We start from the raw sequence: 41,849 nt of genomic DNA, 5'->3' as shown, positions 1-41,849 counted from the left end.
CCGCCCCGTCTTCCATCGGAGCCCATCGCGCCGTCGCCGCCGAGGGCGGCCGGGGCTCGCGGCCGGCGGTCCCGGCCCGGCCCACGGGCCGCCCCGATCGCACGCCCCGGTCCCGGTCGGCCGCGCAGCGCCCCTCGGCGGCCGACGGCGGCCGACACGGCCGGGGGAAGAAGAGGGCGTCCGACTACGACGCGCCCCGCGTCCAGCCCTCCACTATTCGCGGCCGTCGCCGGCGCGGGCTGCCCGCGGCTCTGGCCACGCTGCTGCTCATCGGGCTCCTTCTGGGGGGCGCCTACGGTGCCGACCGCGTCATCAACGAGAACCGCATCTACGCCGGTGTGTCCATCGGCTCGGTGGACGTGTCCGGCATGACCCTTGAGGAGGCCCGCGCCGCCGTGAGCGGCGCCTACGGCGATCGCGCCAGCCGCGGGCGGGCCATCGTGTTCGCGAGCGAGGAGGCCGCGGCCTCTGTGGACGTGGGCACCGAGCTGGCCGAGCAAGAGGCCCAGGCCGAGCAGCTCTCGGTGGAGGAGGCCCGGGCCGATAAGCTGCTGTGGGTGGCCGAGGCCGGCACCCTGGGGGCGCATCTGCCCGTGAGCGAGCTTGTAGACGAGGCCTTCGCCGTGGGGCGCGACGGCGGCATCGCCGAGCGTTGGTCGGCCCTCGTCGACGGCGCTGCTGTGCCCGTGCGCCTGGCCTTCGACGACGATGCCGTGGAGACTCTCGCCGCCGACATCGACGCCACCATCGGCGAGCCGCGCCAGGATTGGGACGTGGCCGTGGAGGAGGGCCAGGTGCGCCTCGTGGAGGGCCACGAGGGCACCATCGTCGACCGCGATCACTTCACGGCGCTGCTCACCGAGGGCTTCCTCGGCGACGCTCCGGAGGCCGTCTCCTTCGTGGCCGAGGTCGCCTGGGCGCCCCTGCGCATCGACGAGGCCGCCGCCGAGCGTGCCCGCGCCGCCGTGCAGGCGGCTCTCGACGGGGGTGCCACCTTTACCTTCGAGGGTACGTCCTGGACCCTGTCCGGCGCCGAGCTCGGCGCCTGGATGGATACCGAGGTGCGGCCGTCCGGCGACGGCTTCGTGTTGGCTCCCGTGCTCGACGAGCAGGTCGCCCGGGCCGATCTGGTGGCCCGCATCCGCGACGCCGGCTTCGCCTCGGCGGTCACCGTCTCCTTCGAGAAGGCCGACGGGGAGGTGTGGGTGTCCACGGGGGCCGGCTCCCGCTACCCGCTCGTGGCCGAGGCGCTCACGGCGGCCCGCGAGGCGCTGTTCGGGGAATTCGACCGGACCGGCGCACCTGTCGCCGGTCCGGTGGCCGTGGAGATCGGCTGGGGGGAAGCCCCTGAGCGAGCCACTTTCGACGAGGCCGTGGAGCTGGGGCTCATCGGCGAGATCGCCACCTTCACCACCGAGTACAACGACGGCCCCGGCACCGCTAACCGCCGCCACAACATCCACCACGCGGCCGACCGCCTGACCGACTCCATCGCGGCCGCCGACGGCGGAGAGTGGTCCTTCAACGACGTCATGGGCGAGGCCAACGAGGCCAACGGCTTCCAGGCCGCCAACGCCATCGTGAACGGCGAGTACGAGGACGCCATCGGCGGGGGTATCTGCCAGGTGGCCACCACGGTGTTCAACGCCGTCTTCGAGTCCGGCTTCCCCGTGACCGAGCGCCGAAACCACTCCCTGTACATTTCCAGCTATCCCACCGGCCGCGATGCCGCCATCGCGTATCCTGATCTGGATCTGGCGTGGGTGAACGACAGCTCCTCCGACGTGCTCGTGCGCACCCGCTACACCGACTCGACCCTCACGGTCTCCCTCTTCGGCATCGATCCGGGCTACGTGGTCACGGCCGAGACCGGCGACTGGGAGGCGGGCGATCCCTTCAAGAAGCGCACGAAGGTCGACGAGAACGAGCCGGCGGGCACCCACTACGTGAAGACCAAGGGGGCCGACGGGCGCCGCGTCACGGTGCACCGCACGGTGCGCGACCGCTCGGGCAACCTGCTCCACCAGGAGGACTTCGCTTCGAACTACGCGCCCGTCGACGAGGTGGTCGTGGAGGGCCCGAATCTTCCGGGCACCGAGCGCGAGCCCGACGAGCCCGAGAGCACCGAGCCGCCGCCCGAGGAGGGCCGCCCCTGGGATGAGGTGGTGGCCGGCGCCGCGCGCGAGCCCGAGGAAGAGGATGCAGGGGAAGAGGACGGAGGGGCCGGGGAGCAACCCGGGCCATCGGATGATGAGGAATAGGAGGACAGCTGTGTACTTTCAGCCGGAAATCGAGACCATGCCCCGCGCAGAGCTGCAGGCGCTGCAACTGGAGCGTTTGCGGGAGTCGCTGCGCAACGCCTACGAGAACGTGCCGCTCTACCGAGAGCGCTTCGACGCGGCCGGCGTGACCCCCGACGATCTGGAAAGTCTCGAGGATCTTACGCGCTTTCCCTTCGTGGTGAAGCAGGACATGCGCGACAACTACCCCTTCGGCATGTTCGCCCGCGAGAACGGCGACGTGGCCCGTATCCACGCCTCCTCCGGCACCACGGGCCAGGCCACGGTGGTGGGCCACACCGCCGCCGACCTAGAGAACTGGGGCGACTGCTTCGCCCGCGGCATCGCCATGGTAGGGGGCTCGCGCGAATCCACCATCCAGGTGTCCTACGGCTACGGTCTGTTCACCGGCGGCTTGGGCGCGCACGCCGGCGGCGAGGCCATGGGCTGCACCGTCATCCCCACCTCTTCGGGCAACACCAAGCGCCAGGTGCAGATGCTCAAGGACTGCAAGACCGATATTCTGTGCTGCACCCCCTCCTATGCCCTGCTCATCGCTGACACGGCCATCGAGATGGGCTACGACCCGGCCACCGAGTTCCAGATCTCCGGCGGCATCTTCGGCGCCGAGCCCTGCTCGGAGAACATGCGCCAGGAGATCGCCGACAAGCTGGGGCTGCAGTACTGCGACGTCTACGGCCTCTCGGAGATCATGGGCCCGGGCGTGGCTATGGAATGCGCCGAGCGCGGCGGCCTGCACATCGCCGAGGACCAGTTCTACTGCGAGATCATCGACCCGGACACCCTGGAGGTGCTGCCCGACGGGGAAGTGGGCGAGCTCGTCATCACGACGCTCACCCGCGAGTGCTCGCCGATGATCCGCTACCGCACCCGCGACGTCACTTCCATCAGCGCCGAGCCCTGTGCCTGCGGTCGCACCCACCGCAAGATCGGCCGCATCCTGGGCCGTACCGACGACATGCTCATCATCCGCGGCGTGAACGTGTTCCCGTCCCAGATCGAGCAGGTCATCACCGAGTTCCCCGAGGTGGCCACCCAGTACCAGATCGTGCTCACTTCCCGCGGGCCCCTCGACCACGTGGAGCTCCAGGTGGAGACCGAGCCCGATTTCCCCATCGACGAGGTGCGCGCCCTGGAGGATCTGCGCGGACACTTGGGCGCGGCGCTCAAGGGCAATCTGCAGGTGGCCGTGGACATCAAGTTCGTGGAGCCCAAGACCATCGCCCGCTCCGAGGGCAAGGCAAAGCGCGTCATCGACCTGAGAGGAGAGACCCACTAATGATCTCGCAGCTGACGGTATTTCTCGCCAACGAGAAGGGGCGCCTGGCCGCGGCTTGCCGCACCCTGGCCGACGCCGACATCAACCTGGCGGCGCTCTTCATCGCCGACACGGCCGACTTCGGCATCGTGCGCATCTTCTGCGACCGGCCCAACCGCGCCGCCGCCGTGCTCGCCGAGGCGGGATTTCGCGCCTCCATCACGCCGGTCATCGCCGTGTCCGTGGCCGATGAGCCCGGTGCCCTGGCCCGGCTTCTGGGCTTCTGCCATGAGGCGTCCATGAACGTCGAGTACGGCTACTGCTTCTCGGTGGCCGGCGGCACTGCCGTGGACGTGCTGAAGATCGAGGGGGAGGGGGCCGAGGAGGCCCTGGCCGCCGCGGGCTTCAAGATTCTCGCTCCGGAAGAGGTCTATGTTGTCGACGAGGACTAAGCGCCGCTCCTGGCTCGGGGCCCTGCTGCTGGCCGGTGCCCTGGCCCTGCCCCTGGCCGCCCCCGTGCCGGCCGCCGCCGATGTGCGCGGCACCGATGTGATTCTCGGCCAGACCGTGGAGGCGCGGGGACTGCCGGCCGTGGCCTGCCCCAACATCACGGCCTCCTATGCCGTGCTCACCGATGAGAACGGCGCGGTGCTCTTCGCCCGCGATGCCGACACCCAGTCCCACATCGCCTCCATCACCAAGGTGATGACGGCCATCGTGGCCCTGGATTCCGGATTGCCCCTGGACACGAAGGTGACCGTATCGCCGGAGGCCGCCGCCGTGGGCGAGTCCTCGGCGAACCTCCAGGCCGGCGACACGCTCACCCTCCAGGCGGCCCTCACCGGGCTCATGGTGCCCTCGGGCAACGATGCCGCCATCGCCATCGCGGAGGCCGTGGGGGCGGGGCTTGCCCGGGACGGCCAGTCGGCCAACGAGGCCTTCGTGGACGCCATGAACGCCAAGGCCGCCGAGCTGGGCATGGAGCACTCTCTGTTCGCGAACCCCCACGGGCTCGACATCGACGAGTTCGACAACGAGATGTACTCCACGGCCGGCGATGTGGCCCTCATGTGCGCCTACGCCATGGAGAACGAGACCTTCCGCTCCATTGTGGCCCAGCAGACGGCCCAGATCACCGTGGCCAAGCCCGACGGCCAGGCGGTCACCCTCGATCTGGTGTCCTCCGACCTGCTGCTCGGTGTCTACGAGGGCGCCTGCGGCATCAAGACCGGCTACACCGAGGCTGCGGGCAACTCCTTCGCCGGGGCCTGCAGCCGGGGTAGCGGCGACCTTATCGCCGTGGTGCTCGGCTGCCCCTCGGAGACCGCCCGCTTCGAGGACACGAAGATCCTCTTCGACTGGGTCTACGACAACCGCGTGAGCTACCGCCTCGCCCACAGCGACCGCACGGTGACCATGACCGCGGACGGCCGCGCCGAGGAGGTGCCCCTCATCGCCGAGGTGCCCTTCACTGCCTGGACCGACAAGCGTGTGAACGCCACCTTCGCCGATCCGAAGGCCGCCGTGGAGGTGTTCGCCCCCGAGGGCAACGTGAGCCAGGAGCTCGTCTTCGACGATTTGAACGGCTCGGTGCGGGCCGGCGATAAAGTGGGCACCGCCACCTTCTACCAGGCCGGACAGCCCATCGCCACCCAGGATCTCGTGGCCGCCGAGGACGCGGCCGCCCCCGACTTCTTCCAGGCCATCGCCATCTGGTGGGAGCGCCTGTGGGCCGGCTTCGGGGGCACCGAGCTTGTGGCCGAGCCCGTGGTGGTGAACGAGACCCCGCTCATTTACGACAAGGCGCCAACCCGTTCCGACCAGTCCGTGGCCGCCATCGCCTCCGGCGAGGAGGATAGGGCCCCGGCCGACGGCGACGGGGCGACCGACGACCAGCAAGGGGCCCCGGTGTCCGGGGCCAGCGAATAGAAGGAGAACGGCTATGACCGAACTGTGCCCCGTCTGCTCCCATGCGGTATCGCCCGATGATGCCGTGTGCCCCACCTGCGGCTTCAAGCTCCTCGGTGCGACCCAGGCCTTCAAGCCGCTGTCGGTGGAGGGCGATGCCGTGCTCGCCTGCGATGTGGCCCCCACCCGGGCGTCCCTCACCGTGGTGCGCGGGCCGAAGGTGGGCATGGTCTACGGTCTGGGCAGCGAGCCCATTACCGTGGGCCGCGCGCCGCAGTGCACCATCTTCCTGAACGACATGACCGTCTCGCGCATGCACGCCACCATCGAGCCCGAGGGTCCCTGCTACGTCATCCGCGACGCGAACTCGTTCAACGGCGTGTGGGTGAACAACGACTCTGTGGAGGCGCGCACCCTGCGTCCCGGCGACTTCATCCAGATCGGCACTTTCTGCCTGCAATACGAGGAGAACTAGGCCGCTTGCGGCCCTTGGTTGGGAGAGAGACGGGGAACTATGGAACTGATGTCGGGAAACGAGGCCATCGCCCAAGGTGCCTGGGAAGCCGGCTGCGCCATCGGCGTGGCCTATCCGGGCACGCCCTCCACGGAGACGCTGGAGGCCTTCGGCCGGAAAGAGGGCGTCTACGCCGAGTGGTGCGTCAACGAGAAGGTGGCCCTGGAGGTGGGCGTTGGCGCCTCGGCGGCCGGGGCCCGGGTGCTCGCTACCATGAAGCACGTGGGGGTGAACGTGGCGGCCGACCCGCTGTTCACCGCCGCCTACACCGGCGTGGGGGGCGGCCTGGTGATCCTGGCTGCCGACGACCCCGGCATGTACTCCTCCCAAAACGAGCAGGACTCCCACTACTATGCCCAGGCGGCCGCCGTGCCCTGCCTGGATCCTGCCGATTCCGCCGAGGCGCTCCGCTTTACCCGGGAGGCCTTCGACCTGTCCGAGCGCTTCGATGTGCCGGTGATGCTGCGCTCCAGTGTGCGCATCTCCCATACCAAGACGCCCGTGGAGCCCGGCGCGCGCACGGAGCGCCCCCTCGTTCCCTACGAGAAGAACCCCGCGAAGTGGGTCATGATGCCCGCTTTCGCCAAGCCGCGCCGTGCTGTGCAGCTCGAGCGCATCGACGCCCTGCGCGCCTGGGCCGAGGAGTGCCCCTACAACGAGGTGGTGCGCCGCGGAAGCGACATCGGCGTCGTCTGCGCCGGAGCGGCCTACCAGCATGTGGTGGAAGGGCTGTCAGAGGCCTCCGTCTTCAAGCTGGGCCTCACCTGGCCCCTTCCGGCCGCGGCCCTGGCCGACTTCGCCGATTCCGTCGAGCGCCTCTACGTGGTGGAGGAGGGCTCGGCCTATCTGGCCGATGCCGTGCGGGCCTGCGGCATCGCGGTGAGCGAGCCGCCCTGCCCGCTGCCCCGGGCCGGGGAGCTGTCCCCGGGTCTGGTGCGGGCGGCCTTCGGCGGCGCGGCATTGCCCCACGCCCCGGCCGTGGAGGGACTGCCGGCCCGGCCGCCGGCGCTGTGCCCGGGCTGCCCCCACCGCCTCGTGTTCAAGGAGCTCGCCCGCATGCGGGCCATCGTTACCGGGGACATCGGCTGCTACACCCTGGGGGCCCTGCCCCCGCTGGCCGCCATGGATACCACGGTGGACATGGGCGCCTCCGTCTCCATGGCCCACGGCTTCGAGCTGGCCCTGGCCGGCACCGAGCACCGGCCCGTGGTGGCGGTCATCGGCGATTCCACCTTCGCCCATTCGGGCCTGAGCTCGCTCATCTCCACGGTGTACAACTGCGGCGCGGGCACCGTCTGCGTGCTCGACAACCGCACCACGGCCATGACCGGGCGCCAGGGCAACCCCTTCAACGGCGTGACCCTGCAGGGGCGCCCCAGCCGCGAGCTGCACATCGAGGCCGTGGTGGCCGCCATCGGCGTGGAGGACGTGCGGACGGTGGACCCCAACGACGCCGCCGCGGTGCGCGCGGCCCTCAAGGAGGCCACGGCCGCAGACGACATCTCGGTCATCGTATTCCGTTCTCCCTGCGTGCTGCTGGAGCGCAAGGCGGCTCGGCCCTTTTGGGTGAACGGCTCCTGCACGGCTTGCGGCTCCTGTGCCACGCTCGGCTGCCCGGCCATCGCCCGGGACGAGAGCGGCGTGGCCTCCATCGATACGGGGCTCTGCATCGGCTGCGGCCAGTGCGAGCAGTACTGCCGCTTCAACGCGATCGTTTTGGAATAGGGGAGCGATAATGGAGATGACGACCAAGACCGTGCTCTTGTGCGGCGTCGGCGGCCAGGGCACCATCCTGGCGGCCGACCTGCTGGCCGCCGCCTGCCTGGCGGCGGGGCTTGACGTGAAGGTGTCGGAGATCCACGGCATGGCCCAGCGCGGCGGTTCCGTGACCACGGTGGTGCGCATGGGCGGCGCTGTGCGGTCCATGGTGTCCGATCCGGGCGCCGCCGACGTGGTGGTGGCCTTCGAGACCACCGAGGCCCTGCGCAACCTGCCCCAGCTCGCCGAGGGGGGCACGCTCATCGTGAACGATACGGCCATCAAGCCGCTGCCCGTGCTCACCGGTGCCGCCTCCATGCCGCCCCGGGCCCGGGAAGACCTGGCCGCGGCCGGGGCGCTGCTCGTTCCCGCCGAGGCCCTGGCCCGGGCTGCCGGCAACCCCAAGTGTGCCAACGTGGTGCTCGTGGGGGCGCTCTCGGCCACGCTCGATATCCCGGCCGAGATATGGGAGCGCGCCGTGGCCGAGCGCGTGCCCGCCCGTACCGTGGAGGCGAATTTGGCGGCCCTGGCCGCCGGCCGGGCCTTTATGGATACCACAGAGGAGGCGTGAGTGATATGACGGTGTCCCAGATCAGCGTCTTTGCCAACAGCCGACCCGGCCATTTGGGCCGGGTGCTCGACCGCTTCGAGGAGGTCGGCGTGTCGGTGCGCGGGTTCTCGGCTTCCGATACCGGCGAGTACGGCATCCTGCGCTTCGTGGTGGACAGGCCCGAGGAGGCCCTGGCGGCGCTGCGGCAGGACGGCTGCGCCTGCACCGTCGCGCCCGTGCTCTGCCTGAAGCTCGTAGACGAGCCCGGCGAGCTGGCCCGGGTCATGGGGGTGCTCGCCCGCTGCGGCATCAACGTGGTGTACAGCTACTCCATGATCTCCACCTACATCGTGCTCTCCACCACCGATCCCGACCGGGCCCGGGAGCTTCTGGCGAGCGAGCCGGTGGAGATGATTACCCAGGAGGACATCGCCCGCTTCTCGGCGGCCCGCCAGGGGAAGGAGATCGAGCGATGAGCGTTCCCGCGATCATGGACGTGAGGGAGAAGGGGGGCGCCCTGGCCGCCGCGGCCGCGGGTCGCTTCGATCTTCTTCCGGTGTACAAGGCCGAGATCGAGTGCGCTTCGCGCGAGGAGATCGAGGCGGTGCAGCTGGCCAAGCTTAAGGAGACCGTGGCCTACGCCTACGAGCGCGTACCCTACTACCGGGAGAAGATGGACGAGATGGGGGTGGCGCCCGCCGACATCCAGACCCTGGCCGACGTGCGCCAGCTGCCCTTCACCGATAAGGCCGTCCTACGCGACACCTTCCCCTTTGGCTTGTTCGCCGTGCCCCTGGACGAGATTCGCGAGCTGCATTCCTCGTCGGGCACTACGGGCAAACCCGTGGTGGTGGGCTACACCGACGACGACATGGATATGTGGAGCGAGTGCATCGCCCGACTCGTGCAGATGGCCGGCGTGGTGCCCGGGGACGTGGCCCAGATGGCCTTCGGCTACGGCATGTTCACCGGTGGCTTTGGCCTGCACTACGGCCTGCAGCGGCTCGGCTGCGCCATGATTCCCGCCGGTGCCGGCAACACGGAGCGCCATATCCAGATGATCGAGGACTACGGCACCACGGTGCTCGTGGCCACGCCCTCCTATGCCATGCACATCTGCGAGGTGGGGGAGAAGATGGGCTACGACTGGGAGGCCTCGTCCCTGCGCGTGGGCCTGTTCGGCGGCGAGCCCTGCCCGCCGGGCCTGAAGGCCGAGATCGAGCGGCGCATGCACATCGTGTGCACCGACAACTACGGGCTTACCGAGGTCATGGGGCCGGGGGTGTCCGGCGAGTGCTTGGCCGAGCGCTTCCAGCAGCACATCGCCGAGGACCACTTCCTGTGGGAGGTCATCGATCCCGAGACCGGCGAGCCGGTGGGAGAGGGCGAGGTGGGCGAGCTTGTGCTCACGCCCTTGGGCAAACAGGGTATTCCCGTGCTGCGCTACCGCACCCACGACCTGACGGCCGTGCACACCGGGCCCTGCGCCTGCGGTCGCACCCTGGCCCGCATGGACAAGGTGCGCTCCCGTTCCGACGACATGCTCATCATCCGCGGCACCAACGTGTTTCCCTCCCAGGTGGAGGACGTGCTCACGGGCATCGAGGAGGTCACGCCCCACTATCACATCATCGTGGAGACGAAAGACGGCATGGACTCCCTCATCGTGGAGACCGAGCTGCGCCCCGAGGCCTTCTCCGATTCCTTCGAGACCATGGACGCCTTGCGCCGCAAGATCGCCGAGAAGCTGAAGGCAACCCTGCTGGTGGCACCTTCGGTGCGCCTTGTGGAGCCCGGCGGCATCGAGCGGGCCATCGGCAAGGCCAAGCACGTGGACGACCGACGGGCGAAGTAGCCCAAGGGCCTTTCCATGGATGCTCCTGAAGTTCCCGCTATCCCCGTCATCGGCCGTTTCGCGCCGTCGCCCACGGGGCGCATGCACGCGGGGAACATCTTCGCGGCGCTCGTGGCCTGGCTCGTGGCGCGGTCCCAGGGCGGTCAGATGGTACTGCGGGTGGAGGATCTCGATCGGGAGCGCTCCAAGCCCGCGTTCATCGACGACGTGCAGCGGGACTTCGAGCGCCTCGGGCTCTTCTGGGATCGCGGTCCCTATTTCCAGCATGATCGGGACGAGGCCTACCGTGCGGCCCTGGAGACCCTGGCCGCACGGGATCTGCTGTACCCCTGCTATTGCACCCGGGCCGACCTGCATGCCGCCTCGGCGCCCCATCGCGGCGAGAAGCCGGTGTACCCGGGGACGTGCCGCGCCCTGCCGGCTGCAAAGCGGGCCGAGCGCGAGGCCGCCGGGCGCGCGCCGGCTCTGCGGCTCACGGTGCCCGACCGCGTCCTGGGCCTGCGCGACCTCGTGCAGGGGGATTACCGTCAGAACCTGGCCTGCGACTGCGGCGACTTCCTCGTGCGCCGCGCCGACGGGGCCTTCGCCTATCAGTTGGCCGTGGTGGTGGACGACGGAGCCCAGGGGGTGACCTCGGTGGTACGGGGCGTCGATCTGCTGTGCTCCACGCCCCAGCAGATGTACCTGCAGGAGCTGCTCGAATTGCCCCATCCCGTCTACGGCCATGTGCCGTTGGTGACGGGGGACCGGGGCCGGCGCCTCTCGAAGCGGGATCGCGATGCGGCCTTGGACGAGCTGCTCGCCCGCTTCGGCACGCCTGCGGCGGTGATCGGGCACATCGCCGGCATCACGGGGCTGGCACCCACGACCGATCCCGTCATGCCCGAGGAGCTGCTGGGAGAATTCTCCGTCGGGGCGCTGCCGACTCTGTTTCCCGATCCGGTGCAGATACCCTGGCGCTGAGCCTAGAACAGGAGGGCGGCGGCGTAGAGGGCGCCCAGTGCCACGTTCGCGCTGCCGATCTGTCCCATGGCGCCGATGCGCGAGGCGGGAACGAGGGGGTTGAGCCAGAGGGCCCGCAGAAGCGGGTAGGCGGCCAGCAGCAGGAACGGCAGGACGGCGATGCCCGTCGGGAACCAGATGGGCACGATGGCGAGAATGGCCGCGATCCAGAGCACCATGAGACCGCGATAGGCTGTCCGGGCGCGCGGGCGGCCCAGCAGGACGGGGAGGGTGCGGCGGTTCGCCTCGATGTCCTTCTCGATGTCGCAGGTGTTGTTGGTCATCATGATGAGCCCCACCCCGATGACGGTGGGCGCGGCCCACAGCAGCATGAGGAAGTCGAGGGAGCCGGTGAGCACCTGGTAGCAGGCCAGGGGTATGAGACCTCCCATGACGATGCCGCTCACGGCCTCGCCGACGGGCAGATAGGACAGGGGCGTTTTGCCCCCCGAGTAGGCAACGACGATGACGGCCCCTACCAGGGCGATGGCCAACGGGGTGAGACCCGCCTCCAGGATGACGATGATGCCGAGGAGGAAGGCCGCGGTGAGCAGGGCGATGGCTGCGGCGAGCACTGAGCGCGGGTTCACGTGGTTGTAGACGAGGACGGCATCGGTGACCTCCACGTTGTCGTCGGCCGAGTCGGCGCCCTTCACGTAGTCGAAGTAGTCGTTGAACGTATTCACCGATGATTGCATGAGAATGCAGATGACCAAAAGCAGCCAGGCCATGGCAGGGGAGACGGCGCCCGTGGTCGCGAGGGCGCAGGCGCAGGCGATGAGCACGGGCATGATAGCCGCGGGCCAGGTGTGGGGGGCGGAAAGCTGCCAGATCAGGGCAGGGGAGAGAGGAGCGAACGCTCCCCTATCGTCGGAATGCTGTTTCGTACTCATGTTCGCTTTCTTGTTCGGGCCGTCTGCCGATCGCACAGCGGGGCGGACCTGTTCGCTGATTATGCGCGGTGGGGCTATTATAGAAGAAGGCACCGGGTACGCGGTGCCTTCCGTGAAGATATAAGGTTGATGGCCCTAGTTGGTCATGAGCGCTGCCGCGATGTCCCCGGATGTCGACGATGCCGGCTCCCACTGGCCGTCCACCTTGGTGTAGGTGATGGTGACCGGCTCGGTGGCCGCCAGTTCCACGCCGTCGAGAGAGCCGATGACGATCTCGCCGATGCGCTGGTTGATCTCATCGCTCGATAAGGCAGCGATCTCATCGGGATTCGCAGTGATGTCGGTCACGGCGTTTTGGAGGGCGCCCTGATAGCCCGTGTAACTCTTGCAGGTGATGGTGATCTGCGCGGTGGCCCGGTCGCCGTCCACGGTGATGGAATCGATGGCGTAGTCGAAGCCGTCGAGGTAGGACTTCATGAAGGCCACGCCGTCGATGCCGTAGACCGACAGCTGGCTCATGTTGATGCTCTCGGAGAATTCGTCGACAAAGGAGTCGTCGAGGTTCTTGATGCTGTCGAGTTCCGAAGTGAGCTTCGCGCGGATGGCGTCCTCGTCGCTCGGGCTGCCCAGGCAACCTGAGAGCGAGCAGGCAGCCGCGATCATCGTGATGGCCACCAATAGAACGAGAATTCCATGGGCAAGGGTAAAGGATTTCGACTTTACATAATCCATATTATCAGCCTTTCAGAGAGAATGAGGGATTGACGGGTGGAAGATCGTTGCGGCTTTTAGCCCCAGGCGTTGCCGCCGCCCTCAGAGGGGCTCGTCGGCGACAGGCTGCTCGCGGCGTCGCCGAGGATGGCGCTGTAGTCGCCGGTCTGCATGGCCTCCATGAGTACGGGCAGCATCATGGCGACGCTGACGCCGTTGAGTATGAGGGCCACCGCGCCGATGCCGATGCCCATGAGGGCGGTTTGCCTGAGCGCTCGGGCATAGGGCCGCTTGGCTGGTGCCACGTCATCGAGGACGCTGCGAATTTTGACGAAGGCGATGATGGCGCAAACGAGAGCCACGGCGCTCAGGGCGACGCCCCCGATAATGAAGGATATGGGACCGGCTACCGTGGCCACGGTAGCGAGGGTTCGCGCCGACTTGAGCTCGTAGTCGGCTACGGCGGCCTGGGCGCTTCCCCCAGATTCTATGGTCTGGGGGTCAACGGAGGGCAGAATGGGCCGCTGCCCCTGGGTCGACGGGTCGTCTGAGCGTGAGGGCTCCGGCCTCTGCGGCGATTCGCTGGGTGCCGAGGTATCCTCGGGCTTCTGGGGGAATTGATCCATGGGGCCTCGATTCTAGCTGACGCCGCTGCTGCCGAAGCCCTGGGCTCCGCGGACACTGGCGGGAAGCTGATCAGTGTTATGTAAAGTAACCGAAGGGGTGGCTACGATCATCATCTGCGCGATGCGATCGCCCCTCTCGAAGGAAAACGGCTCCTGGGGATCGAGATTGACGAGTACAACCATGATCTCGCCTCGGTAGCCGCTATCTACCAGTCCCGGTCCGTTCACGACGGAGACGCCATGGCGGGATGCAAGACCGCTGCGCGGAATAACGAGCCCGGCGTACCCGTCGGGAATGGCCATGGCGAAGCCGCACGGCACCGTCATGCGCTCGAAAGGATTCAATGTGCCGGCTACGGCGGCCCGGAGGTCAAGTCCCGCATCTCCAGGATGGGCGTACTGGGGCGCAGGCAGCTCCTCATCGAGAACAGTGATGCTCACATCCATAGCGCACCCCCCTATCCGAGCTCTCCCAGGGCCGAGGAGAACTCCTCCACGCTCTGGAAATCCTTGTATACGCTGGCAAAGCGAATGTAGGCCACATCATCGAGCTTCGCCAGTCGCGCGAGGGCCATATCGCCGAGATCCTTCGACTTGATTTCCGTGCGCTGGGTGGAGCGCAGCTCCGACTCGATGCTCGCGATGAGGTGGTCGATCTTCTCCGGAGTGATGGGTCGCTTGGCGCAGGCGATGAGCAGGCCGCGCATGAGCTTCTCTCGATTGAACACCTCGGATGAGCCGTCGGCCTTGATGACGAGGATGGGGTTTTCGGCCAACCGCTCGTAGGTGGTGAAGCGAGTGCCGCATTCCAGGCATTCGCGGCGTCGGCGAATAGATGCCCCCTCGTCGGCAGAGCGGGAATCGACGACTTTCGATTCGGGATATCCGCAGGAAGGACAGCGCATGGGTTCTCCTAACAATGAGTTGGTTACCCATGATACCCCAAGCACCGCCTGCTTCCAGCATCTTCAAGACTTTGCTACCATCGTGATACGTCGGCGGCTTTCCGAGTTCTGCGCTCAACAGCGGCACCTCTCTGAACATCCGCTCGGCGGCGCGAGCGTGGTTCGCAAGGCCGCTTTCCTCAGGCAAAGAGCATAACGAAGGAGACGACGGTACTGAGGGCGAAGGCGATGGGAAATTCAAATCGGCTCATTTTTTCTCTCCTGACCTCTTGCGTAGAACCTTTGTTCGCAGTTATAATAGAACGAACAAAAGTTCATGTCAACAGATTTTTCAAACAAATGTACGCCTTATAGAAAGGATGCAGCATGACCCAGAAAGTAACCAGGCGGCAACAGGCGGTTCTTGACTGCATCGAGGCGTGCATACGGGAGAAGGGCTATGGCCCTACGGTGAGGGAAGTATGCCAGACCCTCGGCCTGTCCTCCCCTTCCACCGTTCACGTGCACCTGAAAGCCCTGGAAGATAAGGGCTATATCAAGCGGGATCCGCTCAAGTCCCGCTCCATCGCCCTCACTTATCCGATCGACGACATGCCCTCTCCTGCCGTCAGCGTGGCGGGTAGCTACAGCAATCTCGTCAACGTACCCCTGGTGGGCGATGTAGCAGCCGGCTGCCCCATTTTGGCCCAGGAGAACATCACCGACACCATCACACTGCCCACGGACATCGTGGGTGACGCCGCATCCTTCATGCTGTCCGTGCGGGGCGAGTCCATGGTAGAGATCGGCATTAACGACGGCGATTACGTCGTGGTCAAGGAGCAGTCCGTGGCGAACAACGGCGATATCGTCGTGGCCATTGTGGACGACGGGGCTACGGTGAAGCGCTTCTACAAGGAGGCCGACCACATCCGTCTTCAGCCTGAGAACTCCTCTATGGAGCCCATTATCGTGAGCGATTGCTCTATCGCGGGCAAGGTAGTGGCCGTGTTCCGCCGTCTCTAGAGGCAGTGCCGAGCGGTTTCGCGCTCAACAGAATCGATAGCATGCAGCGAGGGCCATGGACGTGATTCCATGGCCCTCTCGCAAAAGGGGTGCTTCGCAGGCGGTGACGCTCCAAGCCCGGTTTCAGCCAGTCGCTATGCGGAAAACTCCCGAAAAGCGGCAGCGAAGGCCGGGGCGGCGAGCATTTGGATATGGGTGCCGTCGGCCTCGTGAGACTCCGATATGATGTGGCACCGCTCGTGGGCAAGCGATACCAAGTCGCCGCGCTGGTAGGGAATCACCACATCGAGCTTGGCATCGGCGGCCGAGGCGGCCGTGGCCAGGGCGGTCACGAGGCCGTCGATGCCCTCGCCGGTGCGAGCCGAGACGAACTGAGCGTGGGGGAAGCGACGGCGCAGCCCGGCCAAGGTCTCCGCATCGAGCAGGTCGCATTTGTTGAACACCTCGATGGCGGCAATGGACTCGGCACCGATCTGATCGAGCACCTCGCAGACGGCATCGATCTGCCCCTCGAACTCCGGAGAGGAGGCATCAATCACATGGAGGATCAGATCGGCGCCGGTGATCTCGTCGAGCGTCGATCTGAAGGCCTCCACCAGGGTGGTGGGCAGCTTCTGGATGAAGCCGACGGTGTCGGTAACGGTAACCTCGCGACCCTCGGGCAGGGCGAACTTGCGGGTCGTGGAATCCAAGGTGGCGAAGAGCTTATCGTAGCTGAGCACGGCGGCACCGGTGAGCCGGTTGATGAGAGAGCTCTTCCCCGCGTTGGTGTAGCCGGCTAGGGACACCTTGAACATACCGCTGCCGTAGCGGTTCTCCCGCTGCAGCGAGCGCACCTCGGAAAGATGGGCCAGTTCGCGGCGGATGGAGGTGATGCGCTTGCGCACCATGCGGCGATCCACTTCCAGCTGGCTCTCGCCCTCGCCGAAGCGGGATCCCACGCCGCCGCCCATGCGGTTCGAGGCCAGGTGCGCCCACATGCCGCGTAGGCGCGGATAGAGGTACTGGTTCTGGGCGAGCCGCACCTGGAGGCGACCTTCCTTGGAGGTGGCGTGCAGGGCGAAGATGTCCAAAATGAGGGCCGTGCGATCGATGACCTTCACTGACTTGTCCATGATCTTCTCGAGGTTCGCCTGCTGAGAGGGGGTCAGCTCATCGTCGAAGATGACGAGATCCGCCTCGCAGCTTCGGGCGAGATCGGCGATTTCAACGGCCTTGCCCGAGCCTACGAAGGTGCGGGGGTTCGGGGCATCGAGGCGCTGGGTGGTGGAGGCCACCACGTCGGCTCCGGCGGTGTCGGCCAAGCGATCAAGTTCGGCCAACGACGATTCCAAGGGCCATTCGAGCCCCGGACGGTCGACGCCCACGATGACGGCCCGCTCCCGGCGCTGTTCGGCTATGGTCGCGGGGCCCTTTTGGATAACAGATTGATATTCGGTCATGGGGTGCTCCTTATGCGTAGTGTGCGACTAAAAGGCGCCCGTGGCGCCGAGAGATGCCCGACAAGGGTATGGGCTAGTCGACAAAGCGCATGGACAACACGCTCCCCTCTCTACCGATCGCTGAGACGCGAATGAAAATGCCCTGTCATGATAGCACAGGTGCCCTTCTTCGCAAGAAGGGGCCTAGGCCAATGTTTCCAACTGGGCGAGGATCGTATCGGCCATGGCCCAGGCGTTCCCCGCGTCGGCATCGATCCATCGGATGCGCTCGTCGCGGCGGAACCACGTGCGCTGACGCTTGCCGTAGCGACGCGTGGCCTGCTTGATAGCGGCGATGGCCTCGTCCAGGGTGCAGCGTCCCTCCAAAGCCTCGACGATCTCCTTGTAGCCGATGGCCTGGGGCGCCGTCACGCCCTCACGGAAGCCCGCATCCAAAAGCCCGCGCACCTCCCCCACCAGATCGGCCTCGACCATGGCGTCTACCCGAGCATCGATGCGCTCGTTCAGCACAGTCGGGGTGACGGCCAGGCCGAACTGCACGGCGGGAACGGCCGCTTCAATGGAGGCCAGGTTGCGCTTCTGCTCGGCGTAGGAGCGCCCTTCGGCTAGAAGCTCGAAGGCCCGCACGACGCGGCGCACATTGTTCGGGTGCAGCTCCCGGGCGCTGTCCGGATCGAGGCGGTTCAACTCGTCCCAGAGGGCTTGGGCTCCCTCCCGCTCGGCAAAGGCAGTCCACCGCTCGCGCACAGGATTGCCCACCTGATCGCCGGCGGGAAATTCGTAGGCATCGATGGCCGCCTTCACGTAGAGGCCCGTTCCCCCGCAGAGAACGGCCCTCTTGCCGCGCTCGGCGATGGCCGCGAAGGCATCGCGGGCGAAGGACTGGAACAGGGCCGCGGAATAAGGCTCGCCGGGATCGACGAGGTCGAAGCCGTGATGGGGCACGATGCGCTCGGCCGCGGGCAGCTTGCCTGTGCCGATATCCATGCCTCGGTAGATCTGCATGGAGTCGGCGCTCACCACTTCCCCGTCGATGGCCGCCGCCACGAGCTGGGCGGCATCGGTCTTGCCCGAGGCCGTGGGGCCGACGATGCAGATAACGGGCAGTGCGGCGTCAGTCATCGACCACCGTGCCAGAGAGGTACCAGGTGCGGGCCTCGTCGATGCGCATGGGCACGATGGTGCCGACCAGCTCGTCGGCAGTGCGCCCAGCAGGAACCGGCCCGTGCACCGTCTGGTTCTTGGGGCTCTTGCCGGCCAGCACGGCCTCGTCGCGCTTGGAGGTGCCCTCGATGAGCACGGGCACGATGGCGCCAAGCTCGGCCTGGTTCGCCTCGAAGGCCTTGCGCTGCACGAGGTCCACCAAGCGGTCGAAGCGCTCCTGGATGACCTCCCGGGGGGTGTCGTCCTCCATCGAGGCAGCCGGCGTGCCCTCGCGCTTCGAGTAGATGAACGTGAACACCTGGCTGTAGCCCACCTCCTCCACGAGGCGGTAGGTGTCCATGAAGTCCTCTTCGGTCTCACCTGGAAATCCCACGATGATGTCGGTGGACAGGGCGATATCGGGCACAACGGCCCGCAGCTTCTCGATGAGCCCGAGGTAGTGCTTTCGGGTATAGCGGCGGTTCATGGCTTTGAGGACGCGGTCGGAGCCCGACTGCACCGGCAGGTGCAGGGCCGGCATGAGGGATCGCAGGGTGCCGAAGCGCTCGATGACGCCGTCGGTGAGGTCCTTCGGGTGGCTCGTGGCGAAGCGCAACCGCTCGATGCCCGCATCGTCCAGGGCATCGAGCACCGCGTCGAAGCGCGGCTCGCCGTAGAGGTCGCGCCCGTAGGAGTTGACGTTCTGCCCGAGCAGGGTGATCTCCTTCACACCGGCCTCCACGTAGCGTCGGGCCTCCTCGGCGATGTCCTCCAGGGGGCGAGACTTCTCACGGCCGCGCACGTAGGGCACGATGCAGTAGGAGCAGAAGTTGTTGCAGCCCACGGTGATGGGCAGCCACGCCGCCCAAGCGTGCTCGCGGTCGGCGGGCAGGGCGGTGGAGAACTCCGCTCCCCCCTCGAGCACCTCCACGGAATGGCCCGCGCTCTCGATGGCCGAGGCGAGCAGCCCCGGCAGCGAGGCCAGGTTGTGGGTGCCGAAGACGACGTCCAGGTGCGGCAGCTGCTTCACGAGCTTCTCGCCGTCGCGCTGACCGATGCAGCCGCCCACGGCGATGTAGCGCTTCTCGTAGGGCGAGCCGTCTCGCACGGGAATGTTCTTCATGGATGCGACCTGGCCGTAGAGCCGCGTATCGGCGGCCTCGCGCACGCAGCAGGTCATGAACACGACGATATCGGCCTCTTCAATGGTGCCGACGGGCAGCGAGCCCAGCCCCTCGAGCATGCCGGCGACGCGCTCGGAGTCGTGCTTGTTCATTTGGCAGCCGAAGGTGTGGATGCAGAAAGTAGTGCCCTCGAAGGAAACGCCCATGGCAACCACCGGCTATAGCGCGGCTGCGTCGGCCGCGGCGATGACGGCAAAGCCGGCGCGGGGCTCCACGGAGAAGCGGATGGCGGTGCGGTACTCGCCGTCGATCACGATATCGGCGAATGAGGGGATGCAGCAGATCTCGATGCCCACTGGAGAGAGGAATCCGCGCGAGATGGCCACGGCCTTCACCGCCTGGTTCACGGCGCCGGCACCCACGGCCTGGATCTCGACGGACGAGCCGTCCTTGATCATGCCCGCAATGGCTCCGGCCACGGAGGCCGGGGAAGACTTCGAGGATACCTTGAGGCAGCCGATGGACGGCCGGGGTTCTGTGGTGGTTGACACGTCGCTGATCCTTGTCCTTTGAGGCGTGGTTGCTGGTCTGATAGGGGTTCGTTTAATGTCGAATCGCGAGGGAATGCCTTGGAAATTCAAACGTTGCTATTCTACCGAAAGGGCGCAAGGGGCGCAATATCGGCGCCAGCCTAAGACATCTTGCGGATGGGAACGGTGATGCGAATGGCATCGGCTCCCACGGAAACCTCCGGCCGGCCCACGGCCTCAAGAAAATATCGATCGGCCAGGGCCTCTACGGATCGGGCCGCGCTCTCTCGCAGGGCCTCTACATCCGCCTCGGCCAGCCGCAACCCCCGACCGTCTCCCCCTTTGCGCCGGGTGTGGGGGCGGGCGGGGGTTGCGGAGGGAAAGCTCTCGTCCCGAAGGCGGTCGATGAGGGGCGCCGGTGGCTCGATGGTGCCGTCCATGATGCGGCGCGCGGAGCGCGAGGAGAACGGCAGGGCCATCTCGGCGCACTCGTCGGCCAGGGCATCGGGGGTCGCGGTCAGGGCGAGGCGCTTCACGAGGGGCACGGTGGCGCGGTCGGCGGGGAACGCCCGGGCGGCGGGACTCGTGGTGGCAATGGCGAAAGCGTACAGAGCCGCCGCAACCTCTACCGGCGTCCCGAAGAACACCGAGCACTGATCGCGGTGCTCGAGGGCGAATTCGGCAGCCGTGCGCAGAAGGTTCTTGGGGCCGCGCATGGCGAAGGACCCCGAGGCCTCCCGCTCGAAGCGGGGGAAGGTGGACTGGTCGGTCTTCTCCCCCAGGCGCTCCGTGTCGGTCTCCACGGCGATGCTCGCCCCCAGTCCGCGGGCCGAGGAGGCCACGCGGGCTGTCTCGGCGTTCACGGCGATAGAGTACAGTGCCATGCCGCGGCCGTGCATGCCCCACTTGTCCATGTGGGCTGTGTCGAGCTTCGAGGTAACGCGGGGCTCGAAGATGCGCTCCTGCTGGAGGGCCGGGATGCCGGCGCCGTCGTCGACGATGGTGATGAGACGGCGCCCCTCGGTCTTCTGGGTGGCCACGAAGATATGGCGCGCCCCGGCATCGCGGGCGTTGCGCAAGAGCTCGATGAGGATGTCCTCCGAGGAACGGATGTCCTGGGCGGCCTGGCGCCGCTCGGCCTCCGAAGAGCGCAGACGAACAAAGCCATCTCCGAGGTCGGCCTCGACCCGGAGATGGCTCTCGCCGCATACGGTGTCTATGAAGTTGGCGAGCGAGGAGTCGGCCATGGACTACTTCGCGTAATCCACCGCGCGGCTCTCGCGGATGACCACGACCTTCACCTGCCCGGGGTACTGCATCTCGTTCTCGATCTGCTGGGCGATGTCGTGGGCGAGCACTACGGACGCGGCCTCGTCGACCACCTCGGGCTCCACCATGACCCGCACCTCGCGGCCGGCTTGGATGGCGTAGGTGCGCTCGACGCCGGTATGGGCGTTGGCGATCTCCTCGAGCTTCTCGAGGCGCTTGATGTAGGCGTCGAGGGTCTCCTTGCGGGCGCCGGGACGGGCGGCCGATACGGCGTCGGCGGCCTGGATGAGCACGTCCATCGTGGAGTTCGGCTCGATGTCGTTGTGATGGGCCTCGATGGCGTGGACGATCTCGGGACGCTCGCCGAAGCGACGGGCCAGATCGGCGCCGATGACGGCATGGCTGCCTTCCACCTCGTGGTCCACGGCCTTGCCCAGGTCATGCAAGAGGCCGGCGCGCTTCACGGGAATGGGGTCGAGGCCGAGCTCGGAGGCCATGACCGAGGCCAGGTAGGCCACCTCCAGGGAGTGGTTCAGCACGTTCTGGCCGAAGGAGGTGCGGTAGCGCAGGCGGCCGAGGGTGTTCACGAGTTCGGGGTGCAGGTCGTGAATGCCGGCATCGAAGGTGGCCTGCTCGCCGGCCTCCTGGACCCGCTGGTTCACGAGGCGCACGGCCTTCTCGTACATCTCCTCGATGCGGGCTGGATGGATGCGGCCGTCGGCGATGAGATTCTCCATGGTGACACGGCCGATCTCGCGGCGCACCGGATCGAAGCAGGAGATGGTGACGCACTCGGGAGTGTCGTCGATGATGAGGTTCGTGCCGGTCAGCTGCTCGAAGGAGCGGATGTTGCGGCCCTCGCGACCGATGATGCGGCCCTTGAGGTCGTCGGAGGGGATATGGATGGTGGACACTGTGGACTCGGCAGAGTGGTCGGCAGCCACGCGCTGGATGGCCAGGCTCAGAATCTCGCGGGCCTTCTTGTCGGCCTCGGCCTTGGTGCGGGTCTCGGCATCGCGGATAATGACGGCGGACTCACGGGTCACCTCGTCGTGGATGGTCTCCAGAAGTTCGGCCTTGGCCTCCTCCGGGCTCATGCCGGCAGCGCGCTCAAGGGCCTGGTTGATCTCGATCTGCGCCTCCTCGCGATGGCGGACGATGGCGCTCTCGGCCTCGTTCACGTCGCGCTCGCGGCGCTCCACCTGGCCCTGGAGCGAGGAGAGCTGATGCTCGCGGGCATCGAGGGACTCCACGCGGCGGTCGAGGGATTCCTCGCGCTGGGCAAGGGTCTCCTCGCGCTGGGCCACACGGCTCTCGGCCGTGCGCACCTCGCGCATGCGCTCCTTCTTTTCCTCCTCAAGCTCCTGGCGGTAGCGCAGGGCCTGGTCCTTTGCCTCGATCTCGGCTTCCCGTCGCATCGTCTCGGCCTGCTTGCGCGCATCTTCGACCAGGGTGGCGGCCTCGCCGGCGGCCTGGCGGTTGGATGAAGCGGTCATGGAACGATTGACGATGAAGCCGAGGGCAATGCCGACGATAGCCACGGCAATGATGGCGACGATCATAATGGGATCCATCGGATTTCCTCCTCTCATCTGGGCTTTCACGCCCAATCAAAGTCATAAAAAAAGCCCGTGGCCGGGCATGAGCATGGATGTACGAAGGTGTTCGACGTATGCCGTTGTCTATATCAAATACCCTTGAGGGTACAACTGCTCAAAAAGCCACGAGAAACAGTATACCCGATGCGGGAAAGAAGAGAAGCCCCAAACGGGCAGAAGGGCTCGTTTGGGGCTCCTGGAGTGATGACGCTCATGACTCAGAGCGCGCGAGACGGCGGTATTTCGGGAGTGCAACGCGTGGGCGCGGGCTTTCTGGGCGGCGCTGGCACCGGCGCTTTGGGGATGCGGCGCGGCTTCGAGAGAGGATCACTCGGCCGCGGCGAGGGTCTCCTCGTACCAGAGGCGGGCGGCGCTGGCCGCCACGTCGGTGTCGAAGCCCTGGGCGGCGAGCTTGCGGAAGGCGGCCTCGCGGACCTGCTTGGCCCGCGGCGGTCGGCGCCGCAGCAGGGCGAGGGCGCGCTCCACCTCGGCCTCGCGCCCGCGGGCGGCATGCTCCTGCCATGCATCGAGGCTCTCGGGGTCGATGCCGAGAGCCTCGATCTCCGAGCGGGCATCGCGCAGCCCCTTGCCGGCCGCCAGGCGGGTGCGTACGAGGGCATCGGCATAGCGGCGGTCGTCGATGGCGCGCACGCGCCTGGCGCGCTCCACCGCCTCCTCCACGGCCGTCGGTGCGAACTCGTCCCGCAGGAGGCGCTCCCGCACGTAGGCGGTGGAGCGTTCTCGGACGGCGGCCCAGCGCAGGATCTTCTGGAAGGCGGCGTCGGCGGTCTTTCCCTCTGCGGGCGGTGCCGATTCGTCTTCGCATGAGCCGTCGGCTGCCCTCCGGAAAGAGGGTCCCCGCGATGAGCCTGCGGGTACAGCGCGCTTCGTCGGCCACCCCGCGGCCCCGTGTCGCTCCCCTGCCGCCGCAACGCAGCAGCAGGGCGAGGTGCCGGCGCCGCGTTGCTCGTCCTCCGCAGAGGAAGGGGCGCTCAGGTCGGCCGCCGTGGAGTCGCGGGGATCCGCCTCTCCCCGCTCAATGGCGGCGACGGAGCGGCGCAGCTGGTCGAGTATGTCGGCCTTGGCGGGCACGGGCTATTTCTTCTTACCCGTGGCCTTAGGGGCCGGGCTGAAGGACTCTCCCTCGGCCGGGGCCTCGATGATGGGAATCTCGTAGGCCTCGCGCACCTTGGTCTCGAGCTCCTCGCGCAGATCGGGGTTCTCCCGCAGGGTCTGCTTGGCGGCCTCGCGGCCCTGCCCCAGGCGCTCCTCGCCGTAGGTGTACCAGGCACCGGACTTCTTGGCCACACCGCATTCCACGGCCATGTCCACGATGCAGCCCTCGCGCGAGATGCCCTCGCCGTACATGAGATCGAACTCGGCCTGACGGAAGGGCGGAGCGACCTTGTTCTTCACGACCTTGGCCCGCACGCGGTTGCCCACCACATCACCGTTCTGTTTGATGGAGTCGACGCGGCGGATATCGATGCGCACCGACGAGAAGAACTTGAGGGCCCGGCCGCCCGTAGTGGTCTCGGGGTTGCCGAACATGACGCCGATCTTCTCGCGCAGCTGGTTGATGAAGATGCAGGTGGTGTTCGACTTTGACAGGGATCCGGCCAACTTGCGCAGGGCTTGGGACATGAGGCGGGCCTGAAGGCCCACGGTGGTGTCGCCCATCTCGCCCTCGATCTCAGCGCGGGGCACGAGGGCGGCGACGGAGTCCACGATGACGCAGTCGATGGCACCGGAGCGCACGAGCATATCGCATATTTCCAGGGCCTGCTCGCCGGTATCGGGCTGGGAGATGAGCACCTCGTCGATGTCGACGCCGATGCGGGCCGCATAGACCGGATCGAGGGCATGCTCGGCGTCGATGAAAGCCACGATGCCGCCGAGGGCCTGGGCCTCGGCGAGGATCTGGAGGGCCAGAGTGGTCTTGCCGCTGGACTCCGGGCCGTAGATCTCGATGATGCGGCCCCGGGGCACACCGCCGATGCCGAGGGCGGCATCGAGAGGCAGCGCGCCGGTGGGTATGACCCCGATGTTGAGGTCGGCGCCCCCCTCGCCGAGGGTCATGATGGCCCCCTTGCCGAACTTCGACTCGATCTGATCGGTGGTGAGCTTGAGCATCTTCTCTTTATCTTGGTTCATGGAGTCTCCTTGTCTGGGCCATCATACGAACAAGTGGCCGATTTCCTCCTATTATACGAACAAACGTATGCACGTCAAGGGGTTATCTCGGCGGATTTCGGAAAGTCACGGCCGATATGGTGCCCTATCTTATCAGGCGTCGGTCGCACTTTTGTCGCCACCGAACCGTATCTGACTCCCTCCGCGCACCGCCGCGCTGTCTCTCGGAACCTTCCGCGCATCGCAGTCGCGTCCCGGGAAAGCCGTCCGCAGACCGTCGCGGCCTTCCCCCCAATGGCATAGGGGCCCGCGAGCCCCGGGGCGGCTGGTTCTGGAGGGGTTGTCCGAAAGCTAGCTTAGGGCGGACTCCATGGCCTTGAGTGCGGCCAGCACGGTTTGGAGCCGCACGCTGTCGCGGCCCCCCTGGAAGTGGTGCTCCTCGGCGTGGGTGCCCCGGGCGGTGGCGCAGCCGATCCAGACCGTGCCCACGGGCTTGCCCGGCTCGGCTCCGGTGGGGCCGGCGATGCCGGTAACCGACACCGTCACGTCGCAGGCCAGCTCCCGCAGGGCGCCGCGGGCCATTTGGAGAGCCACGAGCTCGTCGACGGCCCCCTGGCGCGACAGCACGTCGCCGGAGACGCCGAGCACCTGCTCCTTCACATCGTTCACGTAGCTGACGACGCCTCCCCGCACCACGGCGGAGCTGCCGGGCACGGCGGTGAGCATGGCGGCGATGAGGCCTCCGGTGAGGCTCTCGGCCGTGCCCACGGTCAGCCCGCGCTCATCGGCCCGCTCCACGACGATCCGGGCCTCGGCATCGATGGCCCGCTGCAAGGCGGCCACCTCGGTGGGGCGCTCCCCCGTCCCGGCCGCGGGAGCGCTGTCGGCCTTGGGAGTGCTTCTCTTCAGCAGGTGGCGCGCCTTCACGAGGTAGTCGAGCATGGACATGATGGTCAGCACAAGGGCGATGGCCATGACGGTCCAGGACAGCAGGAACAGCGGGTTGGAGAAGGCGGCCGCCGCCGAGGGGAAGACGAGGGCGTCCTTGGCCAGGAACAGCACGATGGCGATCATCTGGAAGACGGTCTTGGCCTTGCCGTACCAGCTTGCGGCGATGACCTCGCCCTTGCTGGCCGCCACCATGCGGATGCCAGAGACGATGAACTCCCGGGCCAGGATGATGAGCACGGGCCAGCCGGGGAGCACGGCCAGTTCCACGAGGGCGATGAGCGCCGCGGCCACGAGGATCTTATCGGCCAGGGGGTCCATGAACTTGCCGAAATCGGTCACCTCCCCGCGGCTGCGGGCCAGATAGCCGTCGAGCCAGTCGGTGCAGGAGATGAGAATGAAGATGCCCGCGGCGATGAGCCGCTTGGCCTCGGTGGTGATGTCGGGCAGCCCCATCCAGAGGGGCCAGGGGCTCACGATGGCGAGCACGAACACCGGCACGAGGCAGATGCGGATGAGCGTGACGATATTGGCCGGGGTCATGAGCTTTTCCGGGGCCGTGGGCTCGATAGGGGCCATGGGTTTACGCGCCTTCCATCTCGTAGAGCAGGGTATCGGCGATAACAGTGTCCACCACGGTGCCGATGGCGCCATCGGAGACGTAGGTCACCCCGTCCACCTCGGGGGCCTGGCACTGGGCGCGGCCAAAGAGCTGGCCGTCCTCCTCGGCGCCTTCCACGAGCACCGCCATGGGGCGGCCGATGCGCTCGGCGATGCGCGGCCCGCAGACCGCGTCGGCCAGATCGCGCAGAATCTGGGCCCGCTCGGCCTTCTCGTCCTCATCGCGTTGATCGGGCAGCTCGGCGGCGGCCGTGCCCTCTTCGCGGGAGTAGGGGAACACGCCGATGTAGTCGAAGGGGGCCTCGGCCACGAAGTCGCACAGGGCCTCGAACTGCTCCTCGGTCTCGCCGGGGAAGCCCGCGATGAGGGTGGTACGCAGGGTGATATCGGGAACGGCAGCGCGGATGCGCCCGATAAGGGCCGCGAACTTCTCGGCCGAGCCGGCGCGGTTCATGGCGCGCAGGATGGGGACGCTCACGTGCTGGAGGGGAATATCCAGGTAGGGGCAGACATTGTCCCGGGCGGCCATGACGGCGAGCAGCCGGTCGGTGACCCCCTCGGGCTGCAGGTACATGACGCGCAGCCAAATGTCGGAGAAGGCCTCGGCCAGGGTATCCACGAGCCAGGCCAGGTCGCGGCCCTCGGGAAGATCCTGGCCCCAGCGGCCGGTGTCCTGGGCGATGAGCACGATCTCCCGGGCCCCCCGATCCACTTCCCGGGCCACGTCGGCGCGGATGGTCTCGAAGGGGAAGCTGTGGTAGCGGCCGCGGATGGCCGGGATGGTGCAGTAGGAGCAGAGGCGGTCGCAGCCGTCGGAGATCTTCACGTAGGCGAAGGTGCTCCCCTCCCCCGGTACCGTCGAGCCCGCAGGCTCCAGCGCGATGCCTGCGGGCTCCCCCGCCGTCAGCTCGAAGCCGGTGAGGGAGCCCAAGACGGCCACGATGTCGTCCTCCTTGCTGCAGGGAACGAAGGCGGCGGCCTCGGTGAGCTCACCCTCCAAGTCGTCGCCGTAGCGGGCGGGCATGCAGCCGGCCACCACCACCGACGCGCGGCCCGCGGTCACCAGCGGCAGGGAGACGGCCTCGAAGATGGCCTCGAGGCTCTCCTCGGTGGCCGACTGGATGAACGAGCAGGTGTTCACGATGATGACATCGGCCTTGTCGGCCGGAGCGTCCACCTGATAGCCGGCCTCGGCCAGAGCGCGGGCCATGGCCGCGGAGTCGACCTCGTTCTTGGCGCAGCCCATGGTGACGAGGCTGACGCGGGGCGCGGACGCGCCCTCCCACACGGGGGGAACCGGAGCGGTCATCGGAAGGGGCCCTAGCGGTAGTTCACGTACTGGAGCGGCTGGCCGTAGTCCTGGCCCTTCAAAAAGGCGATGACCTCCTGGAGAGTGTCGCGGGAGGGGGAGCTCACGCGCAGCTTGTCGCCCTCGATGGTGACCTTGCACTTGAGCTTCTGGGCCTTGATGTCCTTGTTGATCTTGCCGGCGGTCTCCTTGTCGATGCCGTTGACCACGGTGGCCATGCGACGCACCGAGCCACCCGTGGCGGCCTGGGCATCGCCCCACTGCACGGCGGTCAGGTCGATGCCGCGCTTGATGAGCTTGCTGCCGATGACATCGATGACCTGCGAGGCCACGAAATCGGCCGGGGCGGCCACGGTGATGGTGCCGCCGCTCTTGTCCAGGCTGATCTCGGCGCCGGAGTCCTTCAGGTCGTAGCGCTGGGAGAGCTCCTTCTTGGCCTGCTGGAAGGCGTTGTCCACCTCCTGCATGTCCACGGTGGATACGACGTCGAAGCTGGATTCTTTGGCCATGGGGGCCTCGCTTTCTGATCGATTCGGAAAAGGTGAAACAAAGAACGGGTCGGGGCGATGCGCGCGGGGCGGGCTAGTTGCCCGTGCTGCCTGCGTCGCCGTCCGCGCTGTCGCCATCGGTGGAGTCGCCGGAGCCGGAGGCGCCCTGATCGCCCGACCCGTGCGCATCGCTGTCGGGCTCGGCGCCCTGGTCCCCTTCATCGGTCGAGCCGCTGCCCACGCCGTTGGCGCGCTTCCAGGCGGACAGTACCTCCTCGAAGTCGACGGTGTAGGTGTACACGCCGCTCTTGGCCTCGGTGGGCTCCACCTTCTCGCCGTCCACGGTGATCTCCACCTCGTCGGGATTGCCGGAGACGACGAACTTCAGCTTGCCGGTGACGTCGTACTCCTGGTTCTTGGGACCGGTCACATCGCCAGCCTCCACGGTCTTGCCGTCCTGGATGACCTCGATGTACATCTCGGCGCCGTCGGCCACCTTGTAGGCGAACTTGGCGCTCGTGGGAGCTACGGGGGTGGTGACCGGCGCCGTGGGCTGCTGGCCTGCGGCATCCGAGCCTCCCGTGGTGCCCTGGGGGGTCGGCATGCCGGAGATGGGCACCGTGGGGGTATCCTCGGCCGGAGCGTCCTTGCCGCCGAAGGCCAGGAGGATGACGAGCACGAGCAGGCCCACGATGATGGCTCCCACCACGATGAGCGGCAGCATGGAGCCGAGATTGGCGGCGATGCCCGGGGCCTGGCGCCCTTGGACGAGGTTGGTGTAGGCCGGTTGGGGCGCGGCGCCCCGGCTGCTCCGGGAGGGGCGGCCGTTCGGGCGGCTCCCCCGCTCCCGCTGGCCATCGCGGCTCGATCGGGCGCGCCCCTCGGAGCGCTCGCTTGAGCGGGAGCGCTCGCTTCGGCCGCCCATGGGGCGTCGGCCGGTCTCGAACTGCTGGGCCTCCTCGCGGTAGAGGCGCGTGATCTCGGCGGGGTTCAGCCCCACGAGACGGGCGTAGGCGCCCACCATGTTGGAGGTGTAGCCCCGCGGGGGCATACGGGCGAAGTCGCCCTCCTCGATGGCCCGGAGGATGTCCGGGCGGATGCGCAGCTTGCGGGCCGCGGTGGACAGGTCGAGCCCCTTGCGCTCGCGGGCGCTCCTGAGCGTGTCTCCAAAGGAAATCTGTCTCGCCACGGTCGTAACTCCTCTATGTCATGGACGGCGGCCGCCGGGGCCGGGTCGTCTAATCCTCGTCGTTGGCCTCGAAGGCCTTCAGGGTCTCGAGCTCCATTGCATCCACGAGCACCTCCCGGGGGCGGCTTCCGTTGGCCGGCCCCACGATGCCCTTTTCTTCTAGCTGATCCATTATACGACCAGCGCGGGCATATCCGACCTTCAGGCGGCGCTGGAGATTGGAAGTTGAGCCCAAATCGCTTGAAACCACCACATCCGCGGCTTCCCACAGCAGCGGATCATCGGCCTCGGAGCCGCCGTCGCCGGCTGGCGAGGAGTCGCCGAGGGTCACCACGTTGGTCTTCAGGATCTCGGAATGGTACTCCGGCTCTCCCTGGGCCTTCAAGTGCGCCACGACGGCGGCGATCTCCTCGTCGGGAATCCAGGGGCCCTGGACGCGCACGGGCTTGGGATACTCCGGCTTGGCGATGAGCAGGTCGCCCCGGCCGATGAGGTTCTCGGCGCCGGTGGAGTCCAGGATGACGCGGGAGTCGATGCCGGAAGCCACGGTGAGGCCGATGCGGCAGGTGATGTTCGCCTTGATGAGGCCCGTGACCACGTTGGTGGAGGGGCGCTGCGTGGCGATGATGAGGTGGATGCCGGCCGCGCGGGCCAGCTGGGCGATGCGGCTGATGGAGAACTCCACCTCCTTGCCGACGTTCATCATGAGGTCGGCAAGCTCGTCGATGACGATGACGATGTAGGGGATGGGCTCGCCGTAGGGATTCTCGGGCGCCTCTTCCCCGCTCTGTTCGGCCGCCTCGGCGGCGTCTGCGGCCGCACGGGCCTTCTCGTTGAAGGAGATGATGTTGCGCACGCCGCACTTCGAGAACATCTTGAGACGGCGCTCCATCTCGGCCACGGCCCAGGACAGGGCGCTCGAGGCCTCGCGGCACTCCGTGACCACGGGCACGTAAAGATGGGGAATACCCTCGTAGGGGGCGAATTCCACGCGCTTGGGGTCCACCATGATGAAGCGCACCTCGGCCGGGGTCGCCCGCATGAGGATGGACATGATCATGGAGTTCACTTCCACCGACTTGCCCGAACCGGTGGTGCCGGCGATGAGCACGTGGGGCATCTTGGCCAGGTCGTGCACGATGGCGTGGCCCTCGACGTCCTCGCCGATGGCCACCTGCAGGGGCCCGGGCTCGGCGGCAGCCAGCACCTCGGGCAGATACACCATCTGGCGCACCCGGTTGGGCACCTCGATGCCTACGTAGTTGGTGCCGGGAATGGGGGCGAAAATGCGCACGCCCGGGGCGGCCAGGGCCAGGGCGATGTCGTCGGTGAGGTTGGTGACCTTGCTCACGCGCACGCCCGAGGGCAGATCCACCTTGAACAGGGTGACCGTGGGGCCCTCCACCCAGCCGACGACGCTCGCGAGCACGCCGAAGTCCTCCAGGGTGCCCTGAAGCTCGGCGGCCACCTCCCGCAGCTCCTCTTCCGTGGAGCCGCGGCGCTTGCCGTCGCCGGTGGACAGCAGGTCCATGGAGGGCAGCTGGAAGCCGTCCTTCGATACGGGGGGCGCCGGCTTCGGGGCGGCCTTGGGCTTCGCCTTGGCTGCGCGCTTGCGGGGATTGGCCGTAGGCGCCGGCGCCGTGGCCTCGGCCGCGCGGGCCTCCTCGGCCGCTTTGCGGCCGAGCTTGCGGGTCATGGGGCGCGCCGGCTCCTCGGCGGAGATGGCCCCGATGGCGGCGGTCTGGCGCGGATCGGGGGCGGCGATGTTCACGGTGCGACCCGCAGAGCCTCCCCTCCCCTCGCCGCCGAGCTGGCGCGTGAGGGCCGCCCCGTCCACGGCCGCCGCGCCCGGGGCGGCCTCGGCGGGAGCCGACTGGCGCTCGGCGATGGCTCGGCTGCGGGGGCGGCGGGGCTGTTCCTCCATGGCCAGGCGCGAGGTGACGGCGGCCGGCCGCACCACGGTGGCATCGGGGGGCTGGGGCACCTCGCCAAAGGCTCCGCCGAAGTTGTGGCGCACGAGGTGGCCGCCGCGCTTCACGGCGCCGAACAGCCCCTCGGGCAGGTAGGGCTCCCGGCCTGCCAGATCCGCCTCGTGGCGGGCGCGCACCTTCTCGATGAAGGCCGACACGGAGAACCCGATGACGATGACGCCGGCCACGGCCAGGCCCAAAAGCAGGATGGCGGAGATGATGCCGCCGAACAGGGTGAGTCCCACCCAGGCCAGGGCCGCCCCCACGTAGCCGCCGTGGGCGACGAGGTTTCCGTAGTCGAACAGGGCCTCGGGGCCGGTGTTGCCCACGGGGGTGAACAGGGCGATGATCCCGAGCAGCGCCACCAGGATGAGCCCGAGGCCCACGGTGATGCGCAAGGACATGCGCTCGGTCTCCTTGCGGTAGAGCACGGTGCCGCCCACGGCCACGAGGAAGAAGGGCATGATGTAGCAGCCCGCGCCGAAGACGAGGTGGAGCGACTCGGACAGCAGGGCCGTGACGATGGCGCCGGTGGGGGCCACGGCAGCGATGAACAGCACGATGCCGAGCAGGATGAAGCCCACGCCCACCATGTCGCGGCGGGTGCGGTCGTCCAGGATGCGCGGCGCGGGCTCGACCGACCGGCTGCGGGCAGCTGCCGAGAGCGGGCGGCGGGTGCCGTCCTTGGAGACGGCCTCGCTCGCCTTCTTGCGCGACGGGGATGCCTTCGGGGGTTGCTGCGAGTGACGGGCCATGGAAGCCTAAACCTCCAGGATGTTCACGACCACCATGGGACGCTGCTTGGTGCGGTCCCACAGAAGCGACATGAGGCTGTCGCGCGCGGCCTTGCGCAGCTCCTTCGCGCCGCCGTCCTTCCCCAGGCACTTGCGCAGGGCGCCGGCCACCGTGGAGGAGGCTTCGCGGGCCAGGTAGTAGTCGTCGCCGCCGGTGATGCCGTGCATGGACACCTGCACCTCGCCCACGACCTGCTTGCGCTTCACGTCCACGGCCGCGGCCACGCTGGCGAAGCCCTGGTTGCCGAGGGTATTGCGCTCGTCGAGTACGTCCTGGGAGGTGTCGCCCACCGACAGCCCGTCCACGTACACGATGCCCGAGGGCACGCCCTCGCCGCGTTCGATGCCCGCCGCCGACAGCTCCAGGGAATCGCCGTTCTCCAGGATGTAGATGTTGTCGGCGTCCACGCCCGTGGCCTCGGCCAGCTTGGCGTGGGCCCGCAGGTGGGTGGCCTCGCCATGGACCGGCATGAAGGCCTTGGGCTTCACGAGGGTGAGCATGATCTTGAGCTCCTCGGCCCCCGCGTGGCCCGACACGTGGACCCGCGCCCGGCTCTTGTCGTACACGTCGGCGCCGATCTTGGCCAGGGAGTTGATGACCCGGGTGACCGCCTTCTCGTTGCCGGGCACCGGCGTGGCCGAGATGATGACGGTGTCGCCCTCTTCGATCTCGATGGTCTTGTGCTCGCCGTTGGCGATGCGGCCCAGGGCGCTTAAGGGCTCGCCCTGGCTGCCGGTGCACATGATGACCACCTGGTCGGAGGGGATGCCCTTCAGATCGTAGGCGTCGATGAGGTTGTCATCGGAGATCTTCAAATATCCCAGGCGTCGGGCGATGTCGGTGTTCTGGATCATGGAGCGGCCCGTGACCACCACCTTGCGGCCGTTCTTCACCGCGGCGTCGCAGATCTGCTGCATGCGGTGGATATGGCTCGCGAAGGAGGCGATGATGACGCGGCCCGGGGCCTGGGAGATGATCTGCTCCAGGGTCTTGCCCACCTCGGCCTCGCTCGGCGTGAAGTTCGGGTTCATGGCGCCCGTGGAGTCGCTCATCATGAGGTCGACGCCCTTCTCGGAGAAGCGCGTGATGGCGGCGAAGTCGGTGGTGACCCCGTCGATGGGGGTCTGGTCGAGCTTGAAGTCGCCGGTGTGCAGCACGTTGCCGGCCGGGCTCTGGATGAAGAGGCCCACCGCACCGGGGATGGAGTGGTTCACGGCGAAGAAGTCCACCTTGAAGCAGCCGAGCTTGATTTCCTCGCCGGACTTGATCTCGATGAGACGGGCGTTCTTCACCTTGTGCTCGGCGAACTTGCCCTCGATGAGGCCCAAGGTGAGCTTCGTGGCGTAGATGTTCACCGTGCGGTCGAGGTCCTTCAGCAGATAGGGCAGCGTGCCCGTGTGGTCCTCGTGGCCGTGGGTGATGATGATGCCGCGCAGCTTGTCGGCGTTCTCCAGCACGTAGGTGTAGTCGGGCAGGATGAGGTCCACGCCCGGATGATCGTCGTCGGGGAACATCAGCCCCGCGTCATCGAGGATCATGTCGTCGCCGCACTCGAAGGCAGTCATGTTCTTGCCGATGGCGTCCAGGCCGCCCAGCGGGATGATGCGCAGCTTGGCATTGGGGTCCTTCGAAGCCTTCGAGCCCCGGCGGCGGCGCGGGCGCTCGCCGTTCTGCGAGGAGCCCTCGGCTCCCTCGCCGCGGGAGAGCTGGGGGCGCTTGCGCTCGAGGTTCACGCGCTTGAAAGAGGTATTGTTCTTGCGGCCCCCGCGGTTGCGGTTGCCCTTGCCGTTCGAGCCGCCTGCGCTATCGGTGCCGCCCTCCTTGGCGGCGCGGGGCTTCTCGTTTTTCGTCTCTTGGTTTTCCTTGGTCATGAAGTTCCTTGTCGTTCGGGGATATGTCTGCAAAAACGCCGACCCGCCCGTGGCGGACCGGCGTTCACGGTTCCAGCAGGGGCCCACCTAGGCCAGCACGCCCACCTCGCTCATGATGGCGGCCAGGGTCGCGGACTGCTCGGGGGTGGCGTCCACGAGCGGCAGGCGCACGCCGCCGACGGGGAAGCCGATGAGCTTCAGGGCCTCTTTCACGAGAATGGGGTTCGCCGTGGCGAAGAGGCCGGTCATGAGCGGCAGCAGGGCCTCGTTGGCCGCCTCGGCCGCCTCCCAGTCGCCAGCCGCGGCCGCCTCCACGATCTCCTTCATGCGCGCGGGGGCCACATTGCCGATGGTGGAGATGACGCCCGCGCCGCCCAGGCGCATGATGTCCAGGGTGGCGGAGTCGTCGCCGGAGTACACGTCGAAGTCGGCCGGGGCGCCGTCGATGATGGTCCTCACCTGGTCGAGGTTGCCCGAGGCCTCCTTGATGGCCACGATGTTGTCGCAGTCGCGGGCCAGGCGCAGGGTGGTCTCGGCCTCCATGTTGATGGAGCAGCGTCCGGGGATGTTGTACAGGATGATGGGCATATCCGTGGAGTCAGCGATGGTCTTGAAGTGGCGGTACAGGCCCTCCTGGGGCGGCTTGTTGTAGTAGGGAACCACGCACATGAAGCCGTCGACGCCGAGCTGGCCGGCATCCTGGGCGAAGGACACCGTGTCGGCGGTACAGTTGTCGCCCACGTTCGCAATGACGGGCACCCGGCCGGCCACGGCACTTACCACGGCGCGGAACAGCTCGAGCTTCTGGGGGTAGAACACCGTGGGGCTCTCGCCGGTGGTGCCGTTCACGATGATGGCGTCCACGCCGCCGTCCACGAGGCGGCAGGCCAGCTCCTGGGCCCGATCCAGGTCGAGCTCGAGGTTCTCATCGAAGGGGGTGACCATGGCCGGGATGAGGCGGCCGAAGCGAGGGTTGCGGGTGCTTTCCATCGGTGTTTCTCCTTAGGCGAATGCCGGGGCGCGGGCCCCTGCCAATCAACTCGCTGGCTATTATGCCACTGATGTTCGCCTCGGAGGACCCGGGCTCGCGGAAGTTCGCCAAACGCACAAGGAGGGCGGCCTTGGGGCTGCCCTCCTTGCGGGAGTGGTGCAGATGAGCCTCTACCTTATGGGCGGACGATCGGGAATGGGGATGCCCGTCGCGAAGGCCCCTCCCCTACCACTGGCCGGTGTGCCGGTCGCGGCGCTCGCGCCGCCGGCGCACCGCCACCGCAACGAGAACGGCAAGCGCGGCCGCGGCGGCCAGCGCCAGGGCGACGGCCGCGCCGAGCAGCTGGTCGCCGGTCTGGGCCAGCTTGATGCGGGTCTTGGAATCGCCCTTGCCGGCACCGGCGCCGTCGCCCCCGTCGTCCTGCTCGTCGGCCGGCTTGATGCCGCCCTTGGAATCGGTGCCGGGGGTGTAGGCCGGCGCATCGGCGTTGTCCACGCCGGGGCTATCCTTCAAGAAGGCGTCCCAGCCCTCGGAGGGCACGAAGGGCTCGCCCGGGGTCGGGCGTTCGGCACCGGGCGACACGCTGTCCACATCCACGCCGGCCGGGGTCTTGCCGTGGGCGCTCGCTACGTTGCCAATGTCGGCCCCGACAGCCTCCTCGGTCACCTCGCACTCGAAGGTGAGCACGGCGGTGCGGCCGCCGGCCAGGTCGCCGACTGTGACGGCCAGCGTGCGGGTGGCCGGGTCGTAGGCGGCGTCGGGCACGTCCACGGTGGATCCGTCGGGTGCGGTGAGCCTTATGGTGCCCGCCAGCGGCTCCAGGCCCTGCGGCAACACGTCGCGGATGACCGCGCCGTACCACATGGAGTGCGGCTTGGAGTTCGACAGCGTCACGGTGTAGCGGATCGCGTCGCCCACGGCGGTGGTGCCGTCGCCGCGCGTGAGGTTCTCGGCCGTCTTCGTCAGCTTGATGTCGGCTTCGGCGCCGTCTGTGCCCTCGATGCTCGGAGAGGCCGGCAGCACCGGCGGCATGTCCTTGTCGGTGGTAGGCGGGGTGCTGACGAGCTCATCCTCCAGCTCGGGCCAGGGCTTGGTGGGTACGAAGGGGGTCCCAGGCTTGGGCTTCTCCCCTGGTTCGGCGGGCTCACCGGGCACGAGGGGGCCGTCCGGGTTGTCGGGGTCGGGCACCATGGGATGCTCACGGTCCCACTCGTCAGTGGGCGTCTCGCCCAGCGTGCCGCCCTCGATGACGGGCTCGGTGGGTCGACCGCCCTCGGTACCGGGCTTGTCCGGGTCGTCGGGATCGGCCGGGTTGTCCGGGTCGCGGGTGTCCGGTGTCGAGAGCACCTCCACATCGAAGGTGAGCTTGGCGCTCTCGCCGCCGTAGAGGTCGCCGGCGTTCACCGCGATGGTGCCGGTCTTGGGGTCGTAGGCCGAATCGGGTACCGGGTAGGTGTTGCCCTCGGCGTCGGTCAGCACGATGGTGCCGGGCTTGGGCTCCATGCCCTCGGGCAGCGTCGCCTTGATGACGGCATTGGCGAGCTTGGAGTCCGGCTCGGTGTTCGTGGAGGTCACGGTCACCTGGAGCACGTCGCCCACGAGGAAGCGATCGTCATCGTGGTCCTCCCCCTTCTCCTTGGGCTCCACCTTCACGGTGGTCACGATATGGCCGGCGGCCGGGTCCTTCGGCAGCACCGGGGTGGGCTCGGGCTTGGGGAACGCTCCGGTCTCCGGATCGGGGTCGCCGTCTCCGACGATCTCGATGTCGGCGGCGGGGTCGAGGGGCTTCGGATCCGTCGGGGTCTCGCCGGGCTTCAGTTCGCCCTCGGGCTTGCCGAAGCTGCCGGCGCCCTCGGGCTCGTTGGTCAGCTCGGGCAGCTTCCCGTCCTCGCCGGGGCGGTCTCCCAGGCCCTGGTCCTCCCCTACCGTGGCCTGGAAGCGCACTGAGGTGGACTGGCCGCCATAGACGGTGCCGATGCCCTTGGTGAGCGTGGGGGCGACGTAGGTGAAGCCGTTGGCGCCCGTTGCCGTGGGCGACACCTCGCTCCAGCCGAGGCCGTCCCAGTCGAAGCCCCGATAGAAAGCCGCGGTTCCCAGATTATATCGATCGGAGTGGGTGGCGTAGTTCGGCGCGATCTCAACCGACCGTGAGTTGAAGGAGAGCTTCTGGTCGATGGCGTCCTTCAGCTCGGCAGCCTGCCAGGCAGAGCCCGGCGTCAGGTTCAGGCCCGTGACCGTGTACTCCAGCACATCTCCGGGGCGCGGCGGCGTGTCGGCGCGGTCGTCTGCGGCCCGTGTGGCGGCGAAGGAGGCCGCGTTGCCCGAGGCTACGGCCTCAAGGGCACGGGACACAAGGGCGCAGGCAGGTTCGCCGGCGGCCTCGCCGAGGGCCGTCAGGTTGCGCCAGGTGAGACGGATCTGGATCTTCGGGCGAATGGAGGGATCGGGCGTCACGTTCACCGTGAGGATGTACTTGATGCCCGTGAACAGGGCGTTGGCCTTCTGCTCCAGGGTGATGACCGAGGTGCCGCAGGAATTCACCACGACCTGAAGCTTTCCGTCCTCGTCGATCACCGGGTTCCCGTCGCTGTCGCGCAGAAGATCCACGACGGCCGTGTTGGACACGGAGAAGGAGCCCGGTGCCGACGAGTTGGACGTGAGGGCCATCTTGAAGAAATCGTCCAGTTCGGCGTCCTTCTGGTGGAAGTCGCCGTAGCTCACGGTGATGGTCTTGCGCACCACCTGCATCTTGCCCGTGGGGTTGTCCGGGTCGGTGCCGCCGGGGCCGGGCGCGGGATCGGGCGAGTCCTCGATCTCCACCTTGTCCGGGTCTTCGGGTGTGACGCCGCCCTCGGGCTTCACGGGAATGATGGGCGTGGGCTGGGTGGCCTCGTTCTGCGGGTTGTCCTCGGTGCCCTCCACGTAGTTCTTGTCGGGCACGTAGCGCACCGTCACCTCGTGGGTATTGCTGGCCGCATCGGATGCCAGGGCATCGAGGGCCCCGTCCAAATTGGAGGGATCGAGGTAGTACACCACGCGCGTGGTTTCGCGGCCTTCGTCGCCCGGGACAACCTCGATGGTCGAGCCGAGGACGCTCGCGCCCTCGGCGTCCTTGAAGCTCACCTTCCCGGCACCGGCTTTGAAGGCGTCGGCGGGCAGCACGATGGGCTCGCCGACTGGTTTGCCGTCGATCATTACCTGGAACGAGCCCGTGGGCGCCTTGCACGTGGTGGCCGTGCCCTTGGCCGAGCGAATATCGAAGGCCAGGCGCAGGCGGTTGCCCGGTTCCGCGTCGGTCTCCTTCACCACCTCGTAGGAGGAGCCGTCGTTCGCAAGGCGCACCCAGGCGGCTCCGTTGTCCTCGGAGATCTTCAGCACGGCGGGCACGGGAATGATCTCGCACCAGCCGTAGGCACGGTGGCCATAGTAGCTCTCCACGTACTCCTTGTCGGAGGAGTACTGCGTGGAGGTCATGGTGAAGCGGGTGAGGCCCGTATCGGTGGGCATGTCGTCAGACTGCACCTCGGCGCCGAGCTTGCCCTCCTTCGCGTCGTAGAGCTGGCACAGGTAGCTGATCTGATCCCAGATGGGCTTGTTGTCGTCACCGCCGGAATTGATGGAGTTGTCGGCCGAGAGTTCCTTCACCTGGTAGGGCAAGCCGTCGTAGGACTTCTTCACGACAGGCACCTTCACCAGGCCGTTCTCGTCTACATCGTCCTTGTACTTCTTCTGCTCGTAGGAGCTGAGGACGTCATAGGCCACCGTAGCCTCGCCGGTGCCGCCGTCCTTTTGCTCGAAGAAGTCATCCTGCAAGTCGAAGAACACGTAGCGCTTGAGGTTGGTCTCGCCGCCGGTAGAGCCCGCCGGCCGATAGAGGGGCTCGACGGGTACGGGTTTGCCGTCCGGGCCCTCATAGGAAAGCTGCACGGTCACCTGCTGATCTGCCTGCTTGGGCGTGAGCCACAAGTACAGATTGCCGTTGTTGAACTGGGCCGGCGCACCGTAGCCCACCTCCTCGCCGCCCACGAGCAGGTTCCACGAGGTGATGGTGCGGTCGAGGTCGGGGTTCGGGTTAGTGGGATCGAGGGCCTTCAGATCAGCGGTCAGGTTGATGGTGATGGGCACCACCTGCTCGTCCTTGATGGGGGCGATCGTGCCGTCGTCGGCCTCGGTGAACGAGCCGTAGGCGATGCCATCGAAACGGTAGTTGCCATCGGCGCGCTTGCCCACATAGACGGAGCCGCCGGAGACAATGACCGTAGCCGCCATGGTGGAGTCGGTGTGTCCGCTCGAGCTGGTCTGGGTGCCGGCACCGCCGATGTCGTTGCCCCAGGGATCGCCGAGGTTTGTGCCACCGGAGGGAATCATGGTTCCACCGGTGATGAGGATGGTGTAGTCGCGGTTATCGCAGTACTTGCGATCACCGTAGCAGCCTCGGCCGAAGCCGTTGCCGTCCTTGCCGCCGTTTGATTCGATGTAGCCGCCGTTGATGCGGATGTTGCCGGTGCCGCCCGGATGGGCGGACTGGACAAGGCCCGCGACGACCGCCGTGGTGCCGCTGTTCCACCCGCCGCCGAAGCCGGCGCCATGGTAGGAAGCGTTGGAGGTGATCCAGCCGCCGTTGACGGTGATCCACTCGGTGGGCGATGTGCCTGCCGCGTTCTTGCCGCCGCCGATACCGGCGCCACCTCCGCTGCCGCTATTCGGCCCCACGCCGTTGGTCACCTGGATGCGGCCGCCGTTGAAAGTCATGGAGCCGCCGTCCTCGCGATACGCGCCGCCCAGGGCTGCGCCGTCTCCACCGCCGTGCACGACGAGTGTTCCGCGATTGGGGCTGTCGAGCAAAGTGAGGTAGTCGCCCGTGCTCACCCGTTCTGCGCCCGTATTGTCAATATACTTCGTTCCTGCGGGGATTTGACCCTGAGCCGGGGTGATGGGCTTGCCGTCGACGTCGATGTTGGGCACCGCATCGTCTATGGAGAGCACGGCCCCGGTTCCGCAATGGATGCCGGGGTAGTTGACGTTGGTGCTCGTAAAGGAGTTGGTCTTGCCGTCGGCCAGAATAAGATGAGCCTCGCCGCCAGCCTTGATATCAAAGGCGCAGCCCGCAGACACCGTGATGCCGTCGAGGGTCATATGGGCCTTCACGCCAGCGGGCACCACGAGGCCGACCGTGGTACTGCTGCCCGAGATGGTGAAGGGCTTATCGGTGTTGATGGTGAGCAGATTGCTCGCCAGGGTGAAGTCGCTCGCTTGAATGCCCTCGCCTACCATGGTGAACCCGCCGAGGGTCACGGTGTTGCTCTGGGCCGCAGGCTCGCCCTCTGAGGCGGCCGCTGCGCTCGCAGGAGCCGCCTCAGCGCCATCGGAGCCAACGGCACGTCCGAGATACTGGGTTCCCAGGCTCGCCGCATGGGCGGCGCCCTCGGGAGTGCCCCCGTCGGTAACATCGGACCCGCCGGCGGCGGGCTCGCCTGCGCCCGCATCGGAAACGGCGGCGTCGAAGGTACTGTCGGAGCCTACCTCGGTCTTAGAACCGAGGGGGGGGGTAGCGCTTTTTTCCTCGTCTGCGAAGGCGGTGAGTGCCGTGGTCGGCATCATGAGCCCGCAGGCGAGCACGGCCGCCATGGCCCCGCGGAGGAGTCGGTGCTGGTGCGTCTTTCTCATGTCAGTCATCTCCTGGCTCTCTCTGGGTTCAGCGCCCGGGCAGCCCCGTGGTCGAACCGTGGCGCATTCGTTGCCAAGTTGTAGATAACCGATGATTATATACTCATATCGAGGTTGGGAAAAGCATGAGTTTCGCCCTCGGCAAAAGATAAGCCGCCCGAAGGCAGGTGGCCTTTCGGGCGGCCCGGTCTATCGGCAGCGAGGGCGCTGTCGGCCGCTGAATTTGAGCGACGGCTAGTCCATGAAGGTTTCCAGGCCCACGATGAGCCCCTCGCGCTCCCCCACGCTGCGGATGCCCAGAAGCACGCCGGGCATGTAGGAGGTGCGGTCCCACGAGTCGTGGCGGATGGTCAGCGTCTGGCCGAGGGAGCCGAAGATGACCTCCTGGGAGGCCACATAGCCCATGGAGCGCACGGCGTGAACCGGCACGCCGTCCACGAGCGCCCCGCGGGCGCCCTCGGCTCCAGGCATCTCGGTCTCGCGTCCGGGGGCGGCGCTGACGCGCGGGCTGCGCGCCTCGGCGATCATCTGCGCTGTGCGCACGGCCGTGCCCGAGGGGGCATCCTTCTTGTTGCAGTGGTGGAACTCGATGACTTCGGCCTCGGGAAAGTAGGGCGCGGCGGCGCGGGCGAACTCCATCATGAGCACGGCTCCGGTGGTGAAGTTCGGCGCGTAGAACAGGCAGGTACCATCTGCGGCGCTGGCGGCCAGCTCCTCTAAGGTGGCGGTGGCCAGGCCCGTGGTGCCCACGACGCAGTCCACGCCCCGTGGCAGCGCCACGGCCAGGTTTGCGGCAACGACGGCGGGCTGCGTGAAGTCCACGAGCACGTCGGCCTCCACGGCATCGAGGGCTTCGGTCACGGTGGCGAACACGGGGAAGGCATCTGCCTTGCCGCTGGCATGAGGGTCGATGCCGCAGACGATCTCCACGTCCTCGGCGGCGGTGACGGCATCCACGACGGCGCTTCCCATGCGTCCGGCGCATCCGGCGACGGCGACTCGTATCATAGCGGTTCCTCCTTCTTGTCGGCCAATGGCCCCATTGTAGCGAAACGGGGGAGCCGCGTTAAGCGACTCCCCCGCTATCGGATGCCCGTCGTGCGGCGGTTGGCCCCTCCTTGGCGGAAGGGAAACCAACTGCAGGGTTTACCAGCGGCTGGTTCCGTCCCCAGTCCAGCGGCGGCGCCGGGCGACGAGGGCGATGAGAACCGCGCCGGCGGCGAGGGCCGCGAGCGCCAGGGGGACAGCGGCGGCCAGCAGGGCGTCCCCGGTCTGGGCGAGACGGATGCGGGTCTTGCCGGAATCGGAGCCGTCGTCGTCGGAGGGATCGGCCGGCACCACGCCGCCTTTGGCGTCGGTGCCCGGGGCGTAGGCGGGCGCGTCGGCGTTGTCCACGCCGGGGTGGCCCTCCAGGAACGCGTCCCAGCCCTCGGAGGGGCTGAAGGGCTCGCCGGGGGCTGGGACGCGTTCCTGGAG

General features: G+C 67.5%; 35 protein-coding genes. 12 read left to right on the top strand and 23 right to left on the bottom strand.

The window, feature by feature from the left end:
- The 10 genes from F8D48_RS08620 to gluQRS form a co-directional block, all read left to right on the top strand.
- Positions 1-2,261: VanW family protein (locus F8D48_RS08620; protein WP_151431252.1), on the top strand; the 2,261-nt coding region annotated here is incomplete at its 5' end.
- A 10-nt stretch (positions 2,262-2,271) separates the two neighbouring features.
- Positions 2,272-3,579 carry a phenylacetate--CoA ligase family protein gene (locus tag F8D48_RS08615; protein WP_151431250.1) on the top strand — a complete coding sequence of 436 codons (1,308 nt, stop codon included), beginning with the start codon at positions 2,272-2,274 and terminating at the stop codon, positions 3,577-3,579.
- Entirely contained in the window at positions 3,579-4,010 is a 432-nt protein-coding gene (locus tag F8D48_RS08610; RefSeq protein WP_135969858.1) for an amino acid-binding protein, read from the top strand. The genes F8D48_RS08615 and F8D48_RS08610 overlap by 1 nt, the downstream gene beginning before the upstream one ends.
- Complete coding sequence (locus F8D48_RS08605; RefSeq protein ID WP_151431248.1) at positions 3,991-5,487, top strand: D-alanyl-D-alanine carboxypeptidase family protein; 1,497 nt, start codon at positions 3,991-3,993, stop codon at positions 5,485-5,487. The genes F8D48_RS08610 and F8D48_RS08605 overlap by 20 nt, the downstream gene beginning before the upstream one ends.
- A gap of 13 nt (positions 5,488-5,500) precedes the next feature.
- Positions 5,501-5,941: an FHA domain-containing protein gene (locus tag F8D48_RS08600; protein WP_135969856.1), complete on the top strand. Its 441-nt coding sequence runs from the start codon at positions 5,501-5,503 to the stop codon at positions 5,939-5,941.
- Positions 5,942-5,980: 39 nt separating this feature from the next.
- Positions 5,981-7,705 (top strand): thiamine pyrophosphate-dependent enzyme, encoded by a 1,725-nt coding sequence (locus F8D48_RS08595; RefSeq protein ID WP_151431246.1) that lies wholly within the window; start codon positions 5,981-5,983, stop codon positions 7,703-7,705.
- A 10-nt stretch (positions 7,706-7,715) separates the two neighbouring features.
- Entirely contained in the window at positions 7,716-8,309 is a 594-nt protein-coding gene (locus tag F8D48_RS08590; protein WP_151431244.1) for an indolepyruvate oxidoreductase subunit beta, read from the top strand.
- A 5-nt stretch (positions 8,310-8,314) separates the two neighbouring features.
- A complete protein-coding gene (locus tag F8D48_RS08585; RefSeq protein WP_151431258.1) occupies positions 8,315-8,764 on the top strand; it encodes an amino acid-binding protein in 450 nt (149 codons plus the stop codon).
- Entirely contained in the window at positions 8,761-10,143 is a 1,383-nt protein-coding gene (locus F8D48_RS08580; RefSeq protein WP_240806291.1) for a phenylacetate--CoA ligase family protein, read from the top strand. Before F8D48_RS08585 ends, F8D48_RS08580 begins: the two co-directional genes overlap by 4 nt.
- Positions 10,144-10,158: 15 nt before the next feature.
- Complete coding sequence (gene gluQRS, locus F8D48_RS08575; RefSeq protein ID WP_151431242.1) at positions 10,159-11,106, top strand: tRNA glutamyl-Q(34) synthetase GluQRS; 948 nt, start codon at positions 10,159-10,161, stop codon at positions 11,104-11,106.
- A 2-nt stretch (positions 11,107-11,108) separates the two neighbouring features.
- On the opposite strand, the gene F8D48_RS08570 is transcribed toward gluQRS, so the two are convergent.
- The 5 genes from F8D48_RS08570 to nrdR all read right to left on the bottom strand — a co-directional run bounded on the left by F8D48_RS08570 (position 11,109) and on the right by nrdR (position 14,280).
- Positions 11,109-12,038 (bottom strand): prenyltransferase, encoded by a 930-nt coding sequence (locus tag F8D48_RS08570; RefSeq protein ID WP_151431240.1) that lies wholly within the window; start codon positions 12,036-12,038, stop codon positions 11,109-11,111.
- 135 nt (positions 12,039-12,173) lie between these two features.
- Complete coding sequence (locus F8D48_RS08565) at positions 12,174-12,770, bottom strand: hypothetical protein (protein ID WP_151431238.1); 597 nt, start codon at positions 12,768-12,770, stop codon at positions 12,174-12,176.
- A 56-nt stretch (positions 12,771-12,826) separates the two neighbouring features.
- Positions 12,827-13,375, bottom strand: a complete 549-nt coding sequence (locus tag F8D48_RS08560) for a hypothetical protein (RefSeq protein WP_151431236.1) — start codon at positions 13,373-13,375, stop codon at positions 12,827-12,829.
- 12 nt (positions 13,376-13,387) lie between these two features.
- The gene (gene dut, locus F8D48_RS08555) at positions 13,388-13,822 is read right to left on the bottom strand and encodes a dUTP diphosphatase (protein WP_151431234.1); all 435 of its coding nucleotides are present in this window, start codon (positions 13,820-13,822) and stop codon (positions 13,388-13,390) included.
- An 11-nt stretch (positions 13,823-13,833) separates the two neighbouring features.
- Positions 13,834-14,280 carry a transcriptional regulator NrdR gene (gene nrdR, locus F8D48_RS08550; RefSeq protein WP_135969848.1) on the bottom strand — a complete coding sequence of 149 codons (447 nt, stop codon included), beginning with the start codon at positions 14,278-14,280 and terminating at the stop codon, positions 13,834-13,836.
- Between nrdR and F8D48_RS08545 the strand changes: the two genes are divergently transcribed.
- Together F8D48_RS08545 and lexA are read left to right on the top strand one after the other, a co-directional pair.
- Positions 14,279-14,476, top strand: coding sequence for a hypothetical protein (locus F8D48_RS08545; RefSeq protein WP_151431232.1), 198 nt, complete (start codon positions 14,279-14,281; stop codon positions 14,474-14,476). The two genes, nrdR and F8D48_RS08545, sit on opposite strands and share 2 nt — an antisense overlap.
- A 170-nt stretch (positions 14,477-14,646) precedes the next feature.
- Complete coding sequence (gene lexA, locus F8D48_RS08540) at positions 14,647-15,285, top strand: transcriptional repressor LexA (RefSeq protein ID WP_135969847.1); 639 nt, start codon at positions 14,647-14,649, stop codon at positions 15,283-15,285.
- A gap of 134 nt (positions 15,286-15,419) precedes the next feature.
- Here the strand turns inward: lexA and hflX are convergent, their stop codons facing one another.
- The 18 genes from hflX to F8D48_RS11675 all read right to left on the bottom strand — a co-directional run.
- Positions 15,420-16,727 (bottom strand): GTPase HflX, encoded by a 1,308-nt coding sequence (gene hflX, locus F8D48_RS08535; RefSeq protein WP_151431230.1) that lies wholly within the window; start codon positions 16,725-16,727, stop codon positions 15,420-15,422.
- 183 nt (positions 16,728-16,910) lie between these two features.
- Entirely contained in the window at positions 16,911-17,849 is a 939-nt protein-coding gene (gene miaA / locus F8D48_RS08530) for a tRNA (adenosine(37)-N6)-dimethylallyltransferase MiaA (RefSeq protein WP_151431227.1), read from the bottom strand.
- A complete protein-coding gene (gene miaB, locus F8D48_RS08525; RefSeq protein WP_151431225.1) occupies positions 17,842-19,200 on the bottom strand; it encodes a tRNA (N6-isopentenyl adenosine(37)-C2)-methylthiotransferase MiaB in 1,359 nt (452 codons plus the stop codon). The genes miaA and miaB overlap by 8 nt, the downstream gene beginning before the upstream one ends.
- Positions 19,201-19,212: 12 nt before the next feature.
- Entirely contained in the window at positions 19,213-19,545 is a 333-nt protein-coding gene (locus F8D48_RS08520) for a stage V sporulation protein S (RefSeq protein WP_276490187.1), read from the bottom strand.
- A 140-nt stretch (positions 19,546-19,685) separates the two neighbouring features.
- Positions 19,686-20,771: an ATP-binding protein gene (locus F8D48_RS08515; RefSeq protein WP_151431223.1), complete on the bottom strand. Its 1,086-nt coding sequence runs from the start codon at positions 20,769-20,771 to the stop codon at positions 19,686-19,688.
- 3 nt (positions 20,772-20,774) lie between these two features.
- Positions 20,775-22,367, bottom strand: a complete 1,593-nt coding sequence (gene rny, locus F8D48_RS08510) for a ribonuclease Y (protein WP_151431221.1) — start codon at positions 22,365-22,367, stop codon at positions 20,775-20,777.
- Positions 22,368-22,718: 351 nt separating this feature from the next.
- Entirely contained in the window at positions 22,719-23,483 is a 765-nt protein-coding gene (locus F8D48_RS08505; RefSeq protein WP_151431219.1) for a regulatory protein RecX, read from the bottom strand.
- A gap of 3 nt (positions 23,484-23,486) precedes the next feature.
- Complete coding sequence (gene recA, locus F8D48_RS08500) at positions 23,487-24,545, bottom strand: recombinase RecA (protein ID WP_135969840.1); 1,059 nt, start codon at positions 24,543-24,545, stop codon at positions 23,487-23,489.
- A gap of 330 nt (positions 24,546-24,875) precedes the next feature.
- On the bottom strand, positions 24,876-26,051 hold the full coding sequence (pgsA, locus tag F8D48_RS08495; RefSeq protein WP_205717366.1) for a CDP-diacylglycerol--glycerol-3-phosphate 3-phosphatidyltransferase: 1,176 nt from the start codon (positions 26,049-26,051) through the stop codon (positions 24,876-24,878).
- Between the two features lie 4 nt (positions 26,052-26,055).
- On the bottom strand, positions 26,056-27,402 hold the full coding sequence (gene rimO, locus F8D48_RS08490; RefSeq protein WP_151431216.1) for a 30S ribosomal protein S12 methylthiotransferase RimO: 1,347 nt from the start codon (positions 27,400-27,402) through the stop codon (positions 26,056-26,058).
- Positions 27,403-27,413: 11 nt separating this feature from the next.
- Positions 27,414-27,911: a YajQ family cyclic di-GMP-binding protein gene (locus tag F8D48_RS08485; RefSeq protein WP_151431214.1), complete on the bottom strand. Its 498-nt coding sequence runs from the start codon at positions 27,909-27,911 to the stop codon at positions 27,414-27,416.
- Positions 27,912-27,984: 73 nt separating this feature from the next.
- Positions 27,985-29,079, bottom strand: coding sequence for a helix-turn-helix domain-containing protein (locus F8D48_RS08480; protein ID WP_151431212.1), 1,095 nt, complete (start codon positions 29,077-29,079; stop codon positions 27,985-27,987).
- A gap of 49 nt (positions 29,080-29,128) precedes the next feature.
- Positions 29,129-31,804 carry an FtsK/SpoIIIE family DNA translocase gene (locus tag F8D48_RS08475; protein ID WP_151431210.1) on the bottom strand — a complete coding sequence of 892 codons (2,676 nt, stop codon included), beginning with the start codon at positions 31,802-31,804 and terminating at the stop codon, positions 29,129-29,131.
- Positions 31,805-31,810: 6 nt separating this feature from the next.
- Positions 31,811-33,715, bottom strand: coding sequence for a ribonuclease J (locus tag F8D48_RS08470; RefSeq protein WP_151431208.1), 1,905 nt, complete (start codon positions 33,713-33,715; stop codon positions 31,811-31,813).
- 87 nt (positions 33,716-33,802) lie between these two features.
- Positions 33,803-34,705 (bottom strand): 4-hydroxy-tetrahydrodipicolinate synthase, encoded by a 903-nt coding sequence (dapA, locus tag F8D48_RS08465; protein WP_151431206.1) that lies wholly within the window; start codon positions 34,703-34,705, stop codon positions 33,803-33,805.
- A gap of 226 nt (positions 34,706-34,931) precedes the next feature.
- The gene (locus tag F8D48_RS08460) at positions 34,932-40,382 is read right to left on the bottom strand and encodes a DUF11 domain-containing protein (RefSeq protein ID WP_151431204.1); all 5,451 of its coding nucleotides are present in this window, start codon (positions 40,380-40,382) and stop codon (positions 34,932-34,934) included.
- Positions 40,383-40,607: 225 nt separating this feature from the next.
- A complete protein-coding gene (gene dapB, locus F8D48_RS08455) occupies positions 40,608-41,381 on the bottom strand; it encodes a 4-hydroxy-tetrahydrodipicolinate reductase (RefSeq protein WP_151431202.1) in 774 nt (257 codons plus the stop codon).
- Between the two features lie 138 nt (positions 41,382-41,519).
- Positions 41,520-41,849 (bottom strand): hypothetical protein (locus F8D48_RS11675; protein WP_205717365.1); only part of this gene is annotated, 330 nt, incomplete at its 5' end.

Source organism: Adlercreutzia muris (assembly GCF_008831045.1).
Lineage (GTDB): Bacteria > Actinomycetota > Coriobacteriia > Coriobacteriales > Eggerthellaceae > Adlercreutzia > Adlercreutzia muris.
Note: the sequence above shows the minus strand (reverse complement) of the source record. Positions and strands in the feature narration are given on the sequence as shown.

Bases quoted from the DNA above. Each gene is read 5' to 3' on its own strand.
- F8D48_RS08610 (WP_135969858.1), top strand. From the start codon at position 3,579: ATGATCTCGCAGCTGACGGTATTTCTCGCCAACGAGAAGGGGCGCCTG.
- F8D48_RS08605 (WP_151431248.1), top strand. From the start codon at position 3,991: ATGTTGTCGACGAGGACTAAGCGCCGCTCCTGGCTCGGGGCCCTGCTG.
- F8D48_RS08600 (WP_135969856.1), top strand. From the start codon at position 5,501: ATGACCGAACTGTGCCCCGTCTGCTCCCATGCGGTATCGCCCGATGAT.
- F8D48_RS08595 (WP_151431246.1), top strand. From the start codon at position 5,981: ATGGAACTGATGTCGGGAAACGAGGCCATCGCCCAAGGTGCCTGGGAA.
- F8D48_RS08590 (WP_151431244.1), top strand. From the start codon at position 7,716: ATGGAGATGACGACCAAGACCGTGCTCTTGTGCGGCGTCGGCGGCCAG.
- F8D48_RS08585 (WP_151431258.1), top strand. From the start codon at position 8,315: ATGACGGTGTCCCAGATCAGCGTCTTTGCCAACAGCCGACCCGGCCAT.
- F8D48_RS08580 (WP_240806291.1), top strand. From the start codon at position 8,761: ATGAGCGTTCCCGCGATCATGGACGTGAGGGAGAAGGGGGGCGCCCTG.
- gluQRS (WP_151431242.1), top strand. From the start codon at position 10,159: ATGGATGCTCCTGAAGTTCCCGCTATCCCCGTCATCGGCCGTTTCGCG.
- F8D48_RS08570 (WP_151431240.1), bottom strand. From the start codon at position 12,038: ATGAGTACGAAACAGCATTCCGACGATAGGGGAGCGTTCGCTCCTCTC.
- F8D48_RS08565 (WP_151431238.1), bottom strand. From the start codon at position 12,770: ATGGATTATGTAAAGTCGAAATCCTTTACCCTTGCCCATGGAATTCTC.
- F8D48_RS08560 (WP_151431236.1), bottom strand. From the start codon at position 13,375: ATGGATCAATTCCCCCAGAAGCCCGAGGATACCTCGGCACCCAGCGAA.
- dut (WP_151431234.1), bottom strand. From the start codon at position 13,822: ATGGATGTGAGCATCACTGTTCTCGATGAGGAGCTGCCTGCGCCCCAG.
- F8D48_RS08545 (WP_151431232.1), top strand. From the start codon at position 14,279: ATGGGTTCTCCTAACAATGAGTTGGTTACCCATGATACCCCAAGCACC.
- nrdR (WP_135969848.1), bottom strand. From the start codon at position 14,280: ATGCGCTGTCCTTCCTGCGGATATCCCGAATCGAAAGTCGTCGATTCC.
- lexA (WP_135969847.1), top strand. From the start codon at position 14,647: ATGACCCAGAAAGTAACCAGGCGGCAACAGGCGGTTCTTGACTGCATC.
- hflX (WP_151431230.1), bottom strand. From the start codon at position 16,727: ATGACCGAATATCAATCTGTTATCCAAAAGGGCCCCGCGACCATAGCC.
- miaA (WP_151431227.1), bottom strand. From the start codon at position 17,849: ATGACTGACGCCGCACTGCCCGTTATCTGCATCGTCGGCCCCACGGCC.
- miaB (WP_151431225.1), bottom strand. From the start codon at position 19,200: ATGGGCGTTTCCTTCGAGGGCACTACTTTCTGCATCCACACCTTCGGC.
- F8D48_RS08515 (WP_151431223.1), bottom strand. From the start codon at position 20,771: ATGGCCGACTCCTCGCTCGCCAACTTCATAGACACCGTATGCGGCGAG.
- rny (WP_151431221.1), bottom strand. From the start codon at position 22,367: ATGGATCCCATTATGATCGTCGCCATCATTGCCGTGGCTATCGTCGGC.
- recA (WP_135969840.1), bottom strand. From the start codon at position 24,545: ATGAACCAAGATAAAGAGAAGATGCTCAAGCTCACCACCGATCAGATC.
- pgsA (WP_205717366.1), bottom strand. From the start codon at position 26,051: ATGGCCCCTATCGAGCCCACGGCCCCGGAAAAGCTCATGACCCCGGCC.
- rimO (WP_151431216.1), bottom strand. From the start codon at position 27,402: ATGACCGCTCCGGTTCCCCCCGTGTGGGAGGGCGCGTCCGCGCCCCGC.
- F8D48_RS08485 (WP_151431214.1), bottom strand. From the start codon at position 27,911: ATGGCCAAAGAATCCAGCTTCGACGTCGTATCCACCGTGGACATGCAG.
- F8D48_RS08475 (WP_151431210.1), bottom strand. From the start codon at position 31,804: ATGGCCCGTCACTCGCAGCAACCCCCGAAGGCATCCCCGTCGCGCAAG.
- F8D48_RS08470 (WP_151431208.1), bottom strand. From the start codon at position 33,715: ATGACCAAGGAAAACCAAGAGACGAAAAACGAGAAGCCCCGCGCCGCC.
- dapA (WP_151431206.1), bottom strand. From the start codon at position 34,705: ATGGAAAGCACCCGCAACCCTCGCTTCGGCCGCCTCATCCCGGCCATG.
- F8D48_RS08460 (WP_151431204.1), bottom strand. From the start codon at position 40,382: ATGACTGACATGAGAAAGACGCACCAGCACCGACTCCTCCGCGGGGCC.
- dapB (WP_151431202.1), bottom strand. From the start codon at position 41,381: ATGATACGAGTCGCCGTCGCCGGATGCGCCGGACGCATGGGAAGCGCC.